This is a genomic window from Cronobacter universalis NCTC 9529, from assembly GCF_001277175.1.
In the GTDB taxonomy this organism is placed as follows: domain Bacteria; phylum Pseudomonadota; class Gammaproteobacteria; order Enterobacterales; family Enterobacteriaceae; genus Cronobacter; species Cronobacter universalis.
In genome coordinates, this window is the sequence record NZ_CP012257.1 from 57,672 (window position 1) to 115,342 (window position 57,671).

At 54.5% G+C, this 57,671-nt stretch carries 52 protein-coding genes and 2 pseudogenes (1 of these 54 only partly in view); 40 read left to right on the forward strand and 14 right to left on the reverse strand.

What is annotated here, in order from left to right; all coding sequences use genetic code 11:
• The 30 genes and pseudogenes from AFK65_RS00270 to AFK65_RS00400 form a co-directional block, all read left to right on the forward strand.
• Positions 1-1,353, forward strand: partial view of a type VI secretion system Vgr family protein gene (locus AFK65_RS00270; protein WP_053531604.1) — the 3' portion only. Its footprint begins 609 nt before the window's first position; only the last 1,353 of its 1,962 coding nucleotides appear in the window; its start codon lies beyond the left edge, outside the window; its stop codon occupies positions 1,351-1,353.
• 22 nt (positions 1,354-1,375) lie between these two features.
• A complete protein-coding gene (locus AFK65_RS00275) occupies positions 1,376-2,491 on the forward strand; it encodes a PAAR domain-containing protein (RefSeq protein ID WP_007703918.1) in 1,116 nt (371 codons plus the stop codon).
• A 24-nt stretch (positions 2,492-2,515) separates the two neighbouring features.
• On the forward strand, positions 2,516-2,950 hold the full coding sequence (locus AFK65_RS21655; RefSeq protein WP_123949119.1) for a hypothetical protein: 435 nt from the start codon (positions 2,516-2,518) through the stop codon (positions 2,948-2,950).
• Between the two features lie 19 nt (positions 2,951-2,969).
• The gene (locus AFK65_RS00280) at positions 2,970-4,055 is read left to right on the forward strand and encodes a hypothetical protein (protein WP_038858469.1); all 1,086 of its coding nucleotides are present in this window, start codon (positions 2,970-2,972) and stop codon (positions 4,053-4,055) included.
• A gap of 315 nt (positions 4,056-4,370) precedes the next feature.
• Positions 4,371-6,509: a type VI secretion system Vgr family protein gene (locus AFK65_RS00285; RefSeq protein WP_053531605.1), complete on the forward strand. Its 2,139-nt coding sequence runs from the start codon at positions 4,371-4,373 to the stop codon at positions 6,507-6,509.
• Position 6,510: 1 nt separating this feature from the next.
• The gene (locus tag AFK65_RS00290; protein ID WP_007703924.1) at positions 6,511-7,665 is read left to right on the forward strand and encodes a DUF2169 family type VI secretion system accessory protein; all 1,155 of its coding nucleotides are present in this window, start codon (positions 6,511-6,513) and stop codon (positions 7,663-7,665) included.
• Entirely contained in the window at positions 7,658-8,953 is a 1,296-nt protein-coding gene (locus tag AFK65_RS00295; RefSeq protein ID WP_007703926.1) for a DUF4150 domain-containing protein, read from the forward strand. Before AFK65_RS00290 ends, AFK65_RS00295 begins: the two co-directional genes overlap by 8 nt.
• Positions 8,954-9,050: 97 nt before the next feature.
• Complete coding sequence (locus AFK65_RS00300; protein WP_007703928.1) at positions 9,051-9,731, forward strand: ankyrin repeat domain-containing protein; 681 nt, start codon at positions 9,051-9,053, stop codon at positions 9,729-9,731.
• 227 nt (positions 9,732-9,958) lie between these two features.
• The gene (locus AFK65_RS00305; protein WP_236612744.1) at positions 9,959-13,927 is read left to right on the forward strand and encodes an RHS repeat-associated core domain-containing protein; all 3,969 of its coding nucleotides are present in this window, start codon (positions 9,959-9,961) and stop codon (positions 13,925-13,927) included.
• Positions 13,921-14,376 carry a hypothetical protein gene (locus tag AFK65_RS22165; RefSeq protein ID WP_226993476.1) on the forward strand — a complete coding sequence of 152 codons (456 nt, stop codon included), beginning with the start codon at positions 13,921-13,923 and terminating at the stop codon, positions 14,374-14,376. The genes AFK65_RS00305 and AFK65_RS22165 overlap by 7 nt, the downstream gene beginning before the upstream one ends.
• 135 nt (positions 14,377-14,511) lie before the next feature.
• Positions 14,512-14,709 (forward strand): annotated as a pseudogene (locus AFK65_RS22390) (RHS repeat-associated core domain-containing protein); the annotation flags it as partial.
• Positions 14,710-15,032: 323 nt separating this feature from the next.
• Positions 15,033-15,467 carry a hypothetical protein gene (locus AFK65_RS00320; protein ID WP_032805083.1) on the forward strand — a complete coding sequence of 145 codons (435 nt, stop codon included), beginning with the start codon at positions 15,033-15,035 and terminating at the stop codon, positions 15,465-15,467.
• Between the two features lie 422 nt (positions 15,468-15,889).
• Positions 15,890-16,207: a hypothetical protein gene (locus tag AFK65_RS00325; protein ID WP_226993478.1), complete on the forward strand. Its 318-nt coding sequence runs from the start codon at positions 15,890-15,892 to the stop codon at positions 16,205-16,207.
• Between the two features lie 45 nt (positions 16,208-16,252).
• Positions 16,253-16,522 carry an immunity protein TriTu family protein gene (locus AFK65_RS00330; RefSeq protein ID WP_032805085.1) on the forward strand — a complete coding sequence of 90 codons (270 nt, stop codon included), beginning with the start codon at positions 16,253-16,255 and terminating at the stop codon, positions 16,520-16,522.
• Positions 16,523-16,957: 435 nt separating this feature from the next.
• The gene (locus tag AFK65_RS00335; RefSeq protein ID WP_032805086.1) at positions 16,958-17,497 is read left to right on the forward strand and encodes a DUF4303 domain-containing protein; all 540 of its coding nucleotides are present in this window, start codon (positions 16,958-16,960) and stop codon (positions 17,495-17,497) included.
• 63 nt (positions 17,498-17,560) lie between these two features.
• Positions 17,561-17,995, forward strand: a complete 435-nt coding sequence (locus tag AFK65_RS00340) for a hypothetical protein (RefSeq protein ID WP_032805088.1) — start codon at positions 17,561-17,563, stop codon at positions 17,993-17,995.
• A gap of 100 nt (positions 17,996-18,095) precedes the next feature.
• Positions 18,096-18,614: a hypothetical protein gene (locus AFK65_RS00345; protein ID WP_032805090.1), complete on the forward strand. Its 519-nt coding sequence runs from the start codon at positions 18,096-18,098 to the stop codon at positions 18,612-18,614.
• Positions 18,615-19,318: 704 nt separating this feature from the next.
• On the forward strand, positions 19,319-21,250 hold the full coding sequence (locus AFK65_RS00350; protein WP_053531606.1) for a type VI secretion system Vgr family protein: 1,932 nt from the start codon (positions 19,319-19,321) through the stop codon (positions 21,248-21,250).
• A complete protein-coding gene (locus AFK65_RS00355; protein ID WP_007703995.1) occupies positions 21,247-21,678 on the forward strand; it encodes a DcrB-related protein in 432 nt (143 codons plus the stop codon). Before AFK65_RS00350 ends, AFK65_RS00355 begins: the two co-directional genes overlap by 4 nt.
• A 2-nt stretch (positions 21,679-21,680) precedes the next feature.
• Positions 21,681-26,249, forward strand: a complete 4,569-nt coding sequence (locus tag AFK65_RS00360) for an RHS repeat-associated core domain-containing protein (protein WP_236692220.1) — start codon at positions 21,681-21,683, stop codon at positions 26,247-26,249.
• Positions 26,250-26,251: 2 nt separating this feature from the next.
• Positions 26,252-26,647, forward strand: a complete 396-nt coding sequence (locus AFK65_RS00365; protein ID WP_032805094.1) for a hypothetical protein — start codon at positions 26,252-26,254, stop codon at positions 26,645-26,647.
• A gap of 152 nt (positions 26,648-26,799) precedes the next feature.
• Positions 26,800-27,819 (forward strand): annotated as a pseudogene (locus AFK65_RS21660) (RHS repeat-associated core domain-containing protein); the annotation flags it as partial.
• Between the two features lie 181 nt (positions 27,820-28,000).
• Positions 28,001-28,210, forward strand: coding sequence for a hypothetical protein (locus tag AFK65_RS21665; RefSeq protein ID WP_144421389.1), 210 nt, complete (start codon positions 28,001-28,003; stop codon positions 28,208-28,210).
• Positions 28,211-28,218: 8 nt separating this feature from the next.
• Positions 28,219-28,920, forward strand: coding sequence for a hypothetical protein (locus AFK65_RS00375; RefSeq protein ID WP_050555883.1), 702 nt, complete (start codon positions 28,219-28,221; stop codon positions 28,918-28,920).
• A 454-nt stretch (positions 28,921-29,374) separates the two neighbouring features.
• Positions 29,375-29,896, forward strand: coding sequence for a hypothetical protein (locus AFK65_RS00380; RefSeq protein ID WP_038858449.1), 522 nt, complete (start codon positions 29,375-29,377; stop codon positions 29,894-29,896).
• Positions 29,897-30,073: 177 nt separating this feature from the next.
• On the forward strand, positions 30,074-30,616 hold the full coding sequence (locus AFK65_RS00385; protein ID WP_032805097.1) for a hypothetical protein: 543 nt from the start codon (positions 30,074-30,076) through the stop codon (positions 30,614-30,616).
• 341 nt (positions 30,617-30,957) lie between these two features.
• Positions 30,958-31,512: a hypothetical protein gene (locus AFK65_RS00390; protein ID WP_038858446.1), complete on the forward strand. Its 555-nt coding sequence runs from the start codon at positions 30,958-30,960 to the stop codon at positions 31,510-31,512.
• Between the two features lie 158 nt (positions 31,513-31,670).
• Positions 31,671-32,042, forward strand: a complete 372-nt coding sequence (locus tag AFK65_RS20500; RefSeq protein WP_226993514.1) for an immunity 22 family protein — start codon at positions 31,671-31,673, stop codon at positions 32,040-32,042.
• A gap of 141 nt (positions 32,043-32,183) precedes the next feature.
• A complete protein-coding gene (locus AFK65_RS00395; RefSeq protein ID WP_007704029.1) occupies positions 32,184-32,624 on the forward strand; it encodes an SMI1/KNR4 family protein in 441 nt (146 codons plus the stop codon).
• A 491-nt stretch (positions 32,625-33,115) separates the two neighbouring features.
• Positions 33,116-33,457 (forward strand): DcrB-related protein, encoded by a 342-nt coding sequence (locus tag AFK65_RS00400; RefSeq protein WP_236692221.1) that lies wholly within the window; start codon positions 33,116-33,118, stop codon positions 33,455-33,457.
• A 58-nt stretch (positions 33,458-33,515) separates the two neighbouring features.
• Here AFK65_RS00400 and tpiA read toward each other — a convergent pair whose 3' ends face one another.
• Positions 33,516-34,283 carry a triose-phosphate isomerase gene (gene tpiA / locus AFK65_RS00405; protein WP_007704049.1) on the reverse strand — a complete coding sequence of 256 codons (768 nt, stop codon included), beginning with the start codon at positions 34,281-34,283 and terminating at the stop codon, positions 33,516-33,518.
• Positions 34,284-34,389: 106 nt separating this feature from the next.
• On the reverse strand, positions 34,390-34,989 hold the full coding sequence (locus AFK65_RS00410; RefSeq protein WP_007704051.1) for a YiiQ family protein: 600 nt from the start codon (positions 34,987-34,989) through the stop codon (positions 34,390-34,392).
• 114 nt (positions 34,990-35,103) lie between these two features.
• Here AFK65_RS00410 and AFK65_RS00415 point away from each other — a divergent pair, with 114 nt between their 5' ends.
• Positions 35,104-35,523, forward strand: coding sequence for a DUF805 domain-containing protein (locus AFK65_RS00415; RefSeq protein ID WP_007704056.1), 420 nt, complete (start codon positions 35,104-35,106; stop codon positions 35,521-35,523).
• Here AFK65_RS00415 and fpr read toward each other — a convergent pair whose 3' ends face one another.
• The 5 genes from fpr to AFK65_RS00440 form a co-directional block, all read right to left on the reverse strand.
• Complete coding sequence (gene fpr / locus AFK65_RS00420; RefSeq protein WP_007704059.1) at positions 35,524-36,270, reverse strand: ferredoxin--NADP(+) reductase; 747 nt, start codon at positions 36,268-36,270, stop codon at positions 35,524-35,526.
• Between the two features lie 93 nt (positions 36,271-36,363).
• A complete protein-coding gene (glpX, locus tag AFK65_RS00425) occupies positions 36,364-37,374 on the reverse strand; it encodes a class II fructose-bisphosphatase (RefSeq protein ID WP_038858444.1) in 1,011 nt (336 codons plus the stop codon).
• 112 nt (positions 37,375-37,486) lie between these two features.
• Complete coding sequence (gene mtlR, locus AFK65_RS00430) at positions 37,487-38,026, reverse strand: mannitol operon repressor MtlR (protein WP_007704067.1); 540 nt, start codon at positions 38,024-38,026, stop codon at positions 37,487-37,489.
• 48 nt (positions 38,027-38,074) lie between these two features.
• Complete coding sequence (gene mtlD, locus AFK65_RS00435) at positions 38,075-39,223, reverse strand: mannitol-1-phosphate 5-dehydrogenase (protein ID WP_007704069.1); 1,149 nt, start codon at positions 39,221-39,223, stop codon at positions 38,075-38,077.
• Positions 39,224-39,411: 188 nt separating this feature from the next.
• A complete protein-coding gene (locus AFK65_RS00440) occupies positions 39,412-41,331 on the reverse strand; it encodes a PTS mannitol transporter subunit IICBA (protein ID WP_038858441.1) in 1,920 nt (639 codons plus the stop codon).
• A gap of 531 nt (positions 41,332-41,862) precedes the next feature.
• Here AFK65_RS00440 and AFK65_RS00445 point away from each other — a divergent pair.
• From AFK65_RS00445 to yiaY, 4 genes are all read left to right on the forward strand, one after another.
• Positions 41,863-42,471, forward strand: a complete 609-nt coding sequence (locus AFK65_RS00445; RefSeq protein ID WP_007704072.1) for a glutathione S-transferase — start codon at positions 41,863-41,865, stop codon at positions 42,469-42,471.
• 104 nt (positions 42,472-42,575) lie between these two features.
• On the forward strand, positions 42,576-43,958 hold the full coding sequence (gene selA, locus AFK65_RS00450) for an L-seryl-tRNA(Sec) selenium transferase (RefSeq protein WP_038858439.1): 1,383 nt from the start codon (positions 42,576-42,578) through the stop codon (positions 43,956-43,958).
• Entirely contained in the window at positions 43,955-45,802 is a 1,848-nt protein-coding gene (gene selB / locus AFK65_RS00455; protein ID WP_038858437.1) for a selenocysteine-specific translation elongation factor, read from the forward strand. The genes selA and selB overlap by 4 nt, the downstream gene beginning before the upstream one ends.
• Before the next feature lie 213 nt (positions 45,803-46,015).
• Positions 46,016-47,167: an L-threonine dehydrogenase gene (gene yiaY, locus AFK65_RS00460; protein ID WP_038858435.1), complete on the forward strand. Its 1,152-nt coding sequence runs from the start codon at positions 46,016-46,018 to the stop codon at positions 47,165-47,167.
• Between the two features lie 24 nt (positions 47,168-47,191).
• Here the strand turns inward: yiaY and AFK65_RS00465 are convergent, their stop codons facing one another.
• Entirely contained in the window at positions 47,192-48,064 is an 873-nt protein-coding gene (locus tag AFK65_RS00465) for an ROK family protein (RefSeq protein WP_038858432.1), read from the reverse strand.
• A gap of 156 nt (positions 48,065-48,220) precedes the next feature.
• Between AFK65_RS00465 and AFK65_RS00470 the strand changes: the two genes are divergently transcribed.
• The 3 genes from AFK65_RS00470 (at position 48,221) to nadS (ending at position 49,621) form a co-directional block, all read left to right on the forward strand.
• A complete protein-coding gene (locus tag AFK65_RS00470; RefSeq protein WP_007704082.1) occupies positions 48,221-48,820 on the forward strand; it encodes a LysE family translocator in 600 nt (199 codons plus the stop codon).
• Between the two features lie 199 nt (positions 48,821-49,019).
• Positions 49,020-49,331 (forward strand): hypothetical protein, encoded by a 312-nt coding sequence (locus AFK65_RS00475; protein ID WP_007704085.1) that lies wholly within the window; start codon positions 49,020-49,022, stop codon positions 49,329-49,331.
• The gene (nadS, locus tag AFK65_RS00480; protein ID WP_007704087.1) at positions 49,331-49,621 is read left to right on the forward strand and encodes a NadS family protein; all 291 of its coding nucleotides are present in this window, start codon (positions 49,331-49,333) and stop codon (positions 49,619-49,621) included. The genes AFK65_RS00475 and nadS overlap by 1 nt, the downstream gene beginning before the upstream one ends.
• A gap of 72 nt (positions 49,622-49,693) precedes the next feature.
• Here nadS and fdhE read toward each other — a convergent pair whose 3' ends face one another.
• The 4 genes from fdhE to fdnG are packed head-to-tail and all read right to left on the reverse strand — an operon-like array spanning position 49,694 to position 55,217.
• Positions 49,694-50,623, reverse strand: a complete 930-nt coding sequence (gene fdhE / locus AFK65_RS00485; RefSeq protein WP_038858423.1) for a formate dehydrogenase accessory protein FdhE — start codon at positions 50,621-50,623, stop codon at positions 49,694-49,696.
• Positions 50,620-51,255, reverse strand: coding sequence for a formate dehydrogenase cytochrome b556 subunit (fdoI, locus tag AFK65_RS00490; RefSeq protein WP_004385165.1), 636 nt, complete (start codon positions 51,253-51,255; stop codon positions 50,620-50,622). Before fdoI ends, fdhE begins: the two co-directional genes overlap by 4 nt.
• Positions 51,252-52,154, reverse strand: a complete 903-nt coding sequence (gene fdxH / locus AFK65_RS00495; protein ID WP_007766109.1) for a formate dehydrogenase subunit beta — start codon at positions 52,152-52,154, stop codon at positions 51,252-51,254. The genes fdoI and fdxH overlap by 4 nt, the downstream gene beginning before the upstream one ends.
• 12 nt (positions 52,155-52,166) lie before the next feature.
• Positions 52,167-55,217 carry a formate dehydrogenase-N subunit alpha gene (fdnG, locus tag AFK65_RS00500; RefSeq protein ID WP_085959937.1) on the reverse strand — a complete coding sequence of 1,017 codons (3,051 nt, stop codon included), beginning with the start codon at positions 55,215-55,217 and terminating at the stop codon, positions 52,167-52,169.
• 165 nt (positions 55,218-55,382) lie between these two features.
• On the opposite strand from fdnG, the gene fdhD reads away from it, so the two are divergent.
• Both fdhD and AFK65_RS00515 read left to right on the forward strand, forming a co-directional pair.
• Complete coding sequence (gene fdhD / locus AFK65_RS00510; RefSeq protein ID WP_007704103.1) at positions 55,383-56,225, forward strand: formate dehydrogenase accessory sulfurtransferase FdhD; 843 nt, start codon at positions 55,383-55,385, stop codon at positions 56,223-56,225.
• 130 nt (positions 56,226-56,355) lie between these two features.
• Positions 56,356-56,565: a YdgH/BhsA/McbA-like domain containing protein gene (locus AFK65_RS00515; protein ID WP_004385160.1), complete on the forward strand. Its 210-nt coding sequence runs from the start codon at positions 56,356-56,358 to the stop codon at positions 56,563-56,565.
• Positions 56,566-56,603: 38 nt separating this feature from the next.
• Here the strand turns inward: AFK65_RS00515 and AFK65_RS00520 are convergent, their stop codons facing one another.
• Together AFK65_RS00520 and AFK65_RS00525 are read right to left on the reverse strand one after the other, a co-directional pair.
• A complete protein-coding gene (locus AFK65_RS00520; protein ID WP_007704106.1) occupies positions 56,604-56,927 on the reverse strand; it encodes an AzlD domain-containing protein in 324 nt (107 codons plus the stop codon).
• Complete coding sequence (locus AFK65_RS00525; RefSeq protein ID WP_105611975.1) at positions 56,927-57,586, reverse strand: AzlC family ABC transporter permease; 660 nt, start codon at positions 57,584-57,586, stop codon at positions 56,927-56,929. Before AFK65_RS00525 ends, AFK65_RS00520 begins: the two co-directional genes overlap by 1 nt.
• Positions 57,587-57,671: the final 85 nt, after the last annotated feature.

A 57,671-nucleotide genomic window follows, 5' to 3' on the forward strand; every position in this document is an offset into this window, starting at 1 on the left:
TCAACCGACGAAGAGGGTATCAGCCAGTGGGCGCTGGAGGACAGCGTGACGCCGGGCATCTACAGCCTCGACGACTACGACTTCCGCAAGCCGAACGCCTGGCTGTTCCAGGCGCGGCAGAACCCGCTGTCGCCGCAGCCGGGGAGCATTGACGTCTACGACTGGCCGGGCCGTTTTGTGGAGCACGGCCACGGGGAGTTCTATGCCCGCATCCGCCAGGAGCGCTGGCAGGTGGAGCACCGCCAGACCCAGGGCACCGCGACGGCGCTCGGTATCGCGCCGGGTCACACCTTTGTGCTGCGCAACGCCCCGTTCTTCGGCGATAACGGCGAATACCTCACCACCGTCGCGCACTACCGCTTTGAAGAGAACCGCTACGCCAGCGGGCCGGACAGCAACACCCTGCATGAAATCCGCTTTGAGGTGATACCGGCGGACGTGCCGTACCGCCCGGCGCAGAAAACGCCGTGGCCGCGTACTTACGGCCCGCAGACGGCGAAGGTGGTCGGCCCGCAGGGCGAGAGCATCTGGACGGACAAATATGGCCGCGTGAAGGTGAAGTTCCACTGGGACCGCCTCGGCAAGGGCGACGACACCAGTTCGAGCTGGGTGCGTGTGTCGAGCGCCTGGGCAGGACAGGGTTTTGGCGGGGTGCAGATACCGCGTGTGGGCGACGAAGTGGTGGTGGACTTCATCAACGGCGACCCGGACCGCCCGCTGATAACGGGCCGCGTGTACAACGAAGCCAGCATGCCGCCGTGGGCGCTGCCTGCTGCAGCGACACAGATGGGTTTTTTAAGCCGTAGTAAAAATGGCCATAAAGATAATGCCAACGCCCTGCGCTTTGAGGATAAGGCGGGCCATGAGCAGATCTGGATCCATGCAGAAAGAAATATGGATACAGAAATTGAAAACTCTGAGACCCATCACGTTGCTGTAGATCGTAATAAAACAATAGGTAGAGATGAAAAAAATACCATTAAAAGAAATGTGACTACCAGCGTGGGTGTTGACTCAATTAATAGTATTGGTTCGAAGCATACTGTCAACGTTGGTCAGTCTGCCTGTATATTAACTATGGATAAAGACGGTAATACATCGCTGGAAGCAACATCAAGCATTAAACTCAAAGTAGGTGATAATTATTTATTAATCACGCCGACGGGTATAAATCTTACTGTGTTGCAAGGAGATTTGACTGCCGAAAGCATAAATTCGGCCTCTTTAAAAGGCGAACAATTGACTGCAATAGGTGGTGGGGTAAATGTCGATACAACAGCAAAAAATACCGTAAATATAACTGGGGTCAATCTTACTGATATCAAAGGTGCCGTAGTAAAAATAAATAGTTAACATAAGCATAAGGTGAATGTAAATGGGAAAGCCAGCCGCGAGAGCGCTAATTGATAAAGGCGCGCATTTGGGTTTAATACAGACAGGGAGTCCAAATGTAATTATTGGTGGATTTCCTGCAGCAAGAAAGACTGACGGTTTATTGTGCAAAAAACACGGCCAGGGAATAATAGTCAGTGGTTCTAGCTCGGTATTTATTAATGGGCTGCCTCTTGCTCGTCTGGGAGACAAGACCTTGTGTAACAAAACTGCGGCTCCTAAAGACAAAGCTGCGGCTCCTAAAGACAAAACTGCCCCACCAAAATATTGGGGGGCAACGTTAGCAAAAAAAGCAAGACCAGATGGGACTATACACGGTGATAACTATGATGCGCGAATTTTAGGCGCATATGCGAGTATGGAAGACAAGAACGGATCAGGAAAGCTTGATACCACATCGATCGGATTTACGTTACAAGATTTAGTATTTGGTAATATGAAAAGCACCTCGATGCTTCGTGGTGAAATAAGAACGAAATTAGCTTCGACAAGTGCTTCAGGCACGTTATATCGTGATGAAAAAGACGTTATCATTATAAATTCCAGTGCCACGGCTACTGGGGCACAATATGGTGCAACAGGTGCAATTGGACAAGAAGGTAATATATATGCAAGTATAGGCGGTGATTTTACTGTAGCTACAGCTGAAGCAAAAATGGTTACTGAAGTATATTTGGGGAACAAGGGCAGGTTTGGGTTGGTTTATGAAAGTGGAAGTGAAGCTGCTTTAGCTAAAGCAGAGGCTTTCACTAAAACTGATTTGTATGGTGTTTTTACGTCAGAGAGTAAGGTCGGAGTCCCATTCGGTGGAGTGGGTGCATCTGCTGGATTAACTGTTTTAGCTGACTCCACTGATTATTCATTGAATGTCAAAATATCAGGTGAGCTTGCATTGAAGTTAGGCTTGAGTGCAGATATTAACATGAAATTTTACGCTAAAAAATTTGCTGAGAAGTTCACTAAGTTTAATGTAGATATGATGATGTCAGCAATTGATTTTTTCAAAAATGAAGATGATAAGTTTAAAGCATCTGGAAAAAATGCAAGCGGTGATGGAGCCATAATAAGCGGGTGCACTACAGTCCTTGTCGGGGGCTAGATAATATAAATTAGAGGTCAAAATATGTCTTTTACGGCTTTTATTGTTTTTGTTATTTTAGCATTATATGTTATCTGGAGAAAGAAAACGCCTGCCCGAAAAAAACAATGGGTTTATACTATATTGAAGTTGCTTGCTGTTTATATTGTTGCAACGATTTTATCTTTATTGTTTTATAGCCTGGAGAATTATTTTTTCGTAATTCCCCAAGGGGCTGGAGATCATTATACAGGAGTGGCTCTTTTGTCATTGGCGACACTATGTGGTGTATATTTTATTAATGTGGGCCTGCCGTCTTTATTTAGTGGTATCATGAGGTTTCATAAGGCTTATAATAAAGATAACTATGACAAACTAAAAAATATTGCATTCAATACCTCTACTGCTCTTTTGCTGTCTTTACGGGTGATATTATCACTGAGTGTGGTAATTATATATTATGGGATTTGGCTAGGCTAAGCTTGAAAGGAGTTATTTTATGGATTTCGATATTGGACATAGCTTTCCAATTACGCAGGGATTTAAAAAAGAAGAAGCGCAAGAGATTTTTTGGAAGTGTCTGTATACTGGAACTACACAAGAAAATTATCACTATTGGGTTGTATTACCGAATTATGTTAAACCTGTAGAGCTTGCACCTATTGAATTTAAAGACGTAGGATTGATCAATATTGGTCGTTATATTTCTCAAGGTGACTTTCCTTATATGGAAGTATGGATTGCTTATGAAAACGCCCTTTGGGAAATGAATCCATCTGACTGGTTATATAATAAACTTTCTCTAATGGGCGAAAACATTCTCCATCAAAGAATTATCAGTCATCCATCCGGAGCTGGAAGGTTTGCAGATGTTCTTACATACAAGCGTCTTGCTTCGGGCGAGCAAGTAATCTCAAGGTTTACTGTACAAAAAGATTATAATCCTGTGAAAGGTGGCGGAAATTATTTTCTATTAAAAGTATCTTGTGCAGAAAAGGATTATGAGAAGAATGCTAATATTATGCATTTCACGGCGGTTAATTGGGATCTTTCATTCCGTAGTAATCTTATGTTGGCTGAGTTACTGACTTCCATAAGCTTAGGAGCAGATAGTGGAATTTCTTTCAAAATCCCTGACTCATGGAATTCTAAAGTAATTGCTGAAAATAGATTGGTTGTAGAGCATACCTTTAATGATATTAATCATGGTGTGATAAATTTATGCTTTTTTTCAAAGGTGGCTTACCCTTCTCCTGAACACGTTTATATGTTGACTACATCTCGTTTCAATAAACATGATAATGCAGTCGCACTCAGCGCCGATGGACCTAAAAATATCGTTAATGATATGAATGAACGTTTAGATGATGTGCTTTTTGAGTGGAATGGTGAAATCATAAGCGCCGCTGAAAATGTACGTGCGCTTTACAAGGCTTATGTCTTTGGCTGCGATGACGTATGGTGTTATGCAGAAATGGTTGGGCCTCATATGAACCACAAAGATTACTATTTTGAAGCAAACATTAGATGTCTTGAAATAATTTTGGCAACCTTTGATAAAGAACGCGGTGCTATTGAGAATTAATACTTTTTTATCTGTATATAAAATTTATCTTAAAATTATTAAACTCTATTATAACGCATAGGCTATTTTTTATATTTTGCAGTAGGCTATAGTTAAACTAAATAAACAGAATTTTCTCTTTTTGTGGTGCATTGCCGTTAAGGTTATGAAAATCAACAATAGAGAAAAGCTCAGCGTGCTTTTGGTGTCGCTTCCGGCACTGTCATAAGACCACTGCGTCAACTAATCACCACTTTGATGCTCAAACTTAAGATCCTCGGATCCGGCTTTCCTTCCTTTCAGCATTGACTGTTCGTGAATATAGAGATTGAAGTTATGCTCAACCGAATCACCGTTCAGCTCCCGGTCGAGGGGCTGCTTTTCTGGAAACTCTCCGGGCGCGAGGCGCTGTCGGAGCCGTTTATGTTCACCCTGACGCTGCTCGGCACCGATGCACGCGCCGACCGCAGCGCGCTGCTGGGCCAGCCGGTGACGGTGACCATCCCGACCCAGGCGCTGATGACGCCGCGCTACCTCAACGGCAAGGTGACCCGCGTGGCGGTGAGCGCGGTGGAGCTCTCCGGCACCCGCTACGCGGCCTATGAGCTGACGGTGGAGCCGGACCTGTGGCCGATGCAGCGCGACCGTAACCTGCGTATCTTCCAGGGGCAGACGGTGCCGCAGATAGTGAAAACCCTGCTCGGCGAGAGCCGGGTGAACATGGAAGAGCGTCTTTCCGGCAGCTACCGCGTCTGGGAATACTGCGTGCAGTACCAGGAGAGCAGCCTCGATTTCATCAGCCGCCTGCTGGAGCTGGAGGGCATCGCCTACCACTTCCGCCACGAGCAGGACCGCCACACGCTGGTGCTCACCGATGCCCCCGGCCAGTACGAGCCGTTCCCGGGCTACGAGACCATTCCGTACCATGTGACCCCGTCCGGCGGTTCAACCGACGAAGAGGGTATCAGCCAGTGGGCGCTGGAGGACAGCGTGACGCCGGGCATCTACAGCCTCGACGACTACGACTTCCGCAAGCCGAACGCCTGGCTGTTCCAGGCGCGGCAGAACCCGCTGTCGCCGCAGCCGGGGAGCATTGACGTCTACGACTGGCCGGGCCGTTTTGTGGAGCACGGCCACGGGGAGTTCTATGCCCGCATCCGCCAGGAGCGCTGGCAGGTGGAGCACCGCCAGACCCAGGGCACCGCGACGGCGCTCGGTATCGCGCCGGGTCACACCTTTGTGCTGTGCAACGCCCCGTTCTTCGGCGATAACGGCGAATACCTCACCACCGTGGCGCATTACCGCTTTGAAGAGAACCGCTACGCCAGCGGGCCGGACAGCAACACCCTGCATGAAATCCGCTTTGAGGTGATACCGGCGGATGTGCCGTACCGCCCGGCGCAGAAGACGCCGTGGCCGCGCACCTACGGCCCGCAGACGGCGAAGGTGGTCGGCCCGCAGGGCGAGAGCATCTGGACCGACAAATATGGCCGCGTGAAGGTGAAGTTCCACTGGGACCGTCTGGGCAAGGGCGACGACACCAGTTCCAGCTGGGTGCGCGTCTCCAGCGCCTGGGCGGGCCAGGGCTTCGGTGGCGTGCAGATACCGCGCGTGGGCGACGAGGTGGTGGTGGACTTCATCAACGGCGACCCGGACCGCCCGCTGATAACGGGCCGCGTGTACAACGAGGCCAGCATGCCGCCGTGGGCGCTGCCGGCGGCCGCGACGCAGATGGGTTTTTTAAGCCGCTCGAAGGACGGCTCGCCGGACAACGCCAACGCCCTGCGCTTTGAGGACAAGGCGGGCGAGGAGCAGGTGTGGCTGCATGCTGAAAAGAACATGGATACCGAAATCGAGAACGATGAAACGCATTCGGTAGGCAGCAACCGCACCAAAACCATTGGCGCGAACGAAACCACGACGGTGAAGAAAAACCGCACGGAAACGGTCGTGGAAAATGAAACGATCACGGTGCACCAGAACCGCACAGAGACGGTGGATGGCAATGAAACCATCACGATTCATTCCAACCGTACCGAGACGGTCGATCAGAACGAAGACGTGCGTATCGGGCAAAACCAGAGCGTGACCGTCAACGGCGCCCAGACGCTGCGCGTCGATAAGACCAAAACCGAAACCATCGCGCTCGCCTCCATGCTGAACGTTGGCCTCGCGCAAAACACCAATATTGGCGCAGCGTATGTGCTGAACGTCGGCGCAGGCTGGATGACCAACGTCGGCGCGATGCAGATGCATAACGTGGCGCTCAAATACTCGGTGAACTCCGGCAAAGATCTCAGCCTGTCTGCGGGCACTACAGCAGATTTCAGCGCGGAAGACAAAATCACGCTGGTCTGCGGGGAGTCGATGATTGTGCTGGAACAGAACGGCACCATTACGCTCAGCGCCAACAAAATCAAGATGGTCGGCGAGAAGGTCATCGACATCGACGGTACGGAAATCAATATCAACTGATATGGAAAACTTCTCTAATCTCAGCGCCTTTCCGGCCATGCTGTTTGATTCGTTCGACCAGAACGATCACGGCTTCAGCACCGTTGTCGCAAGAGTCAGTTACGATCTTGATATCGCCACGGGCGCGCTGACGCTGTGCGACGATCAGGGCGAACTTGTTGAACAGGATCTCCATTACGGCGAGCCGGGCTACAGCAGCGTCCGGTTTGAAAGCGATCTGGCGCCCTATAAACCCTGGATGGATGTCGTCATTAACGCCAGCGCCTGGGCGCCGCAGGATAAACCCGCGCGCAGCTTTACGGTGGGCGCGCAGATTGGCGACACGACCCGCCTGTTACGCATTCACGGGCCGCGCGAGTGGTGGAACGTGATGGCAGGCTGGCGGCTGACCGATCCTGAACCCCTTCAGACGCTGGAGCTGCGCTACGAATATGCGGCGGGCGGGATGTATACGTTGCCGGACGATCAGGTGGTCGCAGCCCAGGAAAACACGGTCGGGATGGGCTGGTACCCGCGCGAGGTCAGAAAGCATCTGAAAAAAGACAGGCTGCCCGCCCCGCAGATTGAGTGGGTCACCCAGCCGGTGAAGAAGATTGACGACGCGGGCCTGGCCGCCGGGTTTGGATTCTATGGCCGCGGCTGGAAGGGGCGCATTGAGCACGCCGGTACCTATGACGAAAACTGGAAGCAGAACCGCCACCCTTTTTTGCCGAAGGACTTTCGCTTTGACTACTGGTGCGGCGCGCACCCGCTGTTGCAGTTCCCGCTGCCCGCGCCCTTAAGCGCGATACCGGTAACGCTGAAATATCTCATCTCTGCGCGTGAAAAAGCCGATCAGGAGATTCGCTTTCAGGTGCCGGTGGAAAGCCTGTTTGTTTTTATCATGACGCAGAAAGGGGCCGGGGTCGCGCAGGATATGACGCTCGATACGCTAGTGGTGGACGTGCCCGCGCGTAAAGTGCATTGCAGCTATCGTACGGTAATCTCCGAGCTGATGGAGCCGGTGATGACCGAGCTGCGCTTTGTCGCGCGTGAAGAACGTCACGCGCAGGTCGCACGCGCGCGGCAACTGCTGGGCGATCGCGAGTCGGCAGACTTTTTGCCGCTGCCCCCGTCGCTGTTAAACCTGAAGGAAAAAAGAAGCGCGCATGGCTGAGAACTTTGCCGCCCGTAAAAACGGGAAATATAAGCTGGTCTGCCTGGCCCCCGATATGTGCTTTACTCCGGGCATCCAGCCGCCGGTGCCTTACCCGGTGACCGCCACGCTGGAACCCTCAAAAAGCACCGTTGATTCGGTGAATTTTGGCCGTAACCCCGCTTTTGTTTATAACCAGAGCTTTGTGCCAACCACCATTGGCGATGCGGCGGGACGCAATAAAGGCGTGGTCAGCGGTACGGTGGAGGGCGACTGCTGGTCGCTCGAACACAGCCCGGATACCAACGTCGGCGGGCGTCCACTTAACCGCGTACAGGATACGTTCGCCATGAACGGCAAAGCCAACGGCGGTCGTGGCGGAAACTTCACTAAGAAAGAGACCTGGGAGCGGCGTAAGGCGCTTATCGCGAAAGGTAAACAGAGCAGTGACCCAAAAGCGCAGGCGGCGGCTCAGCGGCTTGAGCAGAATAACGTGGCGGTGGAGAAGGCGCGTCTGGCGGATTACGTGTATGAGCCCCGCGATCCGTCGAAACCGACTCCTGAGATCCCGGCAGGGTGGAAAGATATCTCTAACGACCCGCAGGCGCTCGCGAAATATAACCTTTCGCCGAACGACTTACGTGCCAATGGCGCGCCGCAGTTTCGTGCGCGGATGTATGAGCCAGACGAAGCGGTGTTTGGCAAGGATATGAAACCTTCGGTGGTCTTTCGCGGCACGCAGTCGGGGCCGGACTGGGGCGTCAATGCCAAACAGGCGTTTGGTGTCAGCAACCCGTATTATAAAAAAGCAGTTGAAATTGGAGCTTCTCTGAAAAGATCTCCCGCGCCCGTTGACTGTGTCGGCCATTCCCTGGGCGGCGGGCTCGCCTCCGCCTGTTCGCGCGCCAGCAATAAGCCGGGCTGGACGTTCAACGCGGCGGGCCTTAACAGCGGAACGGTCGAGAAATACGGCGGCAAAGTGCTTGAGAAGAGCGTCACGTCAGAGAACATCAACGCTTACCGCGTTAAAGGCGAAGTGTTAACCGGCCTGCAGGAGCCAGGCGTGCTGGGCACGATAGGTGTGGTCGGGGCGCTGGGCGCACTGGGCGCAAAACTCGGCGGAGTGTTTGGCGGGATTATTGGCGCGGGCGTAGGGTTAGTTATTGCCGCGCTACCCGCAGCAGTGGGCATCAAACACGATATGTCGGGCGGCCAGGGCAACCCAATTAACCGCCATTTTATGAGCCAGGTCATTCCCTGTATCGAAGCAGAAAAAGCAGAGGATGAGGCTATACTGATGGCTTTATAAGGAGAGCAGAATGAAGACGTTCCGAAGGCTAATTTGCAGTCTCCTCGCAGGACTGGCACTCTTTTCTGTCGTAATACCTGGTCATGGAAGTACAAATATGAAACAAGCAGCGCCGGAAGTTTATTTTAGCGGTACGCAATTACAGCTTGCTCAGGCCATTGCCGAGCATAATCTTTCCGAAGTAAAAGCATTAGCCAAAAGCACAAGCTTAAATAAACCTGGCAGTCAGGAAATGACATTGCTGATGTATGCGCTCTTAGAGGCGACCAATGGCGATGCGACATCGCTGGAGATTGTGACGGCGCTTGTGAAAGCGGGCGCGGATCCGCTTCAGGAGATCCCGGATTTCGGCAGCCCGGCCGCCGTGATGGCAAGCTCCAACAACCCGGCCTATATCAAAGCGCTGATTGAAGGCGGCCTCAGCCCGAACGCCATGACCAACTACCAGCCTTTAATTTTTAATTCGGCTTCAGATAACTCATTTTCCGTCATGAAATATCTACTATCGGCAGGGGCTGATGTTAATAAAACCGACAGTGCCGGGAAAACGGTATTAATGGTGGCATTAGCGGGCATGGAGCTGGATCAGGTTGAATATTTACTCAATTATGGTGCCAATCCAAATATTGAAAACCAGAACGGCCTGAATTTTGGAAAGCTACTGGCTGACGCCATCGAGCGTGAAAAAGACAGTAATAAAAGAACGACGGATAAGCTAGAAGAGGTGCGTCAACTCGCTATTCGCAAGGGGTTACACTGGCCACCCGCTGCTGATTAATTTATTTTCTTACTCTATCGCTCCTGTCCGGGGGCGATATTTACTTTTGAGATGCGTCCGGTTCTGATAGGTATTTAATGCTAAATACCACCGTTTACTATTATGCAAGGTAACGTTATTACCGGCACATTTTAAAAAGATATTATTGCGTTTATTGCGTTTATTGCGTAACGCAATAAACCTGAACGCTTTTATTAAGAACACGCAATCCATCGCAGGGAATTTACATGGCGACAGGAAATACTATCGGTAAATTACAATATGCGCCAGCACCGAAAGGCAAGGTCGCGGCTGGCAGCGCTAACCCGCCTAAAAAGAAAAGCTGGTGGGGCGACTGGGGCGATATTGTCCATACCGGGCTGGATGTCTTAGGGGCGGTGCCGGTACTGGGCGTGGTGGCGGATGGCGCTAACGCGGCGATTTATGCCGCCGAAGGCGACTACGGCAACGCGGCGCTATCCGCGGCCTCCGCGGCGGCGAACTTCGTACCGGGCGGCGGCGCGGCGTTTAAAGCCGGTAAAATGGCGGTGAAAGCCGGTAAAGCGATAGAAGCGGCCAGCGCGACGAAAGGGCTGGTAAAAGAAACCGCGAAACTCGCCGAAAAATCCGCGTTTAAAGCGGAGAAAGCGGCAGCCAAAGCCGAAGGCAAAGCCGCCAAAGAAGGCGCGGAAGACGCGGTCAAAGCCAAAAAAGCGGGCAGCGAGAAGGGCGGCAGCGATAAAGGCAAGGCGAAAAAAGAGACCGAGCCGTGCAAAATCCCGAATACCGCCGCGGTCGAGCCGCTGGTCGGCAGCCCGGTCAACGCTATTCTGGGCATCAAAGTCCTGTTCGGTAATGAAGATAACGACTTTTCCTTCCCGGCATCCGTGCCGCTTAACTGGCAGCGGTATTACTTTTCCGATGAAATCGGCAACGGCTGGCTCGGGCAGGGGTGGTTTTTACCGCTGTCGCTGGAGGTTCGCGCGCAGGATGACATCCTGCTGTTTATCGATGAACAGGGGCGCGAAATCGAGTTCCCGTGGCCAGAGCCGGGCCACCCGCCGAGGCTGCACCGCTATGAACAGCTTTCGCTTTCGCAGCCACTGCCGGGCGAGTTCCGTATTTTTACCGCCGATGAAGCGCGCTGCTGGCATTTTACGCACCAGGCGCAGCCGGGCCGCTGGCTGCTCACGGCGATAAGCGACCGGCATGACAACCGCCTGACGCTGCACTACAACGCTCATCATCAGCCTGAACAGATAACCGACAGCGCCGGACGGCGTTTTATCGTTCATTTTGGCAGGCTCACGCTTGCGGATAACGACACGGTTGAACGTATTGTCGGCGTCAGCGTCTGTCACCCCTCCGACCCGCTCAGCGCCGAAAGCCTGTGCCGCTATGACTATTCGCCGCAGGGCGATCTCATCGCCGTCAGGAATGGCCTGGGCGAGGTGCTGCGCGAATTCCGTTACCGCAACCACATCATGGTGGCGCACCGCCGCGCTGGCGAAATGGAGTGTTTCTATCACTACGATAAACACGAGCCCTCCGGGAAAGTGCTGGCGCATCGCGACAGTCTCGGCGGCGAATGGCGGTTTGAATATGGCGCCGCCAGCACCACGGTGACTGATGCATTAGGGCGCGTGACGCGGTACGAGTATGACGACAACCATGAGCTGCTGGCCTATCAGGACGCCGCTGGCGGCTATACCCGGTTCCGTCGCAACGTTCGCGGGCAAATGACGCAACTGACCGACCCGGCGGGCCGCGTCACGCGCTACCGTTACGATGAGCGCGGCAACTGTACCGCCGTGACCGAGCCGGACGGGCAGATGACGCGCATCGACTACCACGAGCGCTGGAACCTGCCGGTGCGCGTCACCGATATGCAGGGCGGCACGCGCGAATACGCCTATGACGTCGCCGGTAACCTGATTCGTTTCATGGATGAGCTGGGTCGTATCACGGAATATAACCACGACGATCGCGGCAACCTGGTGCGCATTCGCGATGCGGCGTCGGGTATTCAGCGTCTCTCCTGGAACAGCGCCAACTTTCTTATCAGCCACACGGATTGTTCGGGGCGTACCACCACCTTCGGCTATGACAAATATGGCTGGCTCAAAGAGCAGATCGACGCGGCGGGCAACCGCACGCTGATAAACAACCGGCAGGATGGCCTGCCGCTGAGCATTGTTCACCCGGATGGCGCCACGGAGACCTTTGAGTTTGACCGCTGGCAGCGCCTTACCGCCTGGCGCGACGCGCAGGGGCAGCTTACGCAATGGAAACTGGCGCCGGATGGCCTGCCGCTGGCGCGTATTGATGCGCTCGGGCATCAGGTGAAATATGAATATGATCTGGCGCGCCGTCTGACCACGCTGATCAATGAAAACGGCGCGCGTTATGAGATGGAATATGACCTGCGCGACTCGCTCATCCGCGAGACCGGGTTTGACGGCTGCACCACCCGTTACCGCTATGACGCGGGCGGCTTCCCGACGGTGCGCGAGGAAGAAGGCAACGGAGACGGCACCGTCATCCGCACGCATTACCAGCGTGACGAGGCCGGGAGGCTGCTGGAAAAACTGGTCGCGCGCAGCGGCGAGGATCAGTGGCAGCGCACGCGTTACCGGTATGATTCCGTTGGGCGGCTGATTGCGGGCATCAACCACGGCGGCCGCGTGGAGCTGGAGTGGGACGCCGCCGGGCAACTGACGCTCGAACGTAACCTTATTCGCGGCGTCAGCCACGAATTACGTCATCAGTATGACGAGCTCGGCAACCGCACCGTCACCACCCTGCCGGATGGCCGCGAGCTGAAAAACTTCTACTACGGCAGCGGCCACCGTATTCAGGTGAACCTCGGCAGCCGGGTTATCAGCGAAAGCGAGCGCGATGTGCTGCACCGGGAAGTTCGCCGCACGCAGGGCACCATCAGCAGCGAGTATGTCCATGATGAAATGGGGCGGCTGGTCAGCCAGCGCGCGGGGCGTAACGGGAAAATCGCGGTCGCGCGCGATTACGCCTGGCGGCGCGACGGCCAGCTGTTGCAGATGGTGGATAAATACACGGGCGAGCATCGCTACGACTACGATGCGCTGGGCCGCCTGACCCGCGCCCGCGAAGAGCATTTCGCTTTTGACCCGGCCCATAACCTCCTGAGCGACACCGGCGCGGCGCCGCTACACGACAACCGCCTGCGCGTGTATGAGGACAAACGCTGGGATTACGATAATTTCGGCAACGTCATCACGAAGCTGACGGCGCGGCACACGCAGCAGCAGTTCCGCTGGAATGCGGAGCATCAGCTGGCGGAATCCGTCACGGTGCGTAACGGCGCCGAGCAGCGCACCACTTACGGTTATGACGCTTTCGGCAGACGCAGCTGGAAGCAGGACGCGTTTGGCGTGACGACGTTTGTGTGGGACGGCAACCGCCTGCTGAGTGAATCACGCGGCGGGCGCAGCCACCTGTGGATTTACGAAGACGACAGCTTCGCGCCGCTGGCGCAAATCAGTCTGGGCAAGGGCGACACCGAACACGACGCAGAGGTGTACTGGTATCACAACGATGTGTCGGGGATGCCGCGCGAGCTGACGGGCGCGGGCGGCGAAATCGCCTGGCGGGCCGAATACCGCGCCTGGGGCAACACGCTTCGCGTGGAACACATCGTGACACGCGCCGGCGAGCCGGTGTATCAGCCGCTACGCTACCAGGGGCAGTATTTTGATGCCGAGACGGGTTTGCACTATAACCGCTTCCGCTACTATGATCCTGACGCGGGGCGCTTTATCAGTCAGGACCCGATAGGGCTCGCGGGCGGGATAAACCTTTACCAGTATGCGCCGAACCCGCTGGTGTGGGTGGATCCGCTGGGGTTAAAGTGTTGGTCTTCAGCCAGAAAAGAATTTTGGAAAAAAGAAGCTCAAATAAACTCTCATAAATATTCACCTAAAAATATTGCGAGAATGAAAGAAGGCTTGGCACCTAAAATGCGAGTTGAAGTAATTAATCGTAAAACGGGCATGGCTGAAATCAGAGATGTATCTTTGGAAATACATCATAGAAGTTTGCCACAAAGACTTAAAACTTCAAAGGTGAATGAGCCTTGGAACTTGGAAAAAGCGGCTCCATGGGCACACGAAGCTATGGATCCTTATCGGCATACAGGTTATGACTTGGTCAGAATTATAAAAGGAACTAATTCATGGTAAATACGGCTGAGATTAAAGATTTTATAAAATCTGATAATTACACTTACTTGTTAAATAGTATTGTTTTGGAGCTCAATGTTGAAATAAATAAAAGTGATCCACCGAGCCAAGTTATTAATTTGGATGCTAATCGTATAAAAAACGCCGATGTATCTCTTAAAGAACTTGAGGAAGTAATTGTAGACGATTGTGTTAATATTATAAAGTATGTAAGAATTAAGATGTTTGGTCTTGATGAAGAAGATATTGATGATTACAACGAAGAACAAGACAAAGATGTTATAATTGAAAAGCTTCCTTTTTATAAAAGCTTTCTAATAACTTATATGATTGAGTACTATCTATTAAAAAACAATCAAGTTAAGCTTGAGGATTATTTAAAGAAATCGAAGATACCCAAGCATAAGCAGTATGCTGAAGAATTGAAATCCTTCTATAATAAAATATGAATGTATGAGCCCAAAGATTTTATATAATCCTTGGGCTTTTTTACGTTCTGGATTTTTTTGGAAGTTAATTATTGAAAAAAGCAGTACTTTTTCCAAATCTATAAAAAGGAAAACTATATTTCAATATATGCCGGTGAGCCGGTGTATCAGCCGTTACGCTACCAGGGGCAGTACTTTGATGCCGAGACGGGTTTGCACTATAACCGTTTCCGCTACTATGATCCTGACGCGGGGCGCTTTATCAGCCAGGACCCGATTGGGCTCGCGGGCGGGATAAACCTTTACCAGTATGCGCCGAACCCGCTGGTGTGGGTGGATCCGCTGGGGTTGACTAATCTCAATACTAATACAGCCACAGGGAACTTTGGTGTTTATGAAATTAGGATTGATGGAGAGTTATATAAATACGGTAAAGCTGACATGAATAGAATAACCATTAGTTCAGGGCTTCCAACACGTTTACACCAACAGGTGCGGAAACTTCGTGACTTATATCCTGATAAGCAAGTAGCGGGTACTGTTTTAGAAGATGGATACGAGTCAACATCTAAAGCTAAAGCCGCCGAAACAGCAAAGCTAGATGCCCACTATGAAAGTACTGGTGAAATACCTGAAGGTAATAAAAAAAGTTATAAACCAAAAGGAAAGTGTGATCTATGAGAATTAAGTTTAACCAAATATATGCGGAAGTTGGGGTTAATTATAATATAACAAATGCCGTGCTAAACCCTCTTGAAGAAATGTTGAATTCACTTAATAAAAAAATCCAGCATTATGAAAAGCTCTTTTCAGGAAGTGACTACACTGTCGTTTTTATAATATCCGCAACGGCAAAAAATGAAGAATTAGTTGTTAAAGGACCTACTACTTTATCAAAAAAGAAGAAAGTGGAGTTTGTCATTTTTTTGCCGTATAAAAAAATAGAATCTTTCATTGATGAAATCACCTATATTCTTGGCCATGTTTGTAATGGCATATGCGAAGTGCTGGCAAAATATAAAACAGATACGGAAGAGGTGAAAGAGATTTTTGAAGAAATGAAAGCTTTAATATTAAGAGACCCTGAAAGATATAAGGTTTGGATTAAGTAATTTTTAAGTTGGGGGGGATCTCCCAACTCGTTTTAAATTGCCATATTGATTTTTTCAGTGTAATGATTTCTTTTCATTAACATATATATAATTATAAATGAAAACAGAAACAGCATAAGTTCTTGCGTTTCTCTCATTGATGTTTAATAAATCAAATAATTCTTTCCTTAAAACTATTTACCGCCGTTTTCACCCTATAAAGCTCTTCCGTAACTCTTGCACTTCGTCGTTGTCATCAATACCCTACCGAGTTCCTAACTATAATACCGTACCTGGTCTCCCTTTATCATCATTACGATAAGCTCGGCAACCGCACCGTCATCAATCTGCCGGATAGCCGCGAGCTGAAGAACTTCTAAAAAAATTGATAGAACTTTCTGATGCATCTCTCGAATAATACGACTTGATTACCAGGAATAAATATGATGGATTTGTTAAGATTTAATTACACAACTTTGTTGAAAAGAAGCAAGAATCTACCTTATCGTGAACAAATAACAAAAATAACGATAGTGTTAATGACGTTTCTCAAGGAAAATGGGTTGATTAGGATTGAACCATTTAAAGATGATGGTAGCTTGAAAGAAGATCTTATCTTATATAGTTCTGATCTTACTGATGTCGGTAACTTATTATTTAAAGAGTACTATCCAAAATGGTCGTCATATATAGATCGTGGCGGAGATGTAAATAATACAAAAATATTGAATGATGGTTTGAATATATTGGAAAACAAATAAATAAAAAAGCCGGGGCGAGAAAGTTAATGGAGAGGTTAAAAGGAGATGTTAGAAAACTTTGAGTGTTGGGTGCGCAAAAAAACTGATTTAGATTTAGATATTGTTCATAATAAAAATGAATATTCGGAAAGTATTGTCATAGATTTTGATAATGATAGGTTTATTTGTAGGTTTACCGTTTGGGATGATTTAAGTTGTATGTCAGAAATAATGGATGCCGAAACAGGGAGGTATAAGCTTAACCAACGAGATGAATTTTCGAGCTACAATGAGCTTATAGATATATTTAATGTGTTTATAAGGAATATAAATTAAAAAAACGGAGAGTGAAATTATTTCCTCAGTTATTTTTAGTGGTTATTTAAGGTGATAAATATCAAAGAATTGGCTCTTTAACCTCTGCCATCATTAAGTAAAGGATAATGTTACCAGTCATTCTGAAACAACCAGAAGAAAAATATTGGCCGATCTTTTTTAGGTAGTAAAGTTATATTTTATTCATGAATTATGGAACTCTTTTGAAAAGTTTATAGAATTCTGTGGATAATGATTCCTTTAAATTAGTTAATCATTTTAATGATGAGATTTACTCTTTTATTTAAGAATGCTATTTTTATTAAAGCAATAATGGATGAGAAGCTAATTGTCTGGGATAATATTAAAGACATAGCCCGCTTATTCGATGGCGAAGCGAACAGGATGTACAGACTTTGATTATCAGTTTGATTTTATAATAATTACGGGGTGTCTATGGGTTCGTGGCATAATTATCAGCAAGAAGTACTTAACCTTTTAATCCAGCAAGAGTTTTCCGCTTTACACGAAAAATATCAGGGTGATGAAATCTACGCTGTGGTATTAGTATTAGATGATGACGCTCTTTCAAGCTATATGGCTATATCTACAAAGGTAAGTATTGAAAATATGCATAAGGGCATTGAGTGGGAGGGGTATTCCTGGGTGCTTGGTTTTTTTGATGATAATGATGATGTCGGCGTCCGTTCTTTCACAACTATAATGATGGAGCATTATAATGAAGATATTCTTCCTTTACTGCCTGAAGGATATGACTTTGATCCTGAAAGAAGAAGAAATATTAATCTCTATGTAAGTGCCATGAAAAAGGCAAAACAACAGCTATGTGTCTCTCTCGGCAGTAACGTAAATAATATTGTCTTTTATATTACTATCCCCGGCGAACCGGAAATTGATCATGCTTCTGCGTTAGAAATTAATGAGCCTTCAGATAATCTGAGTTGGTTCATTAAGACTTATAAGTATTTTTTATAACACTAGCTTCCTGATATTTATAAAAAACTACATCCCTGCCATACCGCGCATTCAAGGACTGATATGATGCCTTTAACGCTCATGCTGCGTCATCCCAAAAAGCTCTTACTTTTTCTGGCTCTCTGTAGCCTGAGTGCGTTCGCTGATGAAAGGTTTTCCGGCCAGTGGGAAGGCGAGAATGCGGCAGGATCTGTGCTAACGCTGGACCTGAAGCAAAACGCGCAGGTGATAAACGGCACTTACTGTTACATCACGCAGCGCTGCAACCGTATCGACTGCGCCGCGCCCGGGGAGACGAATTTGCGCGGTACCAGTACGGGCAACCGGGCCGATGTGGCGTTTGATTCCACTTTCGGCGGCGTTAACGGGCAGGCGAGTCTTGAGGTTGAAGGCGACAGGATGACGTGGCGGCTCATCAAGGTTCCTGTAAAAGGTGGCTATTATGCGCCGCAAACATTTACCCTGACTCGTAACCGTGTTGGTATGCAATCCAGGTAACGGTATTACACTGATAAACCGCTATCTGCTGCCTGCCCGACATTAATAAGATGATTCATAGTGAATAAATGAAACCCCAACGTCAGACATTAAGGATAATATGATTTTCATTCGCCATACCGGAAAGGCCATTACCGCTGCGTTAATAACGATGTTAATGATCAGCGGCGCTTCAGCCAGCACAACCTCCGCCAGCCTCTGGCAGTTTATTGGTGCGATGCGGTCATCCTTAGCGGATATCAACGTCGCCACGCTTAACCACGCGCCTTTAGCATTCCAGCTAAATTCTCAGAACGAATACATCAATTTTTACCGGGCGGAAGATGTCGTGTTTACTGCCGCAGGGAAGCTGACCGATATTGAATTGCGGCTGAGCAGAGATCCGCAGGAGAAGACGCTGCTGTTTATCTCTCACTGGCAGGGGGCGTGCCTGACGCTTAATGACGTGAAACAGCATTACCCCGTATTGACGATAACCGACACCCCGCGCGGTCATTCCGAGAATGAAGTGACCAGCTACACCACGCCTGCCGGTGCGTCTGGCGAGGCTGTCACGTTCAGCTTTAGCGCGAAAACGCCAGATTGCTTAAACGACGTCATTATCAGCCGGGAGAAGTAACGCCGGGCGCTTGCCGTGTGTGCCGACAGAACGAAGCGCTTCGCGCTTGCCGTTGAGCGCGCACAGCCGCACGGCGCAAAGGCGTCTGTTACCCCAAATCATGCAAAAAACCTCTCCTGTGCCGGGGTAAATAATCCGTTATTTGCCCGACCCACCATAATTAGTGGTTCCCCTAAGCTAAATATTATCCTTTCATATAAAAAGCCTTTCTCAGCGCGGTAAGTAAAAGAAAATTCTCTTTCTTTCATGAATATTTCAGCGCGTTATTAGTGATACTCTCCATAAAAATAGTGCGCGAGTCGCCAGAATTTATCCCAACCATCAATCCTTACGCTCAGTGGAATCAGAATAGTCTGTATATTCAGAATAATGGCGGTTTTTCGGTGAGTCACTTATTGGTATATTTACACAGCAAGCGCGTGGCGTTTGTATAGCGTCTTTTTTACCGCTTCGTTACCTGACATTTCCTGATATGGCTTAACCTCGATCGAGGCTATGGCAGCGGTAGCCGTATTATGAAATTTCATGTCGCCTGCAATATGAAATTAACTAAAACTGCAAAGTGTTTCTGGCAGAGTGTCTGCTGCGCGGCCAGAAGCCTGAAAGGTATGCGTCATTTGCTGCTGTGCTGTGATTTACGGGCATAGCCAGGTGGATGTCTCCGGCTCTGGTATGCACCGCATATACACATAGGGATGGAAGTTATGTTTAACCGAATCACCGTTCAGCTCCCGGTCGAGGGGCTGCTTTTCTGGAAACTCTCCGGGCGCGAGGCGCTGTCGGAGCCGTTCATGTTCACCCTGACGCTGCTCGGCACCGATGCACGCGCCGACCGCAGCGCGCTGCTGGGCCAGCCGGTGACGGTGACCATCCCGACCCAGGCGCTGATGACGCCGCGCTACCTCAACGGCAAGGTGACCCGCGTGGCGGTGAGCGCGGTGGAGCTCTCCGGCACCCGCTACGCGGCCTATGAGCTGACGGTGGAGCCGGACCTGTGGCCGATGCAGCGCGACCGTAACCTGCGCATCTTCCAGGGGCAGACGGTGCCGCAGATAGTGAAAACCCTGCTGGGCGAGAGCCGGGTGAACATGGAAGAGCGGCTCTCGGGCAGCTACCGCGTCTGGGAGTACTGCGTGCAGTACCAGGAGAGCAGCCTCGATTTCATCAGCCGCCTGCTGGAGCTGGAGGGCATCGCCTACCACTTCCGCCACGAGCAGGACCGCCACACGCTCATCCTCACCGACGCCCCCGGCCAGTATGAGCCGTTCCCGGGCTACGAGACCATTCCCTACCATGTGACCCCTTCCGGTGGTTCAACCGACGAAGAGGGTATCAGCCAGTGGGCGCTGGAGGACAGCGTGACGCCGGGCATCTACAGCCTCGACGACTACGACTTCCGCAAGCCGAACGCCTGGCTGTTCCAGGCGCGGCAGAACCCGCTGTCGCCGCAGCCGGGGAGCATTGACGTCTACGACTGGCCGGGCCGTTTTGTGGAGCACGGCCACGGGGAGTTCTATGCCCGCATCCGCCAGGAGCGCTGGCAGGTGGAGCACCGCCAGACCCAGGGCACCGCGACGGCGCTCGGTATCGCGCCGGGTCACACCTTTGTGCTGCGCAACGCCCCGTTCTTCGGCGATAACGGCGAATACCTCACCACCGTGGCGCATTACCGCTTTGAAGAGAACCGCTACGCCAGCGGGCCGGACAGCAACACCCTGCATGAAATCCGCTTTGAGGTGATACCGGCGGATGTGCCGTACCGCCCGGCGCAGAAGACGCCGTGGCCGCGCACCTACGGCCCGCAGACGGCGAAGGTGGTCGGCCCGCAGGGCGAGAGCATCTGGACCGACAAATATGGCCGCGTGAAGGTGAAGTTCCACTGGGACCGTCTGGGCAAGGGCGACGACACCAGTTCGAGCTGGGTGCGCGTCTCCAGCGCCTGGGCGGGCCAGGGTTTTGGCGGCGTGCAGATACCGCGCGTGGGCGACGAGGTGGTGGTGGATTTCATCAACGGCGACCCGGACCGCCCGCTGATAACGGGCCGCGTGTATAACGAGGCCAGCATGCCGCCGTGGGCGCTGCCGGCGGCCGCGACGCAGATGGGTTTTTTAAGCCGCTCGAAGGACGGCTCGCCGGATAACGCCAACGCCCTGCGCTTTGAGGACAAGGCAGGCGAGGAGCAGGTGTGGCTGCAGGCCGAGCGCAACCTCGATACCAAAGTGAAAAAAGATGAAACCCACAGCGTCGGCGGCTCGCGGATACTTTCTGTTAAGCAGGACTACACCGGCAAGGTTGAAGGCAAGCAGGAACACGCCATTCAGATGAGCCGCAATGAGCTGGTCGGGGGGCAGTACGACATCAAAGGCCAGGGCACGGTGACCGTTTCTTCCGCGACCGGCATTCGCCTGGTCACGGGCGATTCGGTGCTGGAGATGAGCGCGAACGGCGAGGTCAATCTCTACTGTACAAAATTCGCGATCAACGCCAGCGGCACAGGGCAAATCAATACCGGCGGCACGCTCGATCTGAACCTCAAGAAGGAACCGGACAAAGCATCAAACGTCGCGCCGACGCCTGGGGATATCCAGAACGAAGTGGCAAAAACATTTAATTCCGACGGAGAGGGACAGGCATGAGCCAGGTGAAATATACGTTATCAGAAGGGACGCTGACGCTGCCGGAAGCCGTGCAGGATCGCAGCATGACGATATTGACGCTGCCGAAAGCGCGCGCCTCTCTGGTGCTGACCCGCGCGTGGGACGTCAAGCCTGGCGAAGAAGAAGCGTACCTGAAAGGCCAGGTCGCCAAACTTAAACGCGACATGAAAAAGTTTTCTGGCGGCGAAGTGATTAACACTCAGCTGGGCGGCAGGCCTGCGCAGGAGGTGGCGTTGCGTTTTGATAATCACAGCGTGACCGTTTACGAGCAGTTAATCGCGACGATGCTTGACGATCACCTGCTGGTGATGGCGATGAGCCGCAACGCGCCCTTTGATGAAGACGCGCTGGCGGTATGGGAGTCCATTAAAGCGGGTCTCGAATTTACGCCGGGAGAGGGAGCGTAAGCGTGTCCGAACTGTTAGCTGCCCGTATTCACGATCCGCTGGTTCACAGCTCTCTGATTGCCGATGTGGTTAGCGGCGTGGTGGAGGGGGCCATCTGTCTCGCCGCGCTGGCAGGGGGCATGGCCCTCATGTCGAACCCGTTTACCGCTGTGATAGGCGTGGCGGTTATTGGTGTCGCCTATGCGACCGACTGGCCGGAAAAGATCGGTGATTTTGTCGGTAAGGGCGTTGACGCCATCAGCAACTTCTTTGGCGGGGGCGGCCCGCCCGATGCAACTATCAGCAGCGGTTCTCCCAACGTTTTCATTATGCGCAAAGCGGCAGCGCGCGCGGCGGGTACCGTCGATCATAACTATCTCAACAACCCCGTTCCGCAAGAGAGCTTTTTCGACGCCGCTAAAAAGATGGCGGTGGGCATGGCTATCGATATTCTTGAGCTGACGCAGATTAGTATGCCCACCATGGATGAGATATGGGCGGGAACGAAAGCCGTCGCTAAAAACAGCGGAAGCACCATCAAAAACTTCGCGACCGGCGTCTGGGATAACCTCACCCAGCCGGTGGTCGAGGGCGCCAGCCCTTACGCCGAAGCTGCGCCGGGCGATACCGTCGACTGCACTAAAGGGCATATGGCCACCGGCACCAACTTTCTGGCGGAAGGCTCGAAAAAAGTGCTGATCAACGGGCAGCCAGCGAGCCGCAACGGCGACCGCAGCACCTGCGAAGCCAAAGTCCAGGTACTGGAAAACTCGCGGGTGTACATCGGCGGCGAGAGCATCGTGGTGCGCGATATCCGCAGCGGTAAGAATTTCTGGGCGCGGCTTATCGGTAACGCCATCGGCAGCCTTGGGCCGGGAATATTGCGCAATCTCAGCAAAGGGTTATTCAGGGCGATATTCAACCGTCGCATGGGCAAGATGTTCTGCTGCCAGCTTCTTTCTGATTTCACCATGGGACTGACGACGATCGCCCTGCTTCAGGCGGGACGCATTGGCAGCGAATCGCGCCAGACGCAGCACCCGGTGGATATCGCCAGCGGCGCGAAAATCCTCGCGGGCGGCGAAGACCGCGATTTCACGCTGGAAGACCGCATTCCGCTTATCTGGCAGCGTGTCTACAACAGCCGCAATCTGGCGACCGGTATGCTCGGCGCCGGCTGGCTGCTGCCGTTTGAGACCCGCTTCTTCCGCCTTGAGAACAACGAATTTATCTGGCGCGATATGTCCGGCCGCGATCTGGGCCTGGGCGAGCTGACCCCCGGCGACGTGGTGGATTATCTCGAAGACGGCGTTACGCTCTATTACACCGTCAGCGGCACGCTGATGCTCCAGATGACGAGCGGCGAATACCACGTCTACGAACCGGACCCGACGCGTCCGGGCGAGTGGCGGCTGTTCCGCATCTACGATCGTCACGAGAACTGCCAGTACTACAGCTGGGATGAACACGGCAGGCTGGCGCGGATTTCCGGCGACAACGAAGCGCTGGATGTCGAACTCGCGTATGAGAAAACGCATGGCCGTCTCGCCAGCGTGCATCAGGTATGCAACGGCGAGCGCCGCCTGCTGGTGACTTACGGCTATAACGAACATGGCCAGTTGACCGACGTGACCGACGCGGACGGCATCGTCACGCGCCGCTTCGGCTGGGATCGCGCCAGCGACATGATGGGCTGGCACAGCTACTCCACTAACCTGAGCGTGCATTATCAGTGGCAGCCCGCCGCCGATGCGCCCAACTGGCGCGTGTGCGGTTATCAGGTGCTGGACGACCAGGACAATGTGCTGGAGCGCTGGCGCATTGATGCCGACGAGGCGAAACGCTGCGCCACGGTAAGCTGCGACGCGGGTTTCTTGACGCGCCACTGCTGGGATTTCCTCTACCGCATCACGGAATACACCGACCGCCACGGCGGCGTGTGGCGCTACGAGTGGGCGGATTATGCCGAGCTGCTGACCGCGGCCACCACGCCGGACGGCAGCCGCTGGGTATACGGCTACGACGAGCACGGCAACCTGACGGAAGTGCGTGACCCGCTCGGCCACAGCACGTTCACCACATGGCACCCGGCGTTCGCCTTCCCGGTGAAGGAAGTGCTGCCGGACGGCGCCACCTGGCAGTATGAATACAACCCGCGCGGCGATGTGGTCGCGCTCACCGACCCGAAAGGCGGCGTGACGCGCTTTGAGTGGAACGAGCAGGGCGACCTGGTTCAGCAGACCGACGCGCTGAACAACACGCACCGGTTCTGGTGGAACGAGCGCGGGCAACTGGTGCGCGACGAGGACTGCTCCGGCAACCAGAGCCACCGGCTTTATGACGACGCGGGGCGACCGCTCAGCGCCAGCGACGCCGAAGGCAACACCGACCGCTGGACGCTGACTGCGGCGGGGCGTCTGCGCACCTGGCGGCGGGCGGACGGCCGCGAGACGCACTATGAATATGACAGGGCCGGGCTGCTGTGCGGGCAGGATGACGACGGGCTGCGCGAGCGCAAAGTCACGCGTAACGCGCGCGGTCAGGTGGTGAGCGCCGCCGACCCGGCGGGCCATCTGACGCGCCTGCGCTATGACCGCTTCGGCCGTCTGACGACGCTGGTGAACCCGAACCGCGAGAGCTGGCGGTTTGAGTATGACGCCGCAGGCCGCCTGACGGGCCAGCGGGATTACGCGGGCCGCCTGACGGAGTACCGCCACGACGCGCTGGGGCAGGTGACGGAGGTGATTCGCCATCCGCTGCCGGGCAGCGCGGACGCGCCGCTTGTGACTGCCTTTGAATATGACGTGCTGGGCCGCCTCACCGCCCGGGAAACCGCAGAGCACCGCACCGAGTACCGCCACAACACGCTGTCGCTGGAAATCCGGCGAGCCACGCGCGCCGAATGGCGTCAGGCGCTGCTGGAAGAGCGCGAGCCTGAGTGGGATGCCGTGCTGGTCTTCACCCGCAACGCGGCGGGCGAGCTGGTGAGCGAGGAGAACCACGGCGGGAAGTTCGGGTATGAGTACGACGCCCTCGGTAATCTCAGCAGCACAACATTCCCGGATGGCCGGGAGCTCGCCACCCTGCGCTACGGCACCGGCCACCTGCTGGAGATGCAGCTGCGCCACGGCGGGGCGACACATACGCTGGCGGCGTACGGCCGCGACCGCCTGCACCGGGAAATCTCCCGCAGCCAGGGCGTGCTCTCACAGGAAACGCGTTACGACGCCGCCGGACGCGTCACGCAGCGCACGGTGCTGGACGCGCGCCGCGAGCTGGTGTTTGAGCGCCGCTACCGGTGGGACCGCACCGACCAGATAGTCCAGCAGATACACACCGATGCGACTCCGGCGACGCCGGGCGAAAAATACAGCCAGTACCTGTGGGGCTACGATGCCGCAGGCCAGGTCACGAAAGCCGTCGAACCGCAGAAGGAAGAGCGTTTCTTCTGGGACGCCGCGGGCAACCGCACGGAGGAGCACCGCAACCCGGTGTGGCACAACCTGCTGCTGCGCCTCGACGGGCTGAAGCTCGATTACGACGGGTTCGGCAGGCTCACGCGCCGTCAGGATAAAAGCGGCGTTATCCAGCACTTTGCCTATGACGATGAGCAGCGGGTGAAGGAAATCCGGTTTGAGGGGAACGCAGAGTTCCGCCGTGTGGAGTACCGCTATGACCCGCTGGGCCGCAGGACGCATAAGGTTCTGTGGCGTTATAACGACCGGCAGCCGGAAACCATCCGCTTCGGCTGGCAGGGCCTGCAACTGGCCGGCGAACAGAGCGACCGCGAGCCGGACCACTACGTTCAGTACGTCTACACCGAAGGCAGCTACGAGCCGCTGGCGCGCATCGACAGTGTTTTCGACGACTGCGAGATTTACTGGTACCACACCGAGCTCAACGGCCTGCCGGAGCGGGTGACGGACGCGGACGGCCAGACCGTCTGGCGGGGGCATTTCAGCACCTGGGGCGAAACCGAGCGCGAACTCAGCGTACCGCAGTGGCAGGTGCCGCAGAACCTGCGCTTCCAGGGCCAGTACCTCGACCGCGAAAGTGGCCTGCACTACAACCTGTTCCGCTATTACGACCCGGTTGCGGGGCGTTACACCCAGATGGACCCGATTGGGTTAGCGGGCGGGATTAATACCTACAGCTATGTGGGTGATCCGCTGACGTGGGTGGATCCATTGGGGTTGATGTGTGAAACAACTTCTAAAAAATGGATTCAGGCATTCGAGAGAGAACATGGGGATGCTGGTATTCATGGTCTTCGAAGACATGGGGCTGGTACTACATTGGAACAGCAAAAATATAGGGCTACTACGGGTTATACACCTGATGCTGTGCCTGGGCGTCCTGTGGATGCTACACGATTCCTTACGTATCAAGACCATCAGCAAGCAATTGAGAGAGCATTAAAAGAGTATGATCCTAAAATTCATACGAATGGCAAAGTAGATTTTGATATGCCCCAGACTGTAGCTGAAGGTTATAAGATGGGTGGTGAGGAATATTTTAGCACAAGGAGAGTTCGTGCAAGTTTTAATACGAAGACAGGGAAAATGTATAGTATATTTGGAATTGCGGAGTAAATATGAAAAAAATTAGCAATAGTTACGTTTCAATGGTTTGGCAGTCGCTTGCTGAAGACCCCAATATGGATAGCTCTTTTATAGGGTTGAACCTATCTAATGAAGAAAGCTTGGATTTAGTATTAAAAGGCTTAATAAAGCCATCATATGATAATCTTCCACCCTTTATTAAGGATAGATGCAAAAATAGCTTTGCATATGCAATAAGCTTTTATGATGAAAAGCAACTCAAGCGTCTTTATGAGTCAGCGATCCCAGTATTTGATCCACCAAGTAAAATTAGTATGAGGGAGTTCTATATTATTGTTTGGGATATTCTTTTTCCTGGGGAGGATTTCATGATAAATAACCCTGATGATTATATTGAAGTGGCTTTTGGTGATTTGTATAAGAAATAGTTTTAGAAGAAGATGATAGTAATATAATAACCTATTATATCGACGCAATCATTAACTGTAATCATCAAGAGCTTTGCTCTTGATGATTTTCATGTTTAATTTTATTAACAATAAAAAAATAAGAAACTGCGCGAGCGTAAGGTGACGCGCCACGCGCCACGCGCGCCGAATGGCGTCAGGCGCTGCTGGAAGAGCGCGAGCCTGAGTGGGACGCCGTGCTGGTCTTCACCCGTAACGCCGCGGGCGAGCTGGTGAGCGAGCGCCGCTACCGGTGGGACCGCACCGACCAGATAGTCCAGCAGATACACACCGATGCGACTCCGGCGACGCCGGGCGAAAAATACAGCCAGTACCTGTGGGGCTACGATGCCGCGGGCCAGGTCACGAAAGCCGTCGAACCGCAGAAGGAAGAACGCTTTTTCTGGGACCCGGCAGGTAACCGCACTGAGGAGCACCGCAACCCGGTGTGGCATAACCTGCTGCTGCGCCTCGACGGACTGAAGCTGGATTATGACGGGTTCGGGCGGCTGATTCAGCGACGGGACAAATCCGGCGTTATCCAGCATTTTGCCTATGACGATGAGCAGCGGGTAAAAGAAATCACCTTCACCGGTCATGCGGAATACAGAAAAGTGGAGTACCGCTACGACCCGCTGGGCCGCAGGACGCATAAGGTTCTGTGGCGTTATAACGACCGGCAGCCGGAAACCATCCGCTTCGGCTGGCAGGGCCTGCAACTGGCCGGCGAACAGAGCGACCGCGAGCCGGACCACTACGTTCAGTACGTCTACACCGAAGGCAGCTACGAGCCGCTGGCGCGCATCGACAGTGTTTTCGACGACTGCGAGATTTACTGGTACCACACCGAGCTCAACGGCCTGCCGGAGCGGGTGACGGACGCGGACGGCCAGACCGTCTGGCGGGGGCATTTCAGCACCTAGGGCGAAACCGAGCGCGAACTCAGCGTACCGCAGTGGCAGGTGCCGCAGAACCTGCGCTTCCAGGGCCAGTACCTCGACCGTGAAAGCGGACTTCACTACAACCTTTTCCGCTATTACGACCCGGTCGCCGGGCGTTACACCCAGATGGACCCGATTGGGTTAGCGGGCGGGATGAATACCTACAGTTATGTGGGTGATCCGCTTACAGGTATTGATCCTTTCGGACTCGCGCCTTGTCCAGTCAGAGAGGTTAATGGCGCAAAAATATATGGCAAAGGGCAAGTTGATAAAACACCTGGCCATAATCAGTTTTCAGAAGTTATCGCTAATAAATTAGCAATGAGTGGTAAGTTTAAATAGATCATACAGTTTTGCTCATGGTCCTGGTGTTTCAGGAAGAAGGCCTGATATTATGGCTATTGATATTAATGGGAAAACACATTCTATTGAACTCGCTTCAAAAACAGATATGGGCAAGAAATTGCCAACATTAACAACACGAAACCAAACTGCAATGAGTAACCTACCCGGTTCACAGCAGGGTGAGATCATTGTTTTTAAACATCAATATGATGCTTATCACATAAAATCCGTGCTGGATGATTTAATTGATAGTATATAGGAGATAGTATGACTTTTGGCGTGTCTATTTATGGTACAAATGAAGTTACTCCTGTTGATGCTTTTAATGAAAGCTCTCGCTTTTTTAAGTTTATTAAGATGACTCCAAATGCTCAGGGTTATTACGCTTTTTGCAAAACCTCTGGAGACGAAGACATTGACTTTATCGAGGCTGATTTAGAACATCTGAAAATTGCTTTAGATAAAGGGGAAGCAAAAGATTTTAGAATATATCATGAAAGTAATAAAGATGGACCATGGAAGGCAGCATTTGGTTTCTCAACCAAAGAATTTGGTGGCTTTTTTCATATCGATATCCAATATGAGGGTAACGATTTTAAGTCACTAATTTTATTTTTGGAAGAGTTCTTCGCAAATAATATTGCGGCTTATGCTATTGGTTATAAATGCAGTGATGTATATGACGCATATTATTATGCTGCCGGGGAAAATATGGTCAAGATTTTCCCTTGGGAAAATGCACTGGCTTTTAATAAAGAAACTGATGGTAGATTTAAAGGTGAAGCTCGATTTAATTCTACTATGCTAAGACTGGTTTATCCTTTAAACATAATTAATTCTTTTCATCTAAAAATTAAAGTAGGTGAGTTAACTTTATCAGAAATCATTTCAAAGAATTCATGGGGTGAATTAAAAAAATCGATGGTGCCGATGAGCGATGGTTATGGACTGTGCCAGAAGAGCTATTAGAACAAATAAATAACGAGCTTGGCTCTCAGGGGGTGCTAATTTCTTGGAAGAAATACGCACCTAAAAAAATTAAAATGTTACCCAGATAGAAATTATTAATTAATTTCTTTATTATAAGCATTCAGGGCGGACTCTCCGCCTTATTCTGCATATAGAATGAAAGGATAGGAATAGACTTATGTTTTAATAATAGTTCAGGAATTAATCTTACGAAGATGCATAATCTAATATCAATTCACCTAAAAAGCTAGTTAATATTATTAAATAAATATCTAAATATTATATAAGTATTATGATTGCTATTTATTTTTATAATATCCATTCGGTAGTCATCCATGGGACGAAAAAAATATTAAGCATTTTCATATTTCGATATGGATCGCGCTGGTGGTGCTTTAAATAATCATAAAGACCATAGTCTATGGTCAAGGATATTTAGTAAAGGATATTCGTAGTGAATAAGGAATATACATTAGAACCAATTGACTTTTTATTCTCAGAACAATTTTTCAAAGGTGTTGATGAACAAAATTTGAGTGATTTTTTACTTGTTAAAAGGAGGGAAGATGCGTTTTTGTTCGCTTTTGAACAAAACCTTCCATCCGGATATAAAATTTGGCAAGATGTCTTGTCTGAATACGAAAAAAAGTTACGTGCCAATAGCTTATTTTCAAGTGCACAAAGTTTTGTCTCTGCTGAACTAGAAAATCGCCAAAAGCAAAATTCTTCTCTACTTTTGGAATATCGGAAAAAGAAGATTAAAAATATAAACTCTGAATATGATGATTTTTTATTTTCGGAAGCCAGGCAAGATGCATTTTCTGTTTTAGCTCTTGTTTGTATCAATCGATATCTTGATAATGAAATAAAAGATGATTTTTTTGAGAGAGTATATGGCCTTTATAAGAGCGGCGGCTGGGTATGTGGTATGAAAAAAGAACGCTTTTTGTTATTTAATCCTAATTTAACAATATGAAACATATTGATGCCTGTATATTTTTTGAATCACTTAAAGTAACTATAAATTAACTTTCTTAGCTTATAGCTTATCAAAGAGCGTAATGGTCTTTGCATTATTTCCCTGCGTTAAGGTAAAGGACGACCTATCACAATTTAATTCAGAGCGAAGGTTTAATTTAACACTGGAGTGATTATGCAAGTTTTTGTGGATGTTTACATGGAACCTATGCTGCTTTCCCGCAAGCCTGAGCTTCTTGCTGGAAGCAATGGAAATGTATTAAACCTAGAAAATATTAATGATAAGAAGTTGGCTTTGCATCTTATTTTTGATCAACAATTGCCTGAACAATATTTGGTATGGACTGATTTTTTTGCTGAGGTTACTTCCGAATTATTTTTAAACCCTCTTTATAAAGAATCGCAAGAAGCTATTAAAAAGCAAATGATGATTTCAAAAGGGGATGCTTTAAAAGAAAATATCAGAAAGCGTAAAGCATATCTTTTAAAGAAGAAGATGGGTCTTGCGGAAAATAAAAAATATGAGGATTTTATAAGCGAAGTTAGCGATGAGGTTATATATATGTTGAGTATGGTTTCAACTCAGCGATATATTAATGGAATTGTGCCGGGATCACCTCTTGAAGAAATATATGAGATATTTAAAGCGGGGGCTATGCCTTGTGGTGTGAAAAAAAATAAAGACATTGTAGTATTCAATCCTGCTGTTTTAAAGTGACTTTAATTTCTTTATATTAAATGCATCGCCTATCCAAGGCAATGCATTTTTTATAATGTTAGTTCTGTGATGTTATATTTTCAACAAAGTGTTCTTTAGTTGGAATTATTAATTCTACTTTTGTAAAGGGAATTTATCTTACCGCCCGCGAAACCGCGAAACCGCGAAACCGCGAAACCGCGAAACCGCGAAACCGCGAAACCGCGAAACCGCGAAACCGCGAAACCGCGGAGCACCGCACCGAGTACCGCCATAACACGCTCTCGCTGGAAATCCGCCGCGCCACGCGCGCCGAATGGCGGCAGGCGCTGCTGGAAGAGCGTGAGCCTGAGTGGGACGCCGTGCTGGTCTTCACCCGTAACGCCGCGGGCGAGCTGGTGAGCGAGGAGAACCACGGCGGGAAGTTCGAGTATGAGTACGACGCGCTCGGCAACCTCAGCAGCACAACATTCCCGGATGGCCGGGAGCTTGCCACGCTGCGCTACGGCACCGGTCACCTGCTGGAGATGCAGCTGCGCCACGGCGGAGCAATGCACACGCTGGCGGCGTACGGCCGCGACCGCCTGCACCGGGAAGTTTCCCGCAGCCAGGGCGTGCTCTCGCAGGAGACTCGTTACGACTCCGCAGGCCGCGTCACGCAGCGCACGGTGCTGGACGCGCGCCGCGAGCTGGTGTTCGAGCGCCGCTACCGCTGGGACTGCACCGACCAGATAGTCCAGCAGATACACACCGATGCGACTCCGGCGACGCCGGGCGAAAAATACAGCCAGTACCTGTGGGGCTACGACGCCGCGGGCCAGGTGACAAAAGCCGTTGAACCGCAGAAAGAAGAGCGCTTCTTCTGGGACGCCGTGGGCAACCGCACCGAAGCGCACCGCAACCTCCCACCATCATAGAAAACCGCAACTCATAACAGTCCGATTGAGCGTGTTTTCCATAAAAAGCGGTAGATTGACATCTGGTTTCAGTACAGAGTCAAATAAACTTATAAATTATAACCGGCATTTTAATGCCAGAGGCTTTCGAAATGATTAACAATTAAGTTCATTTATGGATAGGGAATAACTTTTCATCGGCAGATGACTATACGCGTTATTTTGAATTAGATTATTCTACCGATGGTGATATAGACGATCCTGATTATCAAGTGTGCGGATTCTGTAGAGATTTAGGTATCAAATGGTACGATGAAGATTTTATTGGCATTATACGCAGAGAAAGTAAAGCAGTTCCGTTAGATGATCTGCTTGAAGAAGCTGCTGTAGACGAGGGGGTGAAAGAAAACGTTAAATCGAAATGTTACGCATCAGGAATTCAAAAAGCGAATGCTTTAGTATGGTATGCCGACTCCGCATTGAATATGAAGCCAGATCCATCAATTAGCTATAATGGTTTAAAGTACATTGGCCTGTTTGAAGGCGATTGATGTAATGATATTAAAAAATGTTTTGAAGTTAGTTATGCTTTTAACAAACAACTAATGTGCAAATATAGAGTATTTCTAAGAGAGAATGAAAATATCTTACGAGTTTTTCTGTTTAAAAATGACTTTAAGGAGCACTTACCCATGGTTGAACTGGTCGATCCCGAAAGAAAGATAAGTAACATTGAGTGGACAGAATTTGCAAAAAGCTTTCCTGTACCCCTGCCGGAATCCTTCAAAGCGCACTATTTAAGAATAAACGGCGGTTACTTAGCTGAGGAAGACGTTGAGGCAGACCGGTGGGGAATCCCTGTGGGTGGTTTTAACCCGATCAAGTATGGACAGCTTCCCATTGAAACACTCATTAGCGACATAATCAGCATTACGCCTGCCGACAGCGAATACGGCCCCTGGCATAAAAAGGAATTTATCCCGTTCGCTTATGATAACGGCGGTCATTCCTTTTTTCTGTCATTAAAAGAAAGTGATTACGGTCGTGTCTATCTCTATGCCGAAGACGGCGATGCCCTTTTTGAGGTTGCAGATTCATTTGAGAATTTTATAAGGGCATTATACCGACTTTAAATGTGACTATTTTCAGGATAAAGGCGAGATAACGCCCGGCGGCTTTTTCCTTTTTTGCCGCCTTTCAACCTTTATCAACCCGATTTTACCGTCTTCTTTTTATCAATTAATGCTTATCTGTTGCCGCATCGGTTATATTGCCTGATCATATGCACAGTGAAATTATAAGAAAATATCGAATTATGGCGGCTGTTGCATAACCTTAAGGTATATAACTTATTGTCTGTATTGAATAAATTTCACATAAGGCAGGAAATTGCCCTCAGGACTTTTAATTGCCCGATGAAACGCGTTATCCTCTGCCGGAAATGCGGTTTAGCTTAACGCAAATACACCCAGCATAAATGTGCGCTTTTAAATATGGCGGTCGCCCGTGTGGCGTCGTGTTCTCTTTTTTACAGGTAGCAGAGCGTGTTACGCCCAAAATAGATAAAGACTGAGTTATGAATTTATTCCCCGTTAGTGACAGTAACGTAAGTGAATTAACCTTTGTGGTTTCCCGAGCCTCTGCCAATGCGGATGATAAGGTCCATGCCGTCGCCGCCCGCATCGTCAGAGAAATGGAAACCTCCCTGCCCGAATTCCGTCTGGAATCCACGGAGATGACCATTATCGACGGTGAACCGGCGGTCGATATGTTCTATCAGTATATGGAAGACAATACGCCGGTGTTTCAACGCCAGACGGTGATCCTGGTAAACGATGCGCAGGAAGGCAAAAAAATGGTGTGCTATATCGGCACCTGCATCGGCGAGTTTCTGGATTCACACCACTGGCAGTATCAGGAAATTATGCAGAGTATTAAGTTTCACCGGCAGCAAAAAAGCGCCTGAAGACGAGTGAGAGCAGGGAAGGGAAAAAGAGCGCCGCCCGAATGAGCGGCGCAGAGTGTTACGCTTTTTTCGCTTCTTCAGCGGCTTTCACGATGACCGCGAACGCGTCCGCCTTCAGAGAGGCGCCGCCTACCAGCGCGCCGTCGATGTCCGGCTGGGTGAAGAGCTCTGCCGCGTTAGCCGCGTTCACAGAACCGCCGTACTGAATGATAACCTGCTCGGCGATTTTCGCGTCGGCTTTGGCGATGTGGTCACGGATGAATTTGTGAACTGCCTGCGCCTGTGCCGGGGTGGCGGATTTGCCGGTACCGATAGCCCATACCGGTTCGTAAGCAATCACAACGCCTTCGAACGCCGCAGCGCCCTGGGTTTTCAGCACAGCGTCGATCTGACGCGCGCAGACTTCTTCCGTTTTGCCCGCTTCGTTTTCAGCTTCGGTTTCACCAATGCACAGTACCGGCACCAGACCCTGCGCTTTCAGCACGGCGAATTTCTTCGCGATCAGCTCGTCAGATTCCGCGTGATAAGTACGACGCTCGGAGTGGCCGATAATGATGTATTTCGCGCCGATATCTTTGAGCATTTCAGCGGAAGTTTCACCGGTGAACGCGCCGGAGAGGTTAACGTCGACGTTCTGAGCGCCAAGAATGATGTGGCTGCCAGCGGCGGCCTGCTTCGCCAGATCCAGATACATCGCCGGCGGGGCGATCGCTACGTCGCAGCCGGTCACGCCAGCCAGCTCTTTACGCAGGTTAGCTACCAGCTCGTTTACCATGTGGCGGCTGCCGTTCAGTTTCCAGTTACCCATCACTAAAGGATGTCGCATTTTTACTCTCCACGCGCTAAGCGAATTAAGGAATATTGCTGCCCGTCAGGCAGCGCGGTCTGTGAAACAGTATAGAGATTCGAACCCGGAAAGGCTTTGCTTTTTGTCATTTATTGCTCCCTTCCAGCGTTTGCGATAACGCCAGCTTAATCGGTTCAACGGCGAAGGTAAGGCCCTTTTCGCCGCTGTCTGCGACTATATAGCGAATCGCGCCTTCGGCCTGGCTGAAGTAGCGTTTGCCCTTGCCCTCGGTCAGTAAGTGCGTCAGCCGCTGCTGGCTTTGCGCTTTGCCCATTTTCGGCGTGAAGCTCCGCAGCAGCGCCGCCATATACTCCAGCGCTTTGGCTTTCGCGGCTTTCTGCTCCGGCCCCTGAATGGGCAGCCAGGTTATCTGGATGCTTTTGATTTTCAGCGTGCCGCGCTCCAGCGCCGTGGAGGCATAGAGGTTTTCATTAATCTTGCTGGCCGCGCGCATCAGGTTGACCTTATCGCCTTTCACGTCGATGGCGCGAAATTCATTGAGCGGGAGCGTGGGGTTGTCGGCATTGAACCGTTCGCGAAACTGGGAAATCGAGAGGTCAAACGTGGGCGAGCCGGGCAGCAGGTACGGCGCGGTCGGCGTCAGCGTCTGTGGGTCGGTTTCGGCATCAGCGAAGCGCGCCGCCAGCGGCAGCGTCAGAAAAAGAAGATAAAACAGCGGCTTCATGATTCACCTTTCCCGGTTGCGTATCACAGCGATTAAAACCATATCGGGCTGGCTTGTCAAAACCCGTCCGCGCCAGGGTAAACTGTGCGCCACACATACAGTAAGGTTTAGGCTATGACCCTTCAGCAGTGGTTGTTCTCTTTTAAAGGCCGGATTGGCCGCCGTGATTTCTGGGTATGGATAGCGCTCTGGGTGGCGTCGATGATTATCCTTTTTACCCTGACAGGCAATGATTTACTCAATACGCAGACCGCGGCGTTTATACTGGTGTGTCTGCTGTGGCCGACGGCGTCGGTGGTGGTGAAACGCCTCCACGACCGCGGCAAATCGGGCGCGTGGGCGCTGTTGATGATCCTCGCGTGGATGCTGCTTGCCGGTAACTGGGCGGTGCTGGGCGGCGTCTGGCAGTGGGCCGTGGGGCGCTTCATCCCGACGCTCATCATGGTGATGATGCTGCTGGACCTGGGCGCGTTTCTCGGCACCCAGGGCGAGAACAAATACGGCAAAGACACGCTGGATGTGAAGTACCGCTGATTACCAGTAGTGCTCCGCCGTCATATGCCCCGGACGGCGGCGCAGATGCTTCGCCATCTGGCGGGTATCTTTCAGCAACTGCTGCGTATCGCGCACCATCTGCGGGTTCCCGCACAGCATCACATGACTGGTCGCGGTGTCCATCGGCAGCCCGACCGCCTCTTCCAGCGCGCCGCTTTCAATCAGCGCCGGCACCCGCCCGGTCAGCGAGCCTGAGACCGTTTCACGGCTCACCACCGTCTGCACCCGTAACTTGCCTTCGTAGCGCTGTTGCAGCTCCAGCATCAGCGGTAAGTAGCTCAAATCCTGGGCGTAGCGCACCGCGTGCACCAGCACGATATTTTGGAAGCGCTCGAGATCTTTACCTTCCTGCAGAATCGACAGATACGGGCCGATGGCGGTGCCGGTCGCCAGCATCCATAACGTCTCGCACTCGGGAATTTCTTCCAGCACGAAAAAGCCCGCCGCGTCGCTTACCACCATCACCTCGTCACCGGGCTGCATCGCGTGCAGCCGCGGGCTGAGTTTGCCCTCCGGCACCGTCACCAGGTAAAACTCCAGATCCGGGTTGCCCGGCGCGTTGACGTAAGAATAGGCGCGCTGCACGCGCTCGCCGTCAATCTCAAGACCCAGCTTGGTGAATTGTCCGGCGGTGAAGGGCGCGACAGGGGCGTGAACCACGAGACTGAAGAGAGCATCGGTCCAGTGCTGAACCCGAACCACTTTACCTGTAACCCAATCCGCCATGTTTCGCTCCTCTGTTAGCTGTTACTTTATCTTCGCCAGCGCCGCGCACCATTTCCAGCCCGAACGGGCCGGAAAGCTCGTTCCGACAAACGATTACAGAATGTGTGTCTGGATCTCCGGGTCTTTGCGATCGAGATAGTGAATCGACTGAATGCGGCGAATGGTGCGCGATTTGCCGCGGATCAGCAGCGTCTCGGTGGTGGCGATATTGCCCTTGCGGGTAATGCCGTCCAGCAGATCGCCCTTGGTGATGCCGGTCGCTGAGAAAATCACATTATCGTTGCGCGCCATCTCATCCAGTTTCAGCACGTTGCCCGCCGCGATGCCCATCGCCTGACAGCGCGCGAGCTCCTGCTCGCCGATGCGGCGGTTTTCCGGCGTGTCGCCTTTCACAACGTGACGCGCCAGCAGGCGGCCCTGCATATCGCCATCCAGCGCGCGGATCACCGCCGCCGACACCACGCCTTCCGGCGCGCCGCCGATGCCGTAAAGCACGTCCACTTCGCTGTCCGGCATACAGGTCAGAATAGACGCCGCCACGTCGCCGTCAGGAATGGCGAAAACGCGCACGCCGAGCTGCTGCATCTGCGCGATAACCGCATCGTGGCGCGGCTTGGCAAGAATAGTGACGGTGAGTTCATTAAGCGGTTTATCAAGCGCCGCGGCGATGTTTTTCAGGTTTTGCTCAAGCGGCAGGCTGAGATCGATAACGCCTTTCGCGCCGGGGCCGACAATCAGCTTCTCCATATACATATCGGGCGCGTTCAGGAAGCTGCCCTTATCGCCCACCGCCAGCACCGCCAGCGCGTTGGCCTGGCCCATCGCCGTCATGCGCGTGCCTTCGATAGGATCGACCGCGATATCAACCGCGTCGCCGGTGCCGGTGCCGACCTTCTCGCCGATGTAGAGCATCGGCGCTTCATCGATTTCCCCTTCGCCAATCACAATCTGCCCGTCGATATCGACTTTATTGAGCATAATGCGCATGGCGTTAACGGCCGCGCCGTCAGCGAGGTTTTTATCGCCGCGTCCCAGCCACTTGTACCCGGCCAGCGCCGCCGCTTCGGTGACGCGTGAAAATTCGATGGCAAGTTCTCGTTTCATGACTCTTTTCCGCAAGATTAACTGCGTCGGAGTGTAGCACAGAGCGGGTAACGGCTGTTACGGAGGGCTGACCGGCGGGAGAGGGGACAGAAGCGCTACGCGGCCACCGAAGCTACTTCTGGAAGGCTTTTTTTAAGCTGATCCTTGAGAGCAATTCAGTCAGGGAAAGGACCATAGTGGAGCGCACGACCTGCTGGTAGCGCTGTTTTTGCATCTGGATCAGTTGCGGGTCGCTGCTTTCGAGGGCGGGCGGCGCGGGCGGCAGCGCGACGACGCAGTGCAGTTCGCCGAAGGGCCCGAGGATTTCATCGTCGGTAAAGGCGTAGTCATTGCCGTCGTGATTGAGTTCTTCACGCAGCGCCATCAGCAGTTCGCAGTCTTCGTACTCGGCGCGGCTTATCACGCCGAGCCCGTAAATCAGCTTCAGGCGCACGGAGAGATCGCCCAGCGGGCCGCTGCCGTCGAGCAACGGCTCAACGGCGTATTTGACCGCGTAGTCGTCTTTACGGAACACCTGCAACACCAGAATATTGACCGCCTCGGTGAGGAGCTCTACGGCGGCGATCAACAAGCTTCTTACGGTTTTGCCAGCATTCAGACGCTCAAGCACACGGTTTTCAAAGGCCTGGGTTTCTTCCATCATTGCCTGCATATCTGACACGTCATCAGCGGGCGCAGACTCAGCCGCGCCCGTTATTCATTACGCTGTTGCGTTATACGCGTTTACCGCCGAAGCCACGACATCGCTGTTGGCGTCCAGCCCGGAAATCTGCGCCAGCGCGGCCTGCGGGCCTTTGTCGGCGATAAGCTGCGCCAGCTCCTGCGCCTGCGGATCGTCTTCGCTGCGGAAATGCATCGCGGCGGCGATACCCAGCACCAGATTCTGATGCGGCAGGCCATATTCCAGCGTGCCCAGCAGCGGCTTAATCAGACGGTCGCCCGCGCTCAGTTTGCGCAGCGGCTGACGGCCAACGCGCTCTACGTCGTCTTTCAGGTACGGGTTTTCAAAACGGCTAAGGATCTTCTCGATATACGCGGCATGTTTCGCGTCATCAAAGCCGTAGCGTTTAATCAACACCGCGCCGCTCTCTTCCATCGCGCCGCGCACCACCAGACGAATTTTCTCATCCAGAATCGCGTCGCGAATGGTCTGATGACCGGCCTGTTTTCCGAGGTAGGCGGTTATAGCATGCCCGGTGTTCAGGGTGAAGAGCTTGCGTTCAACAAATGCCATCAGATTGTCGGTCAGCTCCATGCCTGCGATGGTCGGCAACTCGCCTTTGAACTGGGTTTTGTCGACAATCCACTCGCTGAAGGTTTCAACGGTCACTTCCAGCGGATCGTGCGCGGCGGATGCCGACGGCGGCACGATACGGTCAACGGCGGAATCAACAAAACCGACGTGGCTTTCCACCCAGGCTTTGTCGCTCTCTGCCAGCGCGTTAAACACATGGGTTTTCAGCTGGCTGGTGCCGCGCACCATGTTTTCACAGGCGATGATATTAAGCGGGCGCTCGTTGCCCTGCGCTTTACGCAGCGCCAGGCCTTTGGCGACCGCCGGGGCGATGCGCTCCAGCACGACGGGGCCAACGGCGGTCGTCACGAGATCGACCGTGGCGATAAGCGTCACGACATCGTCGCTGGTGCTGTTAACCGCATCCACGCCGGAAACAGTATCAATCTGCTCCTGCTCGCCCACCACGCGCACCTGATAGCTGTGGCGCGCGTTTAACGCGTCCAGCACCGTCTGGTTCACGTCGGCGAACGTCAGGCCGATGCCTGCGTCAGCGAGCAGTTTGCCAATAAAGCCACGACCAATATTACCTGCGCCAAAATGTAATGCTTTCATGGGAATACCTTCTTACTTAAAGCGGAAACTGTATCACCCGAGAGGGCGGGGGAAAGGGTGCTGCGTGCGACCTCCCTTTCCCTTGCCCTCTCCCTGAACGGGAGAGGTAAGGTTGCCCTGGCGGAGCACAAACATCTCAATAGCTTCTCAATGAGAAAGAGAGGGACAGTGTCCCTCTCTGTGTGGCGTTAGGCCACAGTTTTACCGGAGAGCAGCGCCAGCACTTCATCGACGCTGCTGGTATGCGCCAGGCGCTCAATCACGCTTTCATCATCCAGCGCGTTGGTCAGGCTGGTGATGACCTGAATATGTTCGTTATTGCGCGCCGCGATACCAATCACCAGGCGGGCGATATCGTCTTCTTCTTCACCAAAACGCACGCCCTGCGGATACTGGCAGAACACGACGCCGGTTTTCAGCACGCGGTCTTTGGCTTCCACGGTGCCGTGCGGAACCGCGATGGACTCGCCGAGATAGGTCGGGGTGAGTTTTTCGCGCTCCAGCATTGCGTCCACATATTCCGGCTGCACGTAGCCGCCTTTCACCAGCTGCTCGCCCGCAAAGCGAATCGCCTCTTCTTTATTCGCCGCCTGACGGCCCAGGAAGATGTTATCCGCGCTGAGCTTAAACAGGTGGCTGTCGTTGGCGTCGAAGCTGTCCTGCAGGCTGGTGCGCACTTTCTCTTCGTTCTGCGTATGACGCTGCGCGGCCACCAGACGTTCGGTCAGGCCGGCGTACAGGCCGCTGTCCAGGAAGTTGGTCAGCGAGATGTGCTGCGCGTGCGGCGCCTGGCGCATGGCGCGCTCGGTTAAATCGCGGTGGGTGATCACCAGATCCACATCGCCCGGCAGGCTGTTAATCGCACTGTTGGTCACGGAAATATGGCTCAGGCCCGCGTCCTGCACTTTCTTACGCAGTACGCCGGCGCCCATCGCGCTGGACCCCATACCGGCGTCGCAGGCGACGATGATTTTACGCACGTGGCTCAGGTCGTTGCTCAGATCCGCGCTCGCCGCGGTCGCGGCGCCTTTGGACTGCGCTTTCATATCCTGCATGCGACGGGTCGCAGCATCGATATCGTCTTCTTCTTTCACTTTGCTGGTTTTCAGCAGGATAGCGGCCACCACGAAGGAGACGGCCATCGCGGCGAAAATCGCCACCAGGTTTGCGAAGTACGCGCCTTTCGGCGTCATCGCCAGCACCGCCAGGATAGAGCCCGGAGACGCCGGAGAAACCAGGCCGCCGTTCAGTATGGTCAGGCAGAAGACGCCGGTCATACCGCCCAGGATAACGGCGAGGATCAGACGCGGGTTCATCAGCACATACGGGAAGTAGATTTCGTGGATACCGCCCAGGAAGTGGATGATAGCCGCGCCGCCTGCGGACTGCTTCGCGCTGCCGCGGCCAAAGAACATGTACGCCAGCAGAATACCCATGCCCGGACCCGGGTTGGCTTCAATCAGGAAGAAGATAGATTTGCCGAGTTCATGCGACTGCTGAATGCCCAGCGGCGAGAAGATACCGTGGTTGATGGCGTTGTTGAGGAACAGGATTTTCGCCGGTTCAACGAAAATCGACGCCAGCGGCAGCATGTCGTGAACCACCATGAAGTTCACGCCCGCGGCCAGTACTTTGGAGAGCACTTCTACCGCCGGGCCAATGCCGAGGAACGCCAGAATCGCGAGGATCATCCCGATGATGCCCGCGGAGAAGTTGTTCACCAGCATTTCAAAGCCGGATTTGATTTTGCCGTCGACCGAGGCGTCGAATTTCTTGATGCAGAAGCCGCCCAGCGGGCCTGCGATCATTGCGCCCAGGAACATCGGGATATCCGCGCCGACGATAACGCCCATGGTGGTAATCGCGCCCACCACGCCGCCGCGCTCGCCGCCGACCAGCTTACCGCCGGTATAACCGATAAGCAGCGGCAGCAGGTAAGTGATCATCGGGCCGACCAGCTTCGCCAGCGTCTCGTTTGGCCACCATCCTGTGGGAATAAATAACGCGGTGATAATACCCCAGGCGATAAACGCGCCGATGTTAGGCATTACCATATTGCTGAGAAAGCGACCAAAGCTTTGCACTTTGATCTTGATATCGGATGACATAGAACACCCCTTCTTATGTTTACGCGCAGGCTTGCGGCCCGAGGTTTATTGTTAACGTGGCGGCAGAGGTAGCCGGACCCATGCTCTGATGACGCGAAATCTGGCACTGAATCGCGATGGTGTCCAGACAGGCCCTTTAAGTGTGATCGCGATCACTTGATAGCGGGGTGCCAGGGGTGTTGTTAGGTGACTTGCGTCACAAAAAAGACGTGTAAAAAAAAGACAATGCGCAAAATGTCACCGCTATTAACCATTAAATGTGAATAAAATCACATTTCCATTCGGCGTCTTTGTTATTCGTTTGTGATGTGAATCACAAAATATTTCCCAGGAATAATCTGAACGGGCGGCGTACATTTTTTACTCACGCTATCAAGGATAGTCTGTAAGAAAGTTACAGCAGGAAAATGCGGTAAAAAGGCGCTTGCCAGTCATGCTTCAAATGACGTTTTAGCGCGCCGCCGCGCCTCCTTTTGGCGTATCCTGAATCATACTGACCCTGACCCTGGCGTTAACGTAAAAGGACCCGGCATGAAAATTATCGGTAGTTACACCAGCCCGTTTGTACGCAAAATCTCTGTGATGTTGCTTGAAAAAGGCATCGTGTTTGAGTTCGTAAATGAATCGCCCTATGCCGAACAGAACGGCATGGCGCAGTACAACCCGCTGGGGAAAGTGCCGGCGCTGGTGACCGATGAGGGCGAGACCTGGTTTGATTCGCCCATCATCGCGCAGTATATCGAGCTGCTGGACGCGCAACCGGCGCTGGTGCCGCAAGAACCGCGCGCGGCGCTGAAAGTTCGCCAGCTGGAGGCGCTTGCCGACGGCATTATGGACGCGGCGCTGGTTTCGGTTCGCGAGCAGGCGCGCCCGGCGGAACAGCAGTCGGAAAGTGAACTGCTGCGCCAGCGGGAGAAAATCAACCGCGGCCTCGACGCGCTGGAAGGGTATGCGGCTGACGGCACGCTGAAGGCCGAGGAACTGACGCTCGCCACCATCGCCACCGCCTGCGCCATCGGCTATCTCAATTTCCGTCGCGTGGCGCCGGGCTGGTGCGCGCAGCGTCCGCATCTGGTGAAACTGGTGGAGGCGCTTTTTGCCCGCGACAGCTTCGCGCGTACCGAGCCGCCCAGCGCCTGACCGGGTGGGAACCGCCTTTTATTGCGCTGACCGGGCGCGGGGACTGAACTGCCCCGCGTTTCCTGCTAAATTATCGCCATGTTTTATCCAGGTTTATGCACGCCATGACGACCGATTCCCGTCTGCTTTACAGCCAGCTTCCCGCCACCGACCGCCTGCTGCGCGACAGCGCGTTCCAGCCGTTGCTGGACGCCTACGGCCATACCCGCGTGGTCAACACCCTTCGCGCGATGCAGGAGGCGGCGCGGCTCGCCATTCGCGAGCGCCAGGCGCTGCCCTCATGGTGCGACGACTGGGCCGCGGCGGCGGCCGACCGGCTGGCGCGCGGTTCGCAAAGCGCGCTGCGCCCGGTTTTTAATCTTACCGGGACGGTGCTGCACACCAATCTTGGCCGCGCGTTGCAGGCGGAAGAAGCGGTTGAAGCGGTCGCCCGCGCCATGCGCTCGCCCGTGACGCTGGAGTATGACGCCGAAGGCGGCGAGCGCGGCCACCGCGACCGCGCGCTGGCGGAATTACTCTGCGAACTCACCGGCGCGGAAGACGCCTGTATCGTCAATAACAACGCCGCGGCGGTGCTGCTGATGCTGGCGGCGCTGGGCGCAGGCAAAGAGGTGATCGTGTCGCGCGGCGAGCTGGTGGAGATTGGCGGCGCGTTTCGTATCCCGGATGTGATGCGCCAGGCGGGCTGTCAGCTGGTGGAAGTGGGCACGACCAACCGCACGCACCTGCGCGATTATCTGGATGCTGTCGGCGAGCAGACCGCGCTGCTGATGAAAGTACACACCAGCAATTACCAGATTGAAGGCTTTACCAAAGCCGTGGAGGCCGCCGAGCTGGCGCAGGCGTCAACGCTTCCGGTAATTGTCGATCTCGGCAGCGGTTCGCTTATCGATCTCAGCCAGTATGGGCTGCCGAAAGAGCCGATGCCGCAGGAGGCGCTGGCCGCCGGGGCGAGTCTGGTGAGCTTTTCCGGCGATAAACTGCCGGGCGGGCCGCAGGCAGGGATTATCGTCGGCAAAAAGTCGCTCATCGCGGCGCTTCAGAAACACCCGCTCAAGCGCGCGCTGCGCGCCGACAAAATGACGCTGGCGGCGCTCGACGCCACGCTGCGCCTTTATCTGCATCCGGAAAAACTCGCCGAACGGCTGCCGACCCTACGGCTGCTGACGCGTCAGGCGTCTGACATTAACGAACAGGCGCAGCGCCTGCGCCCGGCGCTGGAGGCCCGCTACGGCGACGAGTTTCAGATAGACGTGACGCCCTGCCTGTCGCAGATCGGCAGCGGCTCGCTGCCGGTCGACCGCCTTCCGGGTGCGGCGCTCACCTTCACCCCGCGCGACGGGCGCGGCGGCCGTCTTGAGGCGCTTGCCGCCCGCTGGCGCCGTCTGCCGGTGCCGGTTATCGGGCGCGTGGGCGACGGGCGGTTATGGCTCGATTTACGCTGCCTTGAAGACGAGGCAGGACTGATGGAGATGTTGTTGCAATGATTATCGCCACCGCCGGGCATGTGGACCACGGCAAAACCACGCTGCTTGAAGCGCTCACCGGTATTAACGCCGACCGTCTGCCGGAAGAGAAAAAACGCGGCATGACCATCGATCTCGGCTATGCCTACTGGCCGCAGCCGGACGGGCGCGTCATCGGCTTTATCGACGTGCCCGGCCATGAGAAATTCCTGGCTAATATGCTGGCGGGCGTGGGCGGCATCGATCATGCGCTGCTGATGGTGGCGTGCGATGACGGCGTGATGGCCCAGACCCGCGAGCACCTCGCAATTCTGCGCCTGACCGGCCAGCCGACGCTCACCGTGGCGCTCACCAAAGCCGACCGGGTGGATGACGCACGCCTCGTGCAGGTGAAAGCGCAGGTGATGGCCACGCTGAGCGATTATGGCTGGCACGACGCCACGCTGTTCGTCACGGCGGCCACCGAAGGCGTGGGCATAGAGGCGCTGCGCGACCATCTGCGCACGTTGCCCGAACGCACGCATCCTGTCGGGCAGCGCTTTCGCCTAGCGGTCGATCGCGCGTTTACCGTCAAGGGCGCGGGCCTGGTGGTGACCGGCACGGCGCTTTCCGGCGAGGTGAACGTCGGCGATACGCTCTACCTGACCGGCGCGAACACGCCGATGCGCGTGCGCGGCCTGCACGCGCAGAACCAGCCGACGGAGCGGGCGTTCGCCGGTCAGCGCATCGCGCTGAATATCAGCGGCGACGCGCAGAAAGCGGATATCCGGCGCGGCGACTGGCTGCTCAGCGACGCGCCGCCGCAGGCCACAGAGCGGGTTATCGTCACGCTCGACCACCATGCGCCGCTGCAACAGTGGCAGCCGCTGCATATTCACCATGCGGCGAGCCACGTCACCGGTCGCGTCTCGCTGCTGGAAGATAATCTGGCGGAGCTGGTGTTCGACACGCCGCTCTTCCTGGCCGATAACGACCGGCTGGTGCTGCGCGACATCAGCGCGCGCCAGACGCTGGCGGGCGCGCGCGTCGTCACGCTGGAAACCCCGCGGCGCGGCAAACGCCAGCCGGAATTTCTCGCGTTTCTCGCCGAACTGGCAAGCGCCAGAACCGACGCTGACGCGCTGCGGCTCCACGCCTCGCGCGGCGCGGTCGCGCTCGCGACGTTCGGCTGGGCGCGCCAGCTCTCTGCGGCATCGCTCGACGCGCTGGCGGGCAGTGGGGACTATCTCCAGGCGAACGGTTATCTGTTAAGCAGCGCGCTCGCGGCGCGCTGGCAGGAGAAACTGCTCGCCACGCTCGCCCGCTACCATGAAACGCACAGCGAAGAGCCGGGCCCTGGCCGCGAGCGCCTGCGGCGCATGACGCTCCCTTCCGAGCCGGAGCCGCTGGTGCTGGCGCTGATCGAACGGATGCGGCGCGACGGACAGCTCGCGAGCCGCGAAGGCTGGCTGCATCTGCCGGGCCATAAGGCCGGTTTCAGCGAGTCTCAGCAGGCGCTGTGGGAAAAAATTCAGGGACTGTTTGGCGACGAGCCCTGGTGGGTGCGCGATCTGGCGCGCGAAGCGGGTGAAGAAGAACAGGCGATGCGCCAGCTGTTGCGGCTCGCCGCGCAGCAGGGCTTCATCACGGCGATCGTTAAAGATCGCTATTATCGTCACGATCGCATTGTGGCGTTCGCCGATCTGATCCGCACGCTCGATCGCGAGAAAGGCGCGACCGTCGCCGCCGATTTCCGCGACAGCCTGAACGTGGGCCGTAAGCTGGCGATTCAGATTCTGGAATATTTCGACCGCATCGGCTTTACCCGCCGTCGCGGCAATGAACATCTGCTGCGCGACAGCGCGCTGTTTAATTCCACGCTGTAAATCGACTACCGAAACCGGGGAATATATATCAATGAAATATATATTCCCCATGTTTTAATGAACTCATGAATAATTCCAGAAAATATCGCTAACTGTTTTATTTTATGGTGCTTTCTGGCAACCAATTCGTCGTAATTCGCGGCGTCTCGCTTTTTTCACTCTGCCATGCGGTGTATTTTCAGAGGCTCATTTCATTCATTAAGGATAATGAGTATGACCGCGTCTGTTTTTTATATTCCCGCAATTAATATGATTGGCATGAATAGTCTCGACGAGGCGCTGAAAACGGCCTGTGAATATGGCTATCGCAACGCGCTGATTGTGACGGACGGTATGCTATCGGCGCTGGGCATGGCGGGCCAGCTAAAGGAGATGCTGGCGCAGAAAGGCATCCACAGCGTGGTTTTCGACGGCACGCACCCGAACCCGACCACGGAAAATGTGGAAGCGGGCTTAAGTATGCTGCGCGCGCATCGCTGCGACTGCGTGATTTCGCTCGGGGGCGGTTCGCCGCACGACTGCGCCAAGGGCATCGCGCTGGTGGCCGCCAACGGCGGCGATATCCGTGATTACGAAGGCGTCGACCGCTCCCGCAAACCGCAACTGCCGATGATCGCCATCAATACCACGGCGGGCACGGCGTCGGAGATGACGCGTTTTTGCATCATCACCGACCAGGAGCGGCATGTGAAAATGGCGATTGTCGATAAACATGTGACGCCGGTGATGTCGGTTAACGATCCGGCGCTGATGATGGGGATGCCGAAATCGCTGACCGCCGCGACAGGCATGGACGCGCTGACCCACGCCATCGAGGCGTATGTCTCGACGGCCGCCACGCCGGTGACCGACGCCTGCGCGCTGAAAGCCATCGCCATGATTGCGCAAACGCTGCCGCAGGCGGTGGAAGAGGGGGATAACGTCGCGGCCCGCGAGGCGATGGCCTGGGCGCAGTTTATGGCGGGGATGGCGTTTAATAACGCGTCGCTCGGGTATGTGCACGCGATGGCGCATCAGCTGGGCGGTTTTTACGATCTGCCGCACGGCGTCTGTAACGCTATCCTGCTGCCGCATGTACAGCGCTTTAACAGCGCCGCGGCGGGGCACCGCTTGCGCGACTGCGCGCAGGCGATGGGCGTCGATGTCAGCGGCATGAGCGACGCCGAAGGGGCGAATGCCTGCATCGCCGCTATTTGCGCGCTGGCTCGCAGGATCCATATTCCTGCCGGGTTGCGGGAGCTGAGAGTGCGTGAAGACGATATCTCTGAGCTTGCGGAGAACGCGCTTAAAGACGCCTGCGGGTTTACTAATCCGGTGCAGGCAAGCCACGCGGAAATCATGGCGATTTATCGCGCGGCCCTGTAAGGCGTAAGCCCCGTCGCGGCGGGGCTACTGTTTCTGTTTCGCGAGCCACACCGCGCCCAGCCGCCCGGCCTGGTTGCCGAGCTGGCAGGGTTGAATGGGCACCCGCAACGCATCCCAGAAGTTATATTTTTCGAGGCTGCGCTCAAGCATGGGGTAGAGATCTTTCTGCTGGCTGATGCCGCCGCCAATCAGCACTACCTGCGGATCGTAGAGCGACACCACGCTGTAAACGCCGCGCGCCAGATAACCGACCCAGCGCTCCACCACCTCACGCAGATGCACGTCGCCACCCATGCGTTCGAAGACTTCTTTGCCGTGCAGCGGGGCGTCTGACGGCAGCGACAGCGCCCGGCGGCTCGCTTCCATCAGCCCGCGCGCGGAGGCGATCTGATGCATGTTCTCGCCGTTGTCGCCGACCGGTATCACGCCAAACTCGCCCGCGCGGAAGTGCGCGCCGCGCATCAGTTCACGGTTGAGGATCAGGCCGCCGCCAATGCCGGTGCCGATGGTCATACAGATAAACGAGTCGTAGCGCTGCCCGGCGCCGCGCCACATTTCGCCAAGCGCCGCGCAGTTCGCATCGTTTTCCACCGTGACCGGCAGCGACGTCAGTTCGCCAAACAGCTCCAGCAGATTACAGCCGTCGAGAAACGTCAGCGCGCCCGCCTTCGGCACATGGCCGGTGCCGGGGTTGATATAGCCGGGGAAACTGACGCCGATGCCCGCTATGTCGTCATTTTTCTGGTAACGCTCAACGGCCTCGCGCCAGGCGTTTTTGAACGCGTCAGGATCGTAGTGGGTATCATATTCGTCGCTGGAAAGCTCCTCGCCCTCTTCGGTGATCAGGCCGTGTTTGATATGGGTGCCGCCAATGTCAAAGCCGATAAACTTGCGCATGGTCATTCCTTCTGTGACAAACCGGGTTCCGCCTTTGAGTATGGCGTACCTGCGAAAACGCAACGTAAAGGAAGGTAATCCGCCGCTATTTCTGGTGAATACCGCGTATGTCGTGATTGTGGTTAAGTAACGGCTGATATGAAAAGAGGCGGCGGTGTGGATATTTCAGGTTTTATGCTGGCGATCGCGCCGGTGGCGCTCTCTCCCGGCGCGAGCTTTACGCTGGCGATGAACAATGTAATCCACCGGGGAATTACGGGCGTATTCAGCGTTATCGCGGGCACGCTCATCGGAATTTATATTCACGCCTCGCTGGTGGGGCTGGGCGTCACGCAGCTGCTGGTGCGCTATCCGCCGGTGATGAAAACCTTACAGCTTACGGGCACGCTCTATTTGCTCTGGCTGGCGCTGCGGCTTGTCGTAAGCGGCATTCAGGCCTGGCGGCGTCCGCAGCAAAACACAGGCCACGGCGCGGGCGTGAAAGAGGCGCTACTGGCGAACCTTTTTAATATCAAAGCGATCCTGCTCTGGCTGACCGTCGTGCCCGCCTTCGCCGGAACGGCCTTCTCGCACTATCTGCTGCTCGCCAGCATCCATGTCGCCATTATGGCCGTATGGCTGCTGCTGTGCGGCGGCGCGATTGTGCTGACCACGCGCCGCTTTTCGGTGCGCTGGCTGAAGGTCGTCGTCGATACCGGCGGCGGCCTGTTTCTGTTTGTCCTCACGCTCTCCTCTGCGCTGGCCATGCTGAAATAGGCGGGAGCCTTGCTACCCAGCCGTATATTTATCCCGTTGATGTAATGGCACAAATCATTACGGAAGGGGGATCGCAGAAGGGAAATCTTTCCGTCCGGGACATTGTCCGGCGCGTAGCGTCACGATACCGTATTGTCTTCGGGGTACGCCATTGACGTACCTTCATGCTGTGTTAACATCAGCCGGTGGCGTATGGAATATGCTCTTTATTGAAACGGAAATCTTTACCCGGGCCGTGACAACTCTGCTTAGTGATGCCGAATACCAGCGGTTGCAGTGGTTTCTGGCCCTGCGGCCTGATTACGGCGACGTGATACCGGATACCGGCGGGCTTCGTAAGGCGCGCTGGCTGTCAGGCGGCCGGGGAAAACGGGGCGGCGTCAGGATCATCTATTTCTATCGCGCTGCTGCCGATGAAATCCGCCTGCTGCTGATTTATCGCAAGGGGATAAAAGACGATCTCTCGCCTCACGAAAAATCTGTGCTCAGAATGTTGAATGAGAGGTGGTGATGGACAACGCGCTGTTTGAGCAGTTAACCGAAAGCCTGCGGCAGATGAATGATATCAGCGAAGGCCGCCGCGAGCCCTCACGAGCTTTTGTCATCGACGCGCTGAAAATAAAAGCGATCAGACAGGCATCAGGCCTTTCTCAGACGAAATTCGCCAGCCTGATTTCGGTAAGCGTGGATACGCTGCGCAACTGGGAGCAGGGAAGACGCTCGCCAACCGGGCCTGCGCGTGCGCTGTTGCGTGCGATTGCGAACGATCCGCAACATGTGCTCTCTGCGCTTGCGTTGTAACCGGCAAAGAAAATGATATGTCGATAACGAGCAGGAACTAGCCCGCCCTGAACGAGCGGGCTACAGACAAGATTACTCACCCTCTCCCGGGAACAGGAACGGGTTGATGGAGCTTCTGGCGAAGCCTTCCTGCTCCATACGGGCGTCGAGCACCAGCGAGGCGAGATCGTCCGCCACCGGCTCCACGTTCGGGTCTTTTTCCTGATACAAAATCTTCAGGTAAGTGCCGCAGTCGCCGCAGCTTTCGGCTTTAATGGCCGCCTGCTCGCTCTCCAGCGACCAGTAGTGCAAATCGCGGGTCTGCTCGCAGTTGCTGCATTTAACGCGCACGACGTGCCATTCGGTTTCGCACAGGTTGCAGTGCAGATAGCGCAGCCCCTGGCTTGAGCCGATATGCACCATGCTGGAGACCGGTATGCTGCCGCAGACCGGGCAGAACTGACGCGCTTCGCCATACTCCGCCCGCGCTTTGCCGGGGATCAGGCTCGCCATCTGCGCCCAGTAGAGCGACAGCGCCGCCCAGATAAACGGCGCTTTATCGCTGCTCACCGCGCTGAAATCGGCGCTGAACAGGGCGCTCGCCATCATTTCCAGCTCCTGCGCCGAGGCTTTTTCGAGATTCTCGATAACCGCCAGCGCCGGGCCGCTCATCTCCGGCTTCAGCTCGGCAATCAGCGACTGCAACAGCTTTTGCCAGTGGCCGTCGCGCGGCAGTACGTGAATATCGAGCGGGGGCTTGCCCTGTTCCGCGGCTTCTTTGATGCGGGCCGTCAAATCCATCTCCAGCGGGTGGTCATACAGCACCACCTCCTGGGCATGCGCGATAAGCGCGGCAAAACGCAGGTAATCGCCCAGCGGATTATTTTCAGCCAGCTCGCGCAGGCGCGCGGCGCGGCGGTTATAGAGATTTTTCAGTCTGGGGAACAATAACGGCGGAATCACTTCCGCCGTACGTTTATCGCTCTTCTCCAGCTGGTCTTGCGGGATGATGCGAATACTCATTCAGATGATTTTTCCTGTTTCTCGCGCACTTCGCGATACCAGCGCGGGTGGTGTTTCTTCGCCCAGGTTTTAGTAACCCAGCCTTCCACCATGGCGGTAATGGTGCCTTTGACCCACAGGGCCGCGTAAATATGCACCATGATAACCACAATTAAGGCCACCGCGGCAAATGAATGCGCCAGCAGCGCCAGGCGAATCACCGGGATGGGGAACATCGGCGCGAACCACGGACGCCAGATCACCACGCCGCTTGCCAGTAACAGCAGAAGCAGCAGAATGGCCGCCCAGAAGACGCACTTCTGACCGAAATTATAGCGCCCGGTATCGCCCACTTCCTCGTTCATGGCGATTTTGTGGATATTTTTTGCCCACAAAATATCGTCACGGTTAATGAGGTTGTGGTGCCAGTAACGGAAAAACATCAGCATAAACGAGACGAACATCACCACCCCAACGAAGGGGTGGAGGATGCGCGCCAGCTGCGGCGTGCCGAGAATGTTCATCAGCCAGTTGAAGGAGGGGAAAAAGAACCCCAGCCCGCTCACCGCCGCCAGCACGAAGGCGAAGGCGGTGATCCAGTGGTTGATTCGCTCTGGCGCGCTGTAGCGCACGATGGTGTCACGTCTTTTCATTTACGCACCTCATCATCGTCATGGTGCAGATTGTCTTCATCTTCCTCGGCGCGGTTTGGACCGATACCGACGTAGTGGAAGACGCTGGCTGCGAAGGTCGCCGCAAAGCCGATAGCGGCGAGCGGTTTCCAGATGCCTTTCCAGAACTTAACGGCTTCGCTGATTTCCGGGTTCTCCGGCAGACCGTGATACAGGTTCGGCTTGTCGTTGTGGTGCAGCACGTACATGACGTGCGTACCGCCAACGCCTGCCGGATCGTACAGGCCCGCGTTTTCGTAACCACGGGTTTTCAGCTCCGCCACGCGCTCGCCAGCCAGCTGTTTCATATCCTCTTTGGAGCCAAAGTGGATAGCGCCGGTCGGACAGGTCTTCACGCACGCCGGCTCCTGGCCCACGGTCACGCGATCCACGCACAGGGTGCATTTGTAGACGCGGTTATCTTCCGGGTTCAGGCGCGGGACGTCGAACGGACAGCCCGCGATGCAGTAGCCGCAGCCGATGCACTGCTCAGACTGAAAATCGACGATGCCGTTGGCATACTGAATGATAGCGCCTTCCGACGGGCACGCTTTCAGGCAGCCCGGATCGGCGCAGTGCATACAGCCATCCTTGCGGATAAGCCATTCCAGTTTGTCGTTCTGCTCCACTTCCGAGAAGCGCATCACGGTCCAGGACTTGGCGGTCAGATCCGCCGGGTTGTCATACACCCCGACGTTATGACCGACCTCGTCACGCAGATCGTTCCACTCGGAACAGGCCACCTGACAGGCTTTACAGCCGATACAGGTGGTCACGTCGATAAGCTTCGCCACTTCCTGCTGGTGGTCCCGCGCCTGCGGCGCGGGCGTGAAACCGTTAGTCGCGGAACGACGGATAATGTCTTGCGATTGATAAGCCATAAGTCGTCTCCGTTACACCTTTTCCACGTTCACCAGGAACGCCTTGAATTCCGGCGTCTGGGTGTTGGCGTCGCCCACGAACGGCGTCAGCGTGTTGGCGATAAAGCCTTTCTTCGCGACCCCTTCGTAACCCCAGTGGATTGGAATACCGATGGTATCCACCTGTTTGCCGTCCACGTTGAGCGTGCGAATACGCTTGGTCACCACCGCTTTGGCTTTGATATAGCCGCGGTTGGAGGAGACTTTCACGGTATCGCCCTGCGCGATGCCAAGCTTGCCGGCAAGTTTCTCGCCTATCTCCACAAACTGTTCCGGCTGCGCGATGGCGTTTAACAGCGCGTGCTTGGTCCAGTAGTGGAAATGCTCGGTCAGACGGTACGTGGTGCCGACATACGGGAACTTATCCGCTTTGCCCATCGCTTCCAGATCGCCTTTGAACACGCGCGCCGCCGGGTTAGACACCACGTTCGGGTGCAGCGGGTTGGTGCCAATCGGCGTCTCGAACGGCTCGTAGTGTTCCGGGAACGGGCCTTCCGCCATTTTGTCGATGGCGAACAGGCGGCCCATGCCTTCCGGCTGCATGATAAACGGACCGACATCGCTGCCCGGTGGCGCGGTGCTGTAGTCCGGGATATCGGCGCCGACCCACTTGCCGTTGGCGTAAGAGAGAAGCTGGCGTTTCGGGTCCCACGGTTTGCCCTGCGGATCCGCGGAGGCGCGGTTATACAGGATGCGACGGTTCAGCGGCCACGCCCATGCCCAGCCCAGCGTATTGCCAAGGCCCGACGGGTCGGCGTTGTCGCGGCGCGCCATCTGGTTGCCGTCCGGCGTCCAACTACCGGCGAAGATCCAGCAGCCGCTCGAGGTGGTGCCGTCGTCGCGCAGGTGCGCGAAGGTGCCCAGCTGATCGCCTTTCTTCGCCAGTACGTTGCCGGTCACCGGATCGATGATATCCGCCAGCGCTTTACCGTTGCTCTCCATAGCCACTTCTTCCGGCGACGGGTTTTCCGGCGTCGAATAGTTCCAGCTCATGCTGAGCACCTGTTCCGGGCACGCGCCGCCCTGCTCGGCGTACATCTTACGCAGGCGCAGGAAGATGCCGGCCAGAATTTCGCCGTCGTTCAGCGCTTCGCCCGGTGCATCCTGGCCTTTCCAGTGCCACTGCAGCCAGCGGCCGGAGTTCACGATAGATCCGTTCTCTTCGGCAAAGCAGGTGGACGGCAGGCGGAACACTTCGGTCTGAATGCTCGCCGGATCGACATCGTTCTGCTCGCCGTGGTTCTGCCAGAAGGTAGAGGTCTCGGTATTGAGCGGATCGATAGTCACCAGGAACTTCAGTTTTGAGAGTGAAGCGACCACTTTGTTTTTGTTCGGGAACGAGGCGACCGGGTTAAAGCCCTGGCAGATGTAGCCGTTGACTTTGCCCTGGTGCATCATCTCGAAATATTGCAGGACGTCGTAGCCTTTATCCCACTTCGGCAGCCAGTCGAAGCCCCAGCTGTTCTCCGCCGTCGCTTTATCGCCATAGAAGGCTTTCATCAGCGAAACGAAGAATTTCGGGTAGTTGCCCCAGTAGTTCACCTGGCCTTCCAGCAGCGGTTTCGGCGTGTTGGCGGTCAGGTAGGTTTGCAGATCGGCCTGTTTTTCGCTTGGCAGCGACATGTAGCCGGTCAGGCTCTGGCTCAGCAGACCGAGGTCGGTCAGACCCTGAATGTTGGAGTGTCCGCGAAGCGCATTCACGCCGCCGCCCGCCATACCCATATTACCCAGCAGCAGCTGGATCATGGCCATAGTACGGATGTTCTGGGCGCCCACGGAGTGCTGCGTCCAGCCGAGCGCATACAGGAACGACGCGGTTTTGTCGTGCACGCTGGTTTCGGCGATGTATTCGCACACCTTGAGGAAATCGGCTTTCGGCGTCCCACAGATATTCTCAACGACATCCGGCGTATAGCGGGAGACGTGCGTTTTCAGCAGGTTCCAGACGCAGCGCGGGTGAGAGAGCGTGGTATCGCGTTTCGCGAAGCCTTTTTCATCCAGCTCATAGTGCCAGCTGGTTTTGTCATATTTGCGTTTTTCCGCGTCGTAGCCGGTAAACAGGCCGTCATCGAAACCGTAATCTTCACGCACGATCAGGCTGGCGTTAGTGTAGGCCTCGACATATTCGCGGTTAAACTTGTTGTTGTTCAGCAGGTACAGCAGTACGCCTGACAGGAAAGCGATGTCAGTACCGGAACGGATAGGCGTATAGAAATCGGCCACCGACGCCGTGCGCGTAAAGCGCGGGTCAATCACGATAAGCTTCGCGCCATTGTGGATCTTGGCTTCCATCGCCCAGCGGAAACCCACCGGATGCGCTTCTGCCGCGTTCCCACCCATCACGACGATGAGGTTGGCGTTCTTCATATCAACCCAGTGGTTGGTCATCGCACCGCGACCAAATGTTGGAGCAAGACTTGCTACCGTTGGTCCGTGTCAGACACGCGCCTGGTTATCCACGGCTAACATGCCGAGGGCGCGGGTAAATTTCTGGGTTAAATAGCCGGTTTCGTTACTGGAAGCGGAGGCGCACAGCATACCGGTGGAGAGCCAGCGGTTAACGGTCGTGCCTTCGGCGTTTTGCGCGATGTAGTTCGCGTCGCGGTCTTCTTTCATCAGCTTCGCGATGCGATCGAACGCGTCTTCCCAGCTGATGCGCTGCCATTTATCGGAGCCTGGCGCGCGGTATTCCGGGTACTTCAGACGCGATTCGGAGTGGATGAAATCCACCAGACCTGCGCCTTTCGGGCAAAGCGCCCCGCGGTTGACCGGATGATCCGGGTCCCCTTCGATGTGGAAAATCGAGGATTTCGCGTTTTTCGCGCCGTCGCCGAGGCTATACATCAACAGCCCACAGCCGACGGAGCAGTACGTACAGGTATTACGGGTTTCGCGGGTGCGCAGCAGTTTATATTGCCGTGTTTCCGCCAGCGCGACGCTGGGGGCAAATCCCAGTGCGGCTGCCGTGGTGCCTGCCATACCGCCAGCGCAGATCTTAAAGAACTGCCTTCTGCTGACCTGCATGGATTGCTCCTTGTTCAGACATTGTCACAAAGTAAGTCGTATGGTTTTTCTTTTGCGGATGCCGCCGCAACGGTTCACAATCATCATTCCCTTCTTAAAGAGGAGGGATTAGGCGCAACAGAATACCACAATGTTGCTGAGGCTGTTTCAGACGGTTAATAAAAAGTGAATAAGAACCATCCAGAACTGTTGCAAAACGTGACCGACGTCACCGCCGCTCGTTCCCTTCCGCTCTGGAAAAGAGAGAATCTCACCACCACAGAGCCGGACTGGCTGGCGGAAGAAGTGCCGGTAGCGCTGGTCTACAACGGTATATCCCACGTCGTGATGATGGCGTCTCCCAAAGATTTGGAAATCTTCGCCCTTGGGTTTTCTTTATCGGAAGGAATTGTCGAATCTTCACACGAAATTTACGGTATGGATATTATCCATGGGTGTAATGGTATCGAAATTCAGGTGGAACTTTCCAGCCGTCGCTTTATGGGGCTCAAAGCGCGCCGCCGCAATCTGGCGGGGCGGACCGGCTGCGGCGTCTGCGGCGTGGAACTGCTTAACGATATTGTGCGTCCTCTGGCTCCGCTGCCGTTCACGCAAACTTTCTCGCTTGATAACCTCGACGGCGCGCTGCGTCAGCTTGCCAGCGTCCAGCCTGTCGGCGAGCTCACCGGCTGTACGCACGCCGCCGCCTGGCTGACGCCGCAGGGCGATATCGCGGGCGGGCATGAGGATGTCGGGCGTCACGTCGCGCTGGATAAACTGCTCGGCCGCCGCGCGCGTGAAGCGTGGCAGCAGGGCGCGGTACTGGTCTCGAGTCGCGCCAGCTATGAGATGGTGCAGAAAGCCGCGACCTGCGGCGTGGAAATTCTCTTTGCGGTCTCTGCCGCCACCACGCTCGCCGTGGAAGTCGCCGAGCGCTGCAACCTGACGCTGGTGGGCTTTTCGCGCCCTGGCCGCGCGACGATTTATACGCATCCGCAGCGCCTGATCGCAGGCGATAAAAACGCATAAAAATTGTTCAGTTTTTCTGACAAAGAACGGCAAATCCTTCCGCTTTTGGTTTCCGGTGTGCAGGTCTACTATTACACACATCGAAGGCGACACGCCTTCTCACTTAAACCAGAACTGAAGGAATATTGCCATGAACACTATCAAATCTTTTGTCGCAGTTATGACCCTTGCTACCGCTTTCGGCGCTTTCGCTGGCCAGTCCATCACCGCGACCGACACCACGCTCTCCGGCGCGGAAGCTAAAATCGCCGCGCAGGCCGAGCAGATGGGCGCGACGTACAAAATCACCGAAGCGTTCACCGGCAATCAGGTCCACATGACCGCCGAACTGAACAAATAAGCCAGAAGTTGTCGAAAGAGCGCCTGCGGGCGCTTTTTTTATGGCATCCCCGCCAGACGCAGCAGCGCGGTGACGACTGCCGCCGCAACAATCACCACGATTAACGGCGCCTTGCGCCAGGCCAGAAAGAGCGCGAACGCCACGCCCAGCACCCTCGCCATACCCGCAAAATGCTCGCTTTCATAGAAAGTGGCCGCCAGCGCCACGGCAAACAGCAATGTCGTTGCCGCATCGGAGAGCAGCGCCTGCGCCCGTTCGCTCAGCGCCAGCTTGTTACCGAGCTTCGCCCCGCCAAAGCGCATCAGATACGTGCCGACAGAAAGTACGGCGATCCCAGCCAGAATCATCATGGTGCTCGCCATTATTTCTTCCTCGTGAATAAGCCCGCCAGCGAGAGCAGCACCGGCAGCCCGACCGGCGCGAACGGCACGGCGGCAAGCGAGAGCGCCGCGCCGCTGCCTGCGCGGATAAGCGTGGTTCTGTTTTTCAGGGCGGGCAGCACCAGCGCGAGTAAGATCGCCGGGAAAACGGCGTCAAGACCGATGGTTTCCGGCGCGGGAAGCAGCGTGCCCATCGCCACGCCGATAACAACGCCAAGCGGCCAGCACAGCGCCACGCCAAGCCCGCACAGCCAGTACGCCGCTTTGCGCGTTTCGGGCGTCTCCTGCGATAGCCCGAACACCACGCTTTCATCATTCATGATGTGCGAGCCCAGCAGTCTTTTCGCGCCACGGCCCACGAGATCCCGCACCGTGATGCCAAACGGCAGATGGCGCGCGTTAACCAGCAGACCCGCCGCCGCCGCGGCCAGCGGGTTCCCCCCGCTTGCGACGATGCCGATAAAAATAAACTCCGACGCGCCTGCCAGCACCGCGATGGACAGCAGCAGCGGCACCCACATCGCGAAGCCATAAGCCATCGCCAGCGTGCCATAAGAAATACCCACCACGCCGACGGCCAGACAGACCAGCGCAATAGCCTTTATAATGTCGCCTTTAAGACAGGCGAACCGGTGTAGAATCATACGTTTTTCACCCATAACGAACGAATGAACATTATAATGAACAGACCGCGGCCGATTTTCAACACGAACGTTCGTTCATTTT

What these genes read in the sequence shown, in the direction of transcription:
- AFK65_RS00520 (WP_007704106.1), bottom strand. Translation starts at nt 56,927, where the DNA reads ATGGCGAGCACCATGATGATTCTGGCTGGGATCGCCGTACTTTCTGTC.
- AFK65_RS00285 (WP_053531605.1), top strand. Translation starts at nt 4,371, where the DNA reads ATGCTCAACCGAATCACCGTTCAGCTCCCGGTCGAGGGGCTGCTTTTC.
- AFK65_RS00280 (WP_038858469.1), top strand. Translation starts at nt 2,970, where the DNA reads ATGGATTTCGATATTGGACATAGCTTTCCAATTACGCAGGGATTTAAA.
- selB (WP_038858437.1), top strand. Translation starts at nt 43,955, where the DNA reads ATGATTATCGCCACCGCCGGGCATGTGGACCACGGCAAAACCACGCTG.
- AFK65_RS22165 (WP_226993476.1), top strand. Translation starts at nt 13,921, where the DNA reads ATGGTAAATACGGCTGAGATTAAAGATTTTATAAAATCTGATAATTAC.
- AFK65_RS00305 (WP_236612744.1), top strand. Translation starts at nt 9,959, where the DNA reads ATGGCGACAGGAAATACTATCGGTAAATTACAATATGCGCCAGCACCG.
- AFK65_RS00395 (WP_007704029.1), top strand. Translation starts at nt 32,184, where the DNA reads ATGGTTGAACTGGTCGATCCCGAAAGAAAGATAAGTAACATTGAGTGG.
- AFK65_RS00345 (WP_032805090.1), top strand. Translation starts at nt 18,096, where the DNA reads ATGATTTTCATTCGCCATACCGGAAAGGCCATTACCGCTGCGTTAATA.
- AFK65_RS00290 (WP_007703924.1), top strand. Translation starts at nt 6,511, where the DNA reads ATGGAAAACTTCTCTAATCTCAGCGCCTTTCCGGCCATGCTGTTTGAT.
- AFK65_RS00330 (WP_032805085.1), top strand. Translation starts at nt 16,253, where the DNA reads ATGTTAGAAAACTTTGAGTGTTGGGTGCGCAAAAAAACTGATTTAGAT.
- AFK65_RS00515 (WP_004385160.1), top strand. Translation starts at nt 56,356, where the DNA reads ATGAACACTATCAAATCTTTTGTCGCAGTTATGACCCTTGCTACCGCT.
- mtlD (WP_007704069.1), bottom strand. Translation starts at nt 39,223, where the DNA reads ATGAAAGCATTACATTTTGGCGCAGGTAATATTGGTCGTGGCTTTATT.
- fdxH (WP_007766109.1), bottom strand. Translation starts at nt 52,154, where the DNA reads ATGGCTTATCAATCGCAAGACATTATCCGTCGTTCCGCGACTAACGGT.
- AFK65_RS00340 (WP_032805088.1), top strand. Translation starts at nt 17,561, where the DNA reads ATGATGCCTTTAACGCTCATGCTGCGTCATCCCAAAAAGCTCTTACTT.
- fdhE (WP_038858423.1), bottom strand. Translation starts at nt 50,623, where the DNA reads ATGAGTATTCGCATCATCCCGCAAGACCAGCTGGAGAAGAGCGATAAA.
- tpiA (WP_007704049.1), bottom strand. Translation starts at nt 34,283, where the DNA reads ATGCGACATCCTTTAGTGATGGGTAACTGGAAACTGAACGGCAGCCGC.
- AFK65_RS00410 (WP_007704051.1), bottom strand. Translation starts at nt 34,989, where the DNA reads ATGAAGCCGCTGTTTTATCTTCTTTTTCTGACGCTGCCGCTGGCGGCG.
- AFK65_RS00445 (WP_007704072.1), top strand. Translation starts at nt 41,863, where the DNA reads ATGAAAATTATCGGTAGTTACACCAGCCCGTTTGTACGCAAAATCTCT.
- AFK65_RS21665 (WP_144421389.1), top strand. Translation starts at nt 28,001, where the DNA reads ATGGCTATTGATATTAATGGGAAAACACATTCTATTGAACTCGCTTCA.
- AFK65_RS00475 (WP_007704085.1), top strand. Translation starts at nt 49,020, where the DNA reads ATGCTCTTTATTGAAACGGAAATCTTTACCCGGGCCGTGACAACTCTG.
- AFK65_RS00415 (WP_007704056.1), top strand. Translation starts at nt 35,104, where the DNA reads ATGACCCTTCAGCAGTGGTTGTTCTCTTTTAAAGGCCGGATTGGCCGC.
- AFK65_RS00275 (WP_007703918.1), top strand. Translation starts at nt 1,376, where the DNA reads ATGGGAAAGCCAGCCGCGAGAGCGCTAATTGATAAAGGCGCGCATTTG.
- AFK65_RS00335 (WP_032805086.1), top strand. Translation starts at nt 16,958, where the DNA reads ATGGGTTCGTGGCATAATTATCAGCAAGAAGTACTTAACCTTTTAATC.
- selA (WP_038858439.1), top strand. Translation starts at nt 42,576, where the DNA reads ATGACGACCGATTCCCGTCTGCTTTACAGCCAGCTTCCCGCCACCGAC.
- glpX (WP_038858444.1), bottom strand. Translation starts at nt 37,374, where the DNA reads ATGAAACGAGAACTTGCCATCGAATTTTCACGCGTCACCGAAGCGGCG.
- AFK65_RS00300 (WP_007703928.1), top strand. Translation starts at nt 9,051, where the DNA reads ATGAAACAAGCAGCGCCGGAAGTTTATTTTAGCGGTACGCAATTACAG.
- AFK65_RS00295 (WP_007703926.1), top strand. Translation starts at nt 7,658, where the DNA reads ATGGCTGAGAACTTTGCCGCCCGTAAAAACGGGAAATATAAGCTGGTC.
- AFK65_RS00440 (WP_038858441.1), bottom strand. Translation starts at nt 41,331, where the DNA reads ATGTCATCCGATATCAAGATCAAAGTGCAAAGCTTTGGTCGCTTTCTC.
- AFK65_RS00325 (WP_226993478.1), top strand. Translation starts at nt 15,890, where the DNA reads ATGATGGATTTGTTAAGATTTAATTACACAACTTTGTTGAAAAGAAGC.
- AFK65_RS00385 (WP_032805097.1), top strand. Translation starts at nt 30,074, where the DNA reads ATGCAAGTTTTTGTGGATGTTTACATGGAACCTATGCTGCTTTCCCGC.
- AFK65_RS00355 (WP_007703995.1), top strand. Translation starts at nt 21,247, where the DNA reads ATGAGCCAGGTGAAATATACGTTATCAGAAGGGACGCTGACGCTGCCG.
- AFK65_RS00320 (WP_032805083.1), top strand. Translation starts at nt 15,033, where the DNA reads ATGAGAATTAAGTTTAACCAAATATATGCGGAAGTTGGGGTTAATTAT.
- AFK65_RS21655 (WP_123949119.1), top strand. Translation starts at nt 2,516, where the DNA reads ATGTCTTTTACGGCTTTTATTGTTTTTGTTATTTTAGCATTATATGTT.
- AFK65_RS00465 (WP_038858432.1), bottom strand. Translation starts at nt 48,064, where the DNA reads ATGCGCAAGTTTATCGGCTTTGACATTGGCGGCACCCATATCAAACAC.
- fdoI (WP_004385165.1), bottom strand. Translation starts at nt 51,255, where the DNA reads ATGAAAAGACGTGACACCATCGTGCGCTACAGCGCGCCAGAGCGAATC.
- AFK65_RS00350 (WP_053531606.1), top strand. Translation starts at nt 19,319, where the DNA reads ATGTTTAACCGAATCACCGTTCAGCTCCCGGTCGAGGGGCTGCTTTTC.
- fpr (WP_007704059.1), bottom strand. Translation starts at nt 36,270, where the DNA reads ATGGCGGATTGGGTTACAGGTAAAGTGGTTCGGGTTCAGCACTGGACC.
- yiaY (WP_038858435.1), top strand. Translation starts at nt 46,016, where the DNA reads ATGACCGCGTCTGTTTTTTATATTCCCGCAATTAATATGATTGGCATG.
- AFK65_RS00375 (WP_050555883.1), top strand. Translation starts at nt 28,219, where the DNA reads ATGACTTTTGGCGTGTCTATTTATGGTACAAATGAAGTTACTCCTGTT.
- nadS (WP_007704087.1), top strand. Translation starts at nt 49,331, where the DNA reads ATGGACAACGCGCTGTTTGAGCAGTTAACCGAAAGCCTGCGGCAGATG.
- AFK65_RS00365 (WP_032805094.1), top strand. Translation starts at nt 26,252, where the DNA reads ATGAAAAAAATTAGCAATAGTTACGTTTCAATGGTTTGGCAGTCGCTT.
- mtlR (WP_007704067.1), bottom strand. Translation starts at nt 38,026, where the DNA reads ATGCAGGCAATGATGGAAGAAACCCAGGCCTTTGAAAACCGTGTGCTT.